At 65.2% G+C, this 57,671-nt stretch carries 41 protein-coding genes and 1 pseudogene (2 of these 42 only partly in view); 24 read left to right on the forward strand and 18 right to left on the reverse strand.

Translation table 11 applies throughout. From position 1 onward, the window contains the following. Positions 1-1,015 carry the 5' portion of a branched-chain amino acid aminotransferase gene (locus ACQP06_RS25095; protein WP_433666896.1) on the reverse strand. 86 nt of this gene lie to the left of the window's left edge, so only the first 1,015 of its 1,101 coding nucleotides appear in the window; the start codon lies at positions 1,013-1,015; the stop codon falls past the left edge of the window. 172 nt (positions 1,016-1,187) lie between these two features. Here ACQP06_RS25095 and ACQP06_RS25100 point away from each other — a divergent pair, with 172 nt between their 5' ends. Further along, positions 1,188-1,958, forward strand: a complete 771-nt coding sequence (locus ACQP06_RS25100; RefSeq protein WP_433666897.1) for a hypothetical protein — start codon at positions 1,188-1,190, stop codon at positions 1,956-1,958. Positions 1,959-2,036: 78 nt separating this feature from the next. Here the strand turns inward: ACQP06_RS25100 and gcvT are convergent, their stop codons facing one another. The 4 genes from gcvT to ACQP06_RS25120 all read right to left on the reverse strand — a co-directional run bounded on the left by gcvT (position 2,037) and on the right by ACQP06_RS25120 (position 5,642). After that, positions 2,037-3,137, reverse strand: coding sequence for a glycine cleavage system aminomethyltransferase GcvT (gene gcvT / locus ACQP06_RS25105; RefSeq protein WP_433666898.1), 1,101 nt, complete (start codon positions 3,135-3,137; stop codon positions 2,037-2,039). A 9-nt stretch (positions 3,138-3,146) separates the two neighbouring features. Continuing rightward, complete coding sequence (locus ACQP06_RS25110; RefSeq protein WP_433666899.1) at positions 3,147-4,232, reverse strand: exonuclease domain-containing protein; 1,086 nt, start codon at positions 4,230-4,232, stop codon at positions 3,147-3,149. 2 nt (positions 4,233-4,234) lie between these two features. Next, on the reverse strand, positions 4,235-4,774 hold the full coding sequence (locus tag ACQP06_RS25115; protein WP_433666900.1) for a hypothetical protein: 540 nt from the start codon (positions 4,772-4,774) through the stop codon (positions 4,235-4,237). Between the two features lie 244 nt (positions 4,775-5,018). Then, positions 5,019-5,642, reverse strand: coding sequence for a hypothetical protein (locus ACQP06_RS25120; protein WP_433666901.1), 624 nt, complete (start codon positions 5,640-5,642; stop codon positions 5,019-5,021). Between the two features lie 313 nt (positions 5,643-5,955). Between ACQP06_RS25120 and ACQP06_RS25125 the strand changes: the two genes are divergently transcribed. Continuing rightward, positions 5,956-6,303: a hypothetical protein gene (locus ACQP06_RS25125; RefSeq protein ID WP_433666902.1), complete on the forward strand. Its 348-nt coding sequence runs from the start codon at positions 5,956-5,958 to the stop codon at positions 6,301-6,303. Positions 6,304-6,345: 42 nt separating this feature from the next. On the opposite strand, the gene ACQP06_RS25130 is transcribed toward ACQP06_RS25125, so the two are convergent. Beyond that, complete coding sequence (locus tag ACQP06_RS25130) at positions 6,346-7,881, reverse strand: alpha/beta fold hydrolase (protein WP_433666903.1); 1,536 nt, start codon at positions 7,879-7,881, stop codon at positions 6,346-6,348. 152 nt (positions 7,882-8,033) lie between these two features. Here ACQP06_RS25130 and ACQP06_RS25135 point away from each other — a divergent pair, with 152 nt between their 5' ends. Beyond that, the gene (locus ACQP06_RS25135) at positions 8,034-9,215 is read left to right on the forward strand and encodes a Fic family protein (protein ID WP_433673428.1); all 1,182 of its coding nucleotides are present in this window, start codon (positions 8,034-8,036) and stop codon (positions 9,213-9,215) included. A 162-nt stretch (positions 9,216-9,377) separates the two neighbouring features. Here the strand turns inward: ACQP06_RS25135 and ACQP06_RS25140 are convergent, their stop codons facing one another. Further along, positions 9,378-10,514, reverse strand: coding sequence for a CapA family protein (locus ACQP06_RS25140; protein ID WP_433666904.1), 1,137 nt, complete (start codon positions 10,512-10,514; stop codon positions 9,378-9,380). 208 nt (positions 10,515-10,722) lie between these two features. On the opposite strand from ACQP06_RS25140, the gene ACQP06_RS25145 reads away from it, so the two are divergent. Further along, positions 10,723-11,316, forward strand: coding sequence for a YbhB/YbcL family Raf kinase inhibitor-like protein (locus tag ACQP06_RS25145; protein ID WP_433666905.1), 594 nt, complete (start codon positions 10,723-10,725; stop codon positions 11,314-11,316). A 122-nt stretch (positions 11,317-11,438) separates the two neighbouring features. Here the strand turns inward: ACQP06_RS25145 and ACQP06_RS25150 are convergent, their stop codons facing one another. The 3 genes from ACQP06_RS25150 to ACQP06_RS25160 all read right to left on the reverse strand — a co-directional run bounded on the left by ACQP06_RS25150 (position 11,439) and on the right by ACQP06_RS25160 (position 14,279). Beyond that, positions 11,439-11,819, reverse strand: a complete 381-nt coding sequence (locus ACQP06_RS25150) for a hypothetical protein (RefSeq protein WP_433591114.1) — start codon at positions 11,817-11,819, stop codon at positions 11,439-11,441. A 303-nt stretch (positions 11,820-12,122) separates the two neighbouring features. After that, positions 12,123-12,446 (reverse strand): hypothetical protein, encoded by a 324-nt coding sequence (locus ACQP06_RS25155; RefSeq protein ID WP_433666906.1) that lies wholly within the window; start codon positions 12,444-12,446, stop codon positions 12,123-12,125. 180 nt (positions 12,447-12,626) lie between these two features. Continuing rightward, the gene (locus ACQP06_RS25160; protein WP_433666907.1) at positions 12,627-14,279 is read right to left on the reverse strand and encodes a DUF262 domain-containing protein; all 1,653 of its coding nucleotides are present in this window, start codon (positions 14,277-14,279) and stop codon (positions 12,627-12,629) included. A 190-nt stretch (positions 14,280-14,469) separates the two neighbouring features. On the opposite strand from ACQP06_RS25160, the gene ACQP06_RS25165 reads away from it, so the two are divergent. Beyond that, positions 14,470-16,974, forward strand: a complete 2,505-nt coding sequence (locus ACQP06_RS25165; RefSeq protein WP_433666908.1) for a DEAD/DEAH box helicase family protein — start codon at positions 14,470-14,472, stop codon at positions 16,972-16,974. 4 nt (positions 16,975-16,978) lie between these two features. Here the strand turns inward: ACQP06_RS25165 and ACQP06_RS25170 are convergent, their stop codons facing one another. The 4 genes from ACQP06_RS25170 to ACQP06_RS25185 all read right to left on the reverse strand — a co-directional run bounded on the left by ACQP06_RS25170 (position 16,979) and on the right by ACQP06_RS25185 (position 26,777). Next, positions 16,979-22,306, reverse strand: a complete 5,328-nt coding sequence (locus ACQP06_RS25170) for an AAA domain-containing protein (RefSeq protein ID WP_433673429.1) — start codon at positions 22,304-22,306, stop codon at positions 16,979-16,981. Between the two features lie 113 nt (positions 22,307-22,419). Continuing rightward, positions 22,420-23,865 carry a protein kinase domain-containing protein gene (locus tag ACQP06_RS25175; protein WP_433666909.1) on the reverse strand — a complete coding sequence of 482 codons (1,446 nt, stop codon included), beginning with the start codon at positions 23,863-23,865 and terminating at the stop codon, positions 22,420-22,422. 35 nt (positions 23,866-23,900) lie between these two features. Further along, positions 23,901-24,626 carry a hypothetical protein gene (locus ACQP06_RS25180; RefSeq protein ID WP_433666910.1) on the reverse strand — a complete coding sequence of 242 codons (726 nt, stop codon included), beginning with the start codon at positions 24,624-24,626 and terminating at the stop codon, positions 23,901-23,903. Between the two features lie 96 nt (positions 24,627-24,722). Then, on the reverse strand, positions 24,723-26,777 hold the full coding sequence (locus ACQP06_RS25185; RefSeq protein WP_433666911.1) for an N-6 DNA methylase: 2,055 nt from the start codon (positions 26,775-26,777) through the stop codon (positions 24,723-24,725). A gap of 161 nt (positions 26,778-26,938) precedes the next feature. Here ACQP06_RS25185 and ACQP06_RS25190 point away from each other — a divergent pair, with 161 nt between their 5' ends. From ACQP06_RS25190 to ACQP06_RS25225, 8 genes are all read left to right on the forward strand, one after another. After that, the gene (locus ACQP06_RS25190) at positions 26,939-27,859 is read left to right on the forward strand and encodes a hypothetical protein (protein WP_433666912.1); all 921 of its coding nucleotides are present in this window, start codon (positions 26,939-26,941) and stop codon (positions 27,857-27,859) included. A gap of 93 nt (positions 27,860-27,952) precedes the next feature. Beyond that, on the forward strand, positions 27,953-28,336 hold the full coding sequence (locus ACQP06_RS25195) for a DUF732 domain-containing protein (RefSeq protein WP_433666913.1): 384 nt from the start codon (positions 27,953-27,955) through the stop codon (positions 28,334-28,336). A gap of 107 nt (positions 28,337-28,443) precedes the next feature. Further along, positions 28,444-29,202, forward strand: a complete 759-nt coding sequence (locus ACQP06_RS25200) for a DUF4352 domain-containing protein (RefSeq protein WP_433666914.1) — start codon at positions 28,444-28,446, stop codon at positions 29,200-29,202. Positions 29,203-29,240: 38 nt separating this feature from the next. Beyond that, positions 29,241-29,933: an exonuclease domain-containing protein gene (locus tag ACQP06_RS25205; RefSeq protein ID WP_433666915.1), complete on the forward strand. Its 693-nt coding sequence runs from the start codon at positions 29,241-29,243 to the stop codon at positions 29,931-29,933. A gap of 57 nt (positions 29,934-29,990) precedes the next feature. Continuing rightward, positions 29,991-31,256 carry a DNA sulfur modification protein DndB gene (locus tag ACQP06_RS25210; protein ID WP_433666916.1) on the forward strand — a complete coding sequence of 422 codons (1,266 nt, stop codon included), beginning with the start codon at positions 29,991-29,993 and terminating at the stop codon, positions 31,254-31,256. 333 nt (positions 31,257-31,589) lie between these two features. Beyond that, positions 31,590-32,552, forward strand: coding sequence for a hypothetical protein (locus tag ACQP06_RS25215; protein WP_433666917.1), 963 nt, complete (start codon positions 31,590-31,592; stop codon positions 32,550-32,552). A 7-nt stretch (positions 32,553-32,559) separates the two neighbouring features. Beyond that, positions 32,560-33,738 (forward strand): hypothetical protein, encoded by a 1,179-nt coding sequence (locus ACQP06_RS25220; protein ID WP_433666918.1) that lies wholly within the window; start codon positions 32,560-32,562, stop codon positions 33,736-33,738. Continuing rightward, on the forward strand, positions 33,735-35,531 hold the full coding sequence (locus tag ACQP06_RS25225) for an Hsp70 family protein (RefSeq protein ID WP_433666919.1): 1,797 nt from the start codon (positions 33,735-33,737) through the stop codon (positions 35,529-35,531). The genes ACQP06_RS25220 and ACQP06_RS25225 overlap by 4 nt, the downstream gene beginning before the upstream one ends. Positions 35,532-35,609: 78 nt before the next feature. On the opposite strand, the gene ACQP06_RS25230 is transcribed toward ACQP06_RS25225, so the two are convergent. Further along, positions 35,610-36,593, reverse strand: a complete 984-nt coding sequence (locus tag ACQP06_RS25230) for a hypothetical protein (RefSeq protein ID WP_433666920.1) — start codon at positions 36,591-36,593, stop codon at positions 35,610-35,612. Positions 36,594-37,118: 525 nt separating this feature from the next. Here ACQP06_RS25230 and ACQP06_RS25235 point away from each other — a divergent pair. The 6 genes from ACQP06_RS25235 to ACQP06_RS25260 all read left to right on the forward strand — a co-directional run bounded on the left by ACQP06_RS25235 (position 37,119) and on the right by ACQP06_RS25260 (position 43,006). Next, a complete protein-coding gene (locus ACQP06_RS25235; protein ID WP_433666921.1) occupies positions 37,119-37,433 on the forward strand; it encodes a hypothetical protein in 315 nt (104 codons plus the stop codon). A 54-nt stretch (positions 37,434-37,487) separates the two neighbouring features. Continuing rightward, a complete protein-coding gene (locus ACQP06_RS25240) occupies positions 37,488-38,003 on the forward strand; it encodes a YbaB/EbfC family nucleoid-associated protein (protein WP_433666922.1) in 516 nt (171 codons plus the stop codon). A 23-nt stretch (positions 38,004-38,026) separates the two neighbouring features. Beyond that, positions 38,027-41,569, forward strand: coding sequence for a hypothetical protein (locus tag ACQP06_RS25245; RefSeq protein WP_433666923.1), 3,543 nt, complete (start codon positions 38,027-38,029; stop codon positions 41,567-41,569). Continuing rightward, positions 41,562-42,035, forward strand: a complete 474-nt coding sequence (locus ACQP06_RS25250; RefSeq protein WP_433666924.1) for a hypothetical protein — start codon at positions 41,562-41,564, stop codon at positions 42,033-42,035. Before ACQP06_RS25245 ends, ACQP06_RS25250 begins: the two co-directional genes overlap by 8 nt. A 31-nt stretch (positions 42,036-42,066) precedes the next feature. Then, the gene (locus ACQP06_RS25255; RefSeq protein ID WP_433666925.1) at positions 42,067-42,456 is read left to right on the forward strand and encodes a hypothetical protein; all 390 of its coding nucleotides are present in this window, start codon (positions 42,067-42,069) and stop codon (positions 42,454-42,456) included. 163 nt (positions 42,457-42,619) lie between these two features. Further along, on the forward strand, positions 42,620-43,006 hold the full coding sequence (locus ACQP06_RS25260; protein WP_433666926.1) for a hypothetical protein: 387 nt from the start codon (positions 42,620-42,622) through the stop codon (positions 43,004-43,006). 229 nt (positions 43,007-43,235) lie between these two features. On the opposite strand, the gene ACQP06_RS25265 is transcribed toward ACQP06_RS25260, so the two are convergent. Then, positions 43,236-47,051 carry an AAA domain-containing protein gene (locus tag ACQP06_RS25265; RefSeq protein WP_433666927.1) on the reverse strand — a complete coding sequence of 1,272 codons (3,816 nt, stop codon included), beginning with the start codon at positions 47,049-47,051 and terminating at the stop codon, positions 43,236-43,238. 246 nt (positions 47,052-47,297) lie between these two features. On the opposite strand from ACQP06_RS25265, the pseudogene ACQP06_RS25270 reads away from it, so the two are divergent. Next, positions 47,298-48,196, forward strand: a pseudogene (locus tag ACQP06_RS25270) (restriction endonuclease). A 116-nt stretch (positions 48,197-48,312) separates the two neighbouring features. Here ACQP06_RS25270 and ACQP06_RS25275 read toward each other — a convergent pair. Together ACQP06_RS25275 and ACQP06_RS25280 are read right to left on the reverse strand one after the other, a co-directional pair. Beyond that, complete coding sequence (locus tag ACQP06_RS25275; protein ID WP_433666928.1) at positions 48,313-48,729, reverse strand: hypothetical protein; 417 nt, start codon at positions 48,727-48,729, stop codon at positions 48,313-48,315. After that, positions 48,726-51,419, reverse strand: a complete 2,694-nt coding sequence (locus ACQP06_RS25280; RefSeq protein ID WP_433666929.1) for an AAA family ATPase — start codon at positions 51,417-51,419, stop codon at positions 48,726-48,728. Before ACQP06_RS25280 ends, ACQP06_RS25275 begins: the two co-directional genes overlap by 4 nt. 2 nt (positions 51,420-51,421) lie before the next feature. On the opposite strand from ACQP06_RS25280, the gene ACQP06_RS25285 reads away from it, so the two are divergent. The 4 genes from ACQP06_RS25285 to ACQP06_RS25300 all read left to right on the forward strand — a co-directional run. Further along, a complete protein-coding gene (locus ACQP06_RS25285) occupies positions 51,422-53,425 on the forward strand; it encodes an N-6 DNA methylase (RefSeq protein WP_433666930.1) in 2,004 nt (667 codons plus the stop codon). Further along, entirely contained in the window at positions 53,422-55,419 is a 1,998-nt protein-coding gene (locus ACQP06_RS25290) for a type I restriction-modification system subunit M (protein WP_433666931.1), read from the forward strand. The genes ACQP06_RS25285 and ACQP06_RS25290 overlap by 4 nt, the downstream gene beginning before the upstream one ends. Beyond that, on the forward strand, positions 55,416-56,705 hold the full coding sequence (locus ACQP06_RS25295; RefSeq protein WP_433666932.1) for a restriction endonuclease subunit S: 1,290 nt from the start codon (positions 55,416-55,418) through the stop codon (positions 56,703-56,705). Before ACQP06_RS25290 ends, ACQP06_RS25295 begins: the two co-directional genes overlap by 4 nt. Positions 56,706-56,803: 98 nt before the next feature. Then, positions 56,804-57,671, forward strand: partial view of an AIPR family protein gene (locus tag ACQP06_RS25300; RefSeq protein WP_433666933.1) — the 5' portion only. It continues 1,295 nt past the right edge of the window; 868 of the gene's 2,163 nt are visible here — the first part of the coding sequence; the start codon lies at positions 56,804-56,806; its stop codon lies off the right edge, out of view.

Below are 57,671 nucleotides of genomic sequence, written 5' to 3' on the forward strand. Positions count from 1 at the left end.
CCTCACCGGGTTCGCCGGTGCCGATGGTGAATTCGCCTTCCGCGGAGCGGACCGAACCGACCGGGATGACGACGGCCGCGGTGCCGCAGCCGAAAACCTCGGTGATCTCACCGGATTCGACGCCCTTGCGCCATTCCTCCACGGAGATCTTGCGCTCCTCCACCTTGTAGCCGGAGTCGGCGGCCAGGGTGATCAGCGAGTCGCGGGTGATGCCGGGCAGCAGCGAGCCGGACAGTTCCGGCGTCACCAGCCGCGCGTCGGAGCCGCTTCCGAAGACGAAGAACAGGTTGTTGGTGCCCATCTCCTCGACGTAGCGGTGCTCACACGCGTCCAGCCACACCACCTGGTCGCAGCCCTTCTCCGAGGCCTGCTGCTGGGCGAGCAGCGAGGCGGCGTAGTTGCCCGCCACCTTGGCCTCGCCGGTGCCGCCGGGAGCGGCGCGCACGAACTCTGTGGACAGCCACACCTTGACCGGCTTCAGCCCGCGCGGGAAGTACGCGCCGGCCGGGCCGCCGAGCAGCAGGTACTTGTAGGCGGAGGCGGGCTTCACGCCCAGGCCGACCTCGGTGGAGAACATGAACGGCCGCAGGTACAGCGCGTCCTCGCCGCCCGCGGCGGGCACCCAGTCGCCGTCGACCTCGAGCAGCTGGCGGATCGACTCGACGAACAGCTCCTCGGGCAGCTGCGCCATCGCCATGCGGGCCGCCGACCGGCGGAAACGCGCGGCGTTGGCGTCGACGCGGAAGGTCGCGATGGAGCCGTCGGCCTGCCGGTACGCCTTGAGACCCTCGAAGATGGCCTGGCCGTAGTGGAACACCATGGTGGCCGGGTCCATGGCCATCGGCCCGTAGGGCTCGACGCGGCCGTTGGTCCACTGTCCGTCCACATAATCCAGCGACACCATGTGATCGGTGAAGTACCGCCCGAACCCGGGCTCCGCGAGAATCTCCTGCCGCCGCTGCGCCGGAACGGGCGCGGGATGCGGGACACGGGTGAACTGCGCGGCAAGTGTCATGACCGGGAGTCTAATTCGCCGCCCGCGACACGCCGGTTCGGGCTACCCTTGCGGACCGTTCAGCATCCCGCCGTCGTCCCGGCCGCTGGATAGGGTGGACGACGTGTATCCGGAGCCTCCGCCAGCGCAGCCGCCCCGTTCGAACCGTCCCCTGGTCATCGCATTGATCGCCGTGAGCGCGCTGGGCCTGGTCGCCATCCTCGCCGCCGCGGCCCTCGTCCCCGCCCACACCATCCCCGGAACGGCTCTCCCCGCGGACGACTACGGCCCCCAGGACACCGCCACCCACACCACCGCGCCGACGACCACCACCACGACCGGCGTCCCGAAACAGCAGATCGCCGCCCTGACCCCCGGCTGGCAGACCGCCTACTCCATCAACCGCAACGCCGCCTACGACGCACCGGCGGACTGGACCGTCCCCACCCCGACCACCATCGTCGGCTACGAGGGTGGCGGCGGCCACGTGGTCATGAGTGGCGCCGCCGAATGGCAACCCAAGTCCTGCGACGGCCATCACACCAAGGCTCTCGCAGGCGTGACCGGCTCCAAACTGGGCGACCCCGCGGCCGCCGCCAAAGACATCGCCGGCAGCTGGGCCAAGGTCGTGGCCTCCAACGACGACCGCCCCAACTCCACCTACACCCTCTCCCCCGCCGAAACCCTCACCATCCAAGGCAAACCCGCCGCCCACATAACCGCCACCCTCGCCAACCCCGGCCCGAACGACTGCTCCCACCCCGCTGTCTCAGTCGTCCACACCATCGCCGTCCCCGGCAACAAGGGCCAGTCCGTGGTCATGGTCATCTACGCCGACCAGAACGTCGACGGCGCGGTCACCGACGACACCCTCCGCCAGATGTACACCACCCTCCGCCCGGCAGGCCTGGCCCTCGCCGACTGCAAGCAGGACAACGAGGTCGTCGGCACCTGGTGCGGCTGAGTTCACCTGGACACCGAACGATGAACGCCACAGTCGGTCGTCTCGACTGCGGCGTTCATCGTTGCGAGCGAAGCTCCGTCAGGCAGTGCGGGTTTCGACGAACGGCGGGCGGATGACCTCGCAGCGGAGGCGGCGGCCGCGCACGTCGACCTCGACCTGGTCGCCGGGCTCGAGGCCCGCGGCGGTGTCGAGCAGCGCCAGCGCGATGCCGACCTTGAGGGTGGGTGAGAAGGTGCCGGAGGTGGTTTCGCCGACCTGCTCGTCACCGCGCATCACAGCCTGGCCCTGGCGCAGCACGCCCTTGTCGATCGCCTTGAGCCCCAGCAGGGTTCGGCGCGGACCGGCGGCCTTCTCGGCGTCGAGGGCTTCCTTGCCCCAGAATTCCGGCTTCTTCCAGCCAACGGCCCAGCCGGTGCGCGCCTGCAGCGGCGAAATGTCCACGGACAGTTCGTGTCCGTGCAGCGGGTAACCCATCTCGGTGCGCAGCGTGTCACGCGCGCCCAGTCCGGCGGGCTGGCCACCGGCCGCCTGCACCTCGCTGGTCAGCGCCCGGAACACGGCCTCGGCGTCGTCCCACTTGGGCAGCAGCTCGTAGCCGTGCTCACCGGTGTACCCGGTGCGGCACACCCGAATCGGGCGACCGTCCCACTCGGCGTCCTCGTAGGCCATGTACTCCATGTCGGTGGGCAGCCCCAGCTTGGCCAGCACCTCCGCCGACCGCGGCCCTTGCACCGCGAACACGGCGTACCCGCGGTGCTCGTCGGTAACGGTGATCCCCTCGGGCGCGACCTTCTGCATCTCGGCCACCACGGCAGCGGTGTTCGCGGCATTGGGCACCAGGAAGATCTCGTCGTCGCTCACGTAGTAGGCGATGAGGTCGTCGATCACGCCGCCCTCGGGCGTGCAGCACAGCGTGTACTGCGCCTTGCCGGGCCGAATCCGGTTCAGGTCATTGGTCAGCGCCGAGTTCACGAAGGCCGCCGCTCCCGCGCCCTTGACCGTCGCCTTGCCCAGATGACTGACATCGAACAGTCCGACCGTGGTCCGCACGGCGGTGTGCTCACCGACCGTCCCCGCGTACGAAACCGGCATCTCCCACCCCCCGAACGGAGCGAAGGTGGCGCCCAGCTCGACATGGACGGCGTGAATGGGTCCCTGCAGCAGTTTCTCGTCGGTCACCGTGGCAGTTTATCCGTCTGCCGATAGCCGGGTGACATCGGAACCGACCGCCTGCAACGCCGGATCACCACCGGTCAGCGACTCGGACCCGATCGCGACCACCGCCGGGGGTTCGAAGATTGCCGCCGCTGCCGGGCCGGACCGCGCGCCGAGGCTCGCGGCGAACGCCGCCTCATCCATGACCTCGATCCGCTGCCCTCGTATCCGCAGTTCGGCGACCCGCCGCGCCTTGCTCGTCGTGAACGCGGACACATCAGCGCCGCGGAAGCCGTCACCGATCACGAGCCCGGTCGTACGCCTGGTGACGTTGCGGGCGGGAGTCGCCCCGCACGCGGCGATGGCGTCCCAAGCTTGCTGGCGTGTCATGGCCGCGAGATCGCCGGTGAAGACGATGGTCTCGCCGTACAGCGGGTGGGATGGGTCGGTGCCGGTGACAGTAGGCAGCACCAGTTCCTCACGGGCGAACCAGGATCGGCGAGGCCCACGCTCGGCGGCGACGGGCTCGGTCCGCAGGGGCCGAGGTTTCCGTTCCGTCCGCAGCGGCCGGTCGACGACCATGCGTTCGAGAGCCGCGAGGGAATCGGTGCCCGCCCGATTTGCCAGGGCGATCACGATGTCGGCGGCCGCGGCGGCGTCTGCTGCCGCATCGTGGTGGTTGGTGAAGTCGATGCCCAGGGCGTCGGCGACGTGCGGCAGTCGATAGCTGTCGAGAGCGAGGTGGCGGCGGGCCAGGGCGAGGCTGCAGCTGTAGGTCCAGCTGGGCGGGTGAATACCGCTGTGGGCGCAGGCTTCCCGGATCGCACCGCTGTCGAACCCCGCATTGTGCGCGATGACGGGCAGGTCGCCGATGAGGCTCACCACCTCTGGCCACCGGTGCGCGAACTCCGGCTTGTCGGCGACCATCGCCGCCGAGATCCCGTGCACGCGAATGTTGTGCCAGTTGAAGAAGTCGAGCCCCGCGGGCGGCCGGCACAGCCACGACGCGTCCTCGGCGCGACGACCGTCCCGCACGACGGTGACTCCCACAGCGCAGATACTGCCCCGTGAGGAGTTGGCGGTCTCGACATCGATGGCGGCGAACGAAAGTCCCGCCATGCTCACCGCACCGCGAGCGGCAGCGACCGCGCCTCGGGCCCGCCGAGCTCGACCAGGAACGACCGAGCCAGCCGCAGCGACTCGAATGCCGCCCAGGCATCGGCCAATTCCGCGACCTCCCGCGCGAGAGTGAGCACCGGCCGAATGTGGTCGTCCACCACGTCGACCTGGTACCGCGTCAACGGCACACCACCGGCCGCCGCGATCACCGGCCACTGCGGCCGGGTCAGCTTTCCACCCGCGTCCTGATGCTCGGTGAATCGCGCATCCGCGGATTCGACTGCCGCACGAACGGTTTCAACGGTCGCGTCGATATCGACAATCCGCACGTTTACGGCATCCGGGTCGCTGCCCTTCGCCATCGCGACGGGATATCCGCTCGTGAGACTCTCGATCTCCGCCACACACGACCGATCCAGCACCCAAGCGCCCGATAGCCGCGACTCCCCCACCGCCGCGCCCACATTCACATGCCAGATGACCATCCGTTCCCCGGCCGCGCCGAGCACCGCAAGGGAATGAAGGTCGGAGGGGGCAGCCATAACGCTCCACGGTCGTGGCGAACAGGTACCGCGCTACGTTAGAGCATCCCGCCGACAGATTTCCGCGAACCCCACGCGAATCATCAACGGAGCCAAACAATTCCGACCGACCGGTGTTCCACTACGCAACCCACCCCTGCGGCCGAAGCATCAATGCCCGACTCGCCACCAGCCGACCGAGGCACGGCCGCACCCTGCGGCCGTGCCTCGATGAATGAGCCGTTCCGCCAACTCGAGCCCGAGGTCAAACCAGTTCGGGAACCCGCAAATGAGCCAAGGCCAGCTCGAATTCGCGAACGTCGACAGCCTCGACGCGCGCCTGCCGAGCGGCATCCACCCGCAACGCGGCCGACGCCATCCGATTGCGCTCCATCGCCTCGGCACTGTCGTACACACTGCACGAGACAGCACGCCCCGACGCCCTGTTCACCATCAGGCTCGCACTGCAAAATCCATCGAGCTGCTGCTCCATACCGGGCAACGTATGCCCCCGATACACGTCGATCGCACTGTCGATCCTGCTGGGATCAGTCTTCACCCAGGTAACCCGCGCACACGCACCCTCCGGCGTCATATGCGCCCGATGCATGACCGCGATCTCCCATTCCTCGACCATCGGACTCCCACCGAATACCGCCGCCGCCCGATCGCGAATCGCCATCACCGGCCCAGCACTCGCCCGCATCGCCTCCTCGGTTTCCCACGAACTCGTCACAATGCACCGGCCCGTATGCCGATCGACCAGCAACGAAAGCCCGACACACCCGGGAATCCCCTCAATCCCCGGCATGACCTCGTCCCGCACATGCGCGATCCCGGATTCCAAAGCAGATAATTGCGCCTGAAGCGTGGTAGACCGTGCGTACACGACCCACCTCCTTTCTCCACAGAGGCAGCGCCCGGCGGCGCCACCGGCACACTTCACAGTGCCCCCTCCCGATCACCAGAGCAATAGCCGATGGCTATTTAGCGGCAATCGAACGGCCTCACCGGCCATGACCCCAGAGCCAAGGGGCTTTACTCGGCAGCCAGGTTGTGACCTCGCCGAGGATTGCCGCGCACGGCGTATTCGAGACATGTCCGGGTGGCGCGGTCGTATCATTTACTCGTTGGCCGCTCCCACAAGCCATTGCCGAGGTCGGATATCGACCACCGTCGATCGCACAGTGAGGATCTCGCAGATGGCAAGCTCGATCGAGCCCTATCAGGCAGAGGTGTCCGTCGCCGATTCGTCGACCTGCCCCGGATCACAATGCCAGTTCACGTTTCCAACGGTTCCCGCCGGGAAGCGATTGCATCTCACCAGCGTTTCCGCACAACTCGGCCAGGTCTCCGACGTCATTGTCCTCGAGGGTGCGGGGGTGTCGTACTTCGTGACCAAGTTCCACCCCGACCTCGGTTACCTCACCACCCCGGTGTCGCTGCACTACGGGGCCGGGCAAACACCGACGGCGCGCGTGTTTGCACCGAATCCGGATCAACCCACGTCGCTGATCATCACCCTGGTCGGCGAACTCGAGAAGCTGTAGCCGAATCGAGTTGTCCCCTGGGCAACCGCTAGCGCGAAGCCGTCACGCCGGACAGCCTGTCGTGGTCCCTTGGGCAGCGATTCCGCTTGCGTTGACGGCGAATCGGCCGCATTCCTTGCCATCGAAGGTGCCGTGTTCGACCCATTCGGTCAGTGCTGCCGCGACGGTGCTGTGAGGGCCGAGCCAAGTCTGCGCGGTTTGCCCATACGGGATGGTCGCATCATTGTGGTCGTCGCAGCGGGCGTCGGCACAACCCTCGCTGTGCATGAAATGTCCGCCGCATTCGATCTTCACCATCACTTTGTTCGCGACGCCGGTGAGCGAGTCGAAGATGTTGTCGGCGTTGGCCGGTGGGTTGGTCAGGTCGTCCGAGCCTTGCAGGATCAGCGTCGGCACCGTGAAGGTGGCCGCGACGGTGGGATTCCAGCCGTAGTTGGTGAACGTCGGCAGCCGGTACACCCCGCTCGGATGGGCGGGATCGCTACCGCCCCAGGACTTGCCGAGCGGATCGAGGTCGAGCACCTGCCGTTGCAGATCCTGTGGTCCGCCGACCGGCACGCGGCCGGTGCAGACGGATTCACGATCCGGCGGTACACCGTCCCAGCCGCCCGTGCGACCGATCGCGAGCGGGAAAGACGTGGACCGCTCCAACTCGGGCAGGTCGGCTTCCTCGGTGGGGAGGTTGACGTCGCCGGGCACACCGGGCAGGCGGTTGAAAACCGATGCCACCAACAGGATTCGACTGACCTTGCGGTTGGCGTGTTCCCCGAGCCGGTACAACGCACGAGCCACGCGCGCCCCACCGAGCGAGTAGCCCAGCACGGCGACTTTGTCCGCCCGCGGCCGAGCCTTGGCGATGGCGTCGTCGATTACCTGCAGGATGTCGCGCGCCCAGACGTCGGTGGTAGCGAAGTAGTGGCCGCTGGTGTGCTTGCGCATTTCGCCGTGCAGCGGATTCACGCCGAGCCCATCGATCGGCGGATTCTTGCCGTCGCCGAGATAGCGGGCCTGCTGGTTGAGCGGGAAGATGGCCGCATTCCGGGTCCGGTCGCACCCGACTTCCGGTGTCGCACAGCTGTTGTCGGCACCGTACGCCGGAAGACTGGCGTTGGCAGGATCGTCGAGGCCATCGGGGAATCGGGTCGATTTGCCGTAGCCGAGCAGGTCGGGCGCGAAGGTGTCGATCCCGGACCGAGCGAGGGCTTCCTGAAGGCTGAACGCCCCACCACCGGGGTCTTGCGAGGTCGGATGACGCAGGTCGAAGGTGGACGACCCGGGGATCGAGCGACCGTGCACGAGCACCATCGCCGTAGTCTGCACACCTGGGCACCTGCCGTGCGCATAGGCCGGCGTCACGCGATGCACTCGGATCGTGGCAGGACGGCCGTCGAACATCGCATCCGGCATCAGGTGCGGCGGCATCGTGAAATCCAGTGTGTAGTCGGATGCCTCGACCCCCGTCGGGACCCGATCGCACGTGGGTGCGGCCTGCACAAGAGGCGCCGACCCGACGTGGATCGACCCGGCCAACACCGCGGCGAATACCGCAGCGGCGAGCGAACTTCGCGGTGCGCTCATCGAATACATTCCTGTCCGGGGTCAACAATGCTCGATTGAGCCAGGATCGTAGCTGGTCAGGGTGCGCAGACCGGGGATGCCGGGCGGCGCGGCAACAAGCTCGTCGACAACCCGGGTGCGGTCCCCAGCTGCCAGCCGGGGAGGTCGACCCGATAGTCACTCATGCTTGTGACGGGGTCTGGACCTCGCGCCGCCGCCAAGGTTCGAAGGCGGACCGAACCCTCGATCGGATCGCTGTCACGATTCCTCCCCGGATCGGCCAGCTCGACTACGACCCGACCGGGCCCGTTGCCCGTGCACACGAGGCGGCGTTGATCGCGATCGCTCGACTCGAAGCCGGATTCGGCGAGCATCTGGCACCGTTGGCCGACTTCCTACGCCGCAGCGAGTCCGTCGCCTCCTCGAAGATCGAACACATCGATGCGGGCTGGCGGGCCTTCGGCAAAGCTGTCGCCGGCGGCAAGGCCAGCGACGAAGCGAAATCCCAACTGGCCGCTGTCAAGGCCCTGATCGCCATGGTCGACGCAGCCGGCTCGGGCGAGATCGGACTCGAAGACCTGCTCCACGCCCATCGGTTGTTGATGGCGACCGACTATTACACCGCCCGGGATTCCGGCCAACTGCGAGACGTTCAAAACTGGGTTGGCGGCGGCGATTACACACCGATCAACGCCGCACACGTCCCACCACCCCCGGACCTGGTGCCCGAATTGATCGCCGACCTACTCGACTTCGTCAACCGCGACGATCTGCCGATCCTCGCCCAAGCCGCCATCGCACACGCACAGTTCGAGTCCATCCACGCGTTCACCGATGGGAACGGACGCATCGGACGGGCCCTGATCAGTGCTGTCCTGCGCCGCCGCGGCCTCACCCGCCGTGTCACGGTCCCGCTCGCCTCGGTCATGCTGGCCGACACAAGCCGATACTTCATGCGCCTCAATCGATTTCGCGATGGCGACGCCAACGCGTTCGTCGAGTATCTGGCAGTGGGCGCGATCCACGCCAGCGAAGCCGCCCAGGACTCCGCCATGGCTCTCGCCGACCTGCCCAGACGGTGGCGAGACATCACACGCCCGAGAGCCAACTCCGCCGACGAGACCATCCTCGCCGCGCTCCTCGAAACCCCGATCTTCAACGCCGACGCCGCACAACGGATCACAGGCACCACCGATACAAGCACCTACCGCACTCTGGGACGCTTGACCGACGCCGGGATCCTCGAGCTCCTCTCCGACAGTCAACGCAACCGCGTCTGGGCCGCAACCGATGTACTCGCGGAGTTGGACGCACTGAGCGCCGCCATCGGCCGCCGCACCATCGATCACCGATAGCGAAATTCGGCGCAGCCTTGCGGCCGCGCCCCGACCGTAGAAATCGGATAGCTGAATTAAGTTGTATGCCTTGACAATACAATCATCAGCTCTTCAAATCCCACGTGCCTGAAGCAGCCGCCACAGCCCGATAGCAGAGCCGCGTGGATCCGCTACGGGTGGCTATTTGGTGGCCAGGCGGATCTCGAGCAGGTCATCAGCTCCGCGGTCGATATGGGTGTGGAACCGGCGGCTGATGCGAGTGAGCGTTTTGACCAGCCAATCGGCATCGGCCCGGGATGCAGGTTCGAGCCGCATGCGGCGAATCCGCATGGGCAACATCCGAATTCCGGTCGGCTGCCCGCCGGGCTCGACCGAAACCAGGAATAGCAGCCGCAGTTCGGGACGGTAGGACCCATATCCGGAGATGCCTTCGTAGTCGTCGATGACATCACCACAGCCATAGAAGATCGGTTGGCCATGGTAGATCTCGACAGGGCGAGGATGGTGGGATGAATGCCCGTGCACGATGTCGACGCCGGCGTCGATGAGCCGGTGGGCGAACTGGATTTCGCTCCGCCCGATCCCGTAGCCCCAGTTCGGGCCCCAATGCACGGACACGATCAGAATATCGCCGGGACACTTGTACGCGACCGCTTGCGCCGCGACATGGTCGGCGACATCACGGCCCGCCGGATCACCGAACAGCCACACTCCCGGCCGATCGTGCCGCGCGGCCCACGCCCGCGGGACGCCGCTGCTGGTGCTGGCGACCGAGACGATAACCACCCGCCGCCCGGCCGGCTCCACTACCTGCGGGCGGCATGCCGCGTCGATGCTCGCTCCCGCCCCGGCCGCGCGGATGCCCGCCGCGTCGAGCGCGTCGAGCGTGTCGAGCAGACCACGGTTTCCGAAGTCGAGGATGTGATTGTTGGCCAACGCGCACGTGTCGGGCCGAAACGCTTTCAGCGTCGCGATATTGGCGGGGTTCATCCGATAATGGATGCCCTTGGCGGGCGCGAATACGCCGTCGCTGGTGATCGAGGTTTCGAGGTTTATCAGCCGGACGTCGGGCGCCAGTTGGTCGAGCATCGGCCCGACGTCGCCCCACGGCCAGTCGAAGTCGACCGGGTACGGTATCGGCCCGTTCGCCTTCTCGGCCAACTCGACGTAGCGACGGGCGTCCTCGACCCACGATTCGTGCAAGAGCGGATCACCCGGATGCGGCAGGATCTGATCGACGCCGCGACCGAGCATCACGTCACCGCCAAGCAGCACGGTGACCGGACTCTGTTGCGATGGACTACTCGTCTGCGTCATCGATTCGCCCCCAGAACACGGCCTGCCCAAGAGCTGTCTACCTGTCCGTGACGACGGATGTAATGGCCATTGTAGCGGCGGGGATACCGCTCTGATGACCTTCGCTTCTGGGCAGGGACAGGGCGAAAGCGCAGAATCTATGTATCGCACGAATCTATTTGCCTGAATAGCGGCGGCTTATCGGGCCGCATGAGCGGAAGGCATCGTTGTGAAGGTCCGAAGTGATTCATTCGACGATAATGCGCGCATTCCGGGCACGTTCGCCTACGGCGTACCGGATGCCGTGCACCATGTCCGGGCGGGCGCCAATCGCAACCCGCATCTGGCGTGGGATGAGGTGCCCGCGGGAACACAATCCTTCGCGGTCGTGTGCTGCGACCCCGACGTGCCCAGCACCGGCTCGGACGTGAACGTCGAGGGGCGAACGGTGCCGGAGGAATTGCCGCGCAACGACTTCTACCATTTGGCGTTGTTCGATATCCCAGCCGACGTGCGGCAGATCGCCGCAGGCAGCCTCCAGACCACACACAATCCGACCGCACCCCATAACGCGCGGTACGGCCTCAACGACTTCAGCAGTGCGGGAAACGATCATTACGGCTATGACGGCCCCTGCCCGCCCTGGAACGACCAGCGCCTCCATCACTACGTGTTCACCGTCTGCGCCCTGGATGTCGAACGGCTGCCGCTGCGACAGGCGGTGACCGGGAAACAGCTACGCCAAGCGATGACCGGCCACGTCCTGGGGCAGGCCGACCTCGTCGGCACCTACACACTCAACTCCGCCCTGAGCTCGAACTGAGTGGCACAAGCGCATGTCATACCGAAGCGACTGCTGGTTCCAAGCTCGGACCGGAGGGCCGCGGGGAGGAGCGCTGTGGACGGCAGCCGTTTTGCTGGACGACCAGGCGTTGTGATGGCCGATCAGGGCAGCTGAATCTTATGCTCATGGTTCGCGACAGCTTCCTGGAGCCGGAACCGCGACAGTGTGTGCGGCCCACACTCGCAGGCAGCGGGCAACGCGTCATCGACAAAGCCATCACCGGCAAGCAGATCCGTATACCGGGTGCCATGCCCGTTAGCGCTGTGCGCGGCATCGACGAAATCACGCGACCCATGCGCGCGCGGCCCGGTCGCCGACTGATACACCGCGCCGGCCGGTGTATCGAACACCGCCGCCACACGATGACCACAACCGCACCGCACCTGCGTCAACGTATGCCCCGCCCGGTCCGTCAGCGAGTCCAGCGTGTTCTGGGCCAGCCGTCGTCGTTCCGGTGCGGTCAGAATCGAAACTTTTGCCATCAATCCACGATCACCTTCGAAGGTCTCAGCAGCAAGACCCAAATGGCCGAGAGAAGGGATGATCGGCCCCGTTATCGCTTCGCAATCTTGTCGGGCGTCTGCCCGCTAGCTAGAGCGAGGAGGATTCCGGCTGATCTGATGGCGAACCCGTCGACCCCGTCAGGTTTTCGTGAAATCCGATCCAATCGAGATGTTCATCGAGCTGCAACGCCACCTCACCGCACTCGACGGAATGCAGCCCCGTGCCGAGCTGCAATCAGCGGGCTGTCGAGGGCGCTGAAGCCGTGACGTTCGGTCTCACCGCTACTCGTTGGCGGCCGCCCGCTTGCGACTCTCCCGAACCTCGACCCGGCCGTTGCCCTTGAACTCAACCCGTTCGAAGGTGTCGAAGCCCAACTCGCTGAGCGCTTTCAGCGCCGCGTGCGAGTTGTAGTTGTTGACCGAGCCGCCGGAGCCGGGGGTGCCGGTGGCGAGGGTGATCAGCTGGATCGGCGGCCAAAGAGTTCCATTGACCAGCACCGCGTAGGTCTGAATCTTGTCCGGCGTCTGCCCGCGGGTGGCGAGGAAGACCTGGTCGTCCGTGAGCTGGACCGAACCGCCGTTGATCGTGATAGTCGTGTTGGACACAGCTGGTGATCCTGTCAGAAGTCGGAGTACCGCAACCAATTTCACGCAGCAGCCCACCACGCAGGAAGCTGGCGTTCTGAGCGACGGATTCATCTCCGCCGGAATGCGTTTCATTCGCAGCATGAGCTAGGTGGGGCTCGAGCACACGCGACGTGCGAAGCTGGTCCGCCGGGCGCAGACTCAACGACCCGCCGCGATCGCGCCCTCGACTATCCGGCGGGGAACCTCGAAACGAATTCGGACGCGTTTGGGGTCTGCGGTGGAGGCGCTAATCGCGGCGATGTAATCGTTCTTCTTCGCCATTGCCGCGCGGGCCTCGGCGACGATCCGGGCTCGGGCGGGTTCGAGTTGATCCGGGCGGTAGGCGGCGAGGACGACGCCCCAGCTTTCCAGCAGCGCGCGGTTGATCGGAGAGCGCCGATCGGAACCCGCGGGCCAGCGACGGAAGGCATAGTCGCCAAAAATTATTCGCGCGTTCTGCATGCCGCGTTCGAAGGCCGCGAACCAGGATTCGAGCTGGGCGTCGGGTACTTGGCGCGGGTCGTCGAGGAGTTCGGTCGTCGCGTCGAGGAGGTTCTCGAGTGAGCCGTAGGAGTCGTACTCCTGGAGGTTCGGCAGCCGGTAAAAAGCCAGGAATCGCAGGACCGCTTCGCGGTCGTTCATACGCACGTGATCGCGCAGCACGCCGGCGGTCGCCTCATGGAAGGCAGCGGAGGCGGCGCACCGTTTGAGCAGGTCTCGACTGCGGGCGCTACTCATACAATGCCGAATCTCCATGGCGTTCAACGGTTCGCCACCGGTGTTGATGCGCTTGAAGATGTCGTACTTGACGCGGTTGGGTGTGGAGGGCTCGATGACGTGGACGACGATCTGCGCGTTCTGCAGCCGACGGCGGAGCACGGTCTCGAAGTCGGCGAAGGTCTTGCCGTGCTCGGCATCGAGGTATTCGAGCTCGTCGAGCGCGAACCGTCCCTGTACGAAATCATGCACGGTGGACAGGCGCTGCAGACCGTCGACCACGCGGAACATGCCACCGCGGTCCTCGGCGAAATAGAAGGCGGGCAGGGGAATCTGCAACAACAGGCTCTCGATGAGTCTCGACTTCTGGCGCCCCTTCCACACCCGATTCCGCTGAAAGTCGGGGGCCAGCTCCAGATCACCGTCGTCGATCATGTCGAGTACGTTGCGCAGCGAGAAGGTGCGCGTGGAGATTCGGATCTGTTCGGGATCCCACGGCGCGAGCGGCCGCTGGTCGAAACGGTCCTCGTTCTGCTCGATCTCGACGCCGGTCGGCTGTCCGTAGAAGACCTCCTCGACCACCGGTTCAGCGGGAGTCTGGGTAGTGTCGGTGACACCCGCTGAGGGAGCACCGGATTGGAAGTAGGCCACGATGGTGTCGGTGCGGTCCGCGAGCTCTGCCGCCGAGAGACCGGCGAAGCTCGCGACATCGTTCATGGCCGGCAACCACCGGTTCTCCATCATCGTTCGCAGCCGGTGCGCGAACTGCTGGCGTCTCTCCTCCTCGCCGAGAAACGGTGGCAGAAAGCACCCGAAGATCAGCCGCAGGGATCCACCGTGCAAGCCCAGGAAGTACAGCCAGTAGGGAAATTCGTTGTCCAGCCGTCGGACGTAGTGCCGAACCGGCTCCATCTCGAACAGTTCGGTCGGGATGTGTTCGTAGCCCTCGATCACCAGCTCCACCGCGCCGAGCGCGCCGCGCGCGGCGTCCGGCGAGATGAAGCACGAGTTGAGGGCTTCGATTGCGGGCCTCAGGTCCCCACTCTCGATGTCTTGACGAGGCACCACGACAACCAACTGGTCTGGCGAAAACACCGGTCTTCCTTACGGTTCGAGCTGTCCGCCGATCACCCTACCGAGACACCCTCGCGCGGGGACCGATTCGATGGTCCCTACCCGCGGGAAACCCGAGGTGAGGCCACATTCCGCCAAATCGGTCATCGTATCGGTCGGTCCGGCGAACGCTAGGATTTGTGGAGTTGTCCTCCGCTGGAAAGGAGTGAACATGGTCGCGGGAGTCGTGTTGCGGCATGCTGACGAGAACACCCCGCGGGCAGCCCTCACGCGCCGGATCGCGGTTGCGCTGCTGCGTACTCCGTTCCAGTCCGCACAGCTGATCAGCGCCCGGCTCGATCTGCCCGAGGCCACCCCGAAGGTGGTGACCTCGCTGTTGTACAGCGAGCCGCAGGTGTTCGAGATCCTGGGTACCGAGAACCCCTCCATCTGGGCGGTTCGGGAAGCGGCCGAGGCGCTGGTAGAGACATGGGCCCGACCACCGACTCCGCAACCGGAACCCACGGACTCCCCGAGGACACCGACACCATCCACGAGTTATACGGGCCCGCCCTTGCGCGCCTGGCAATCCGAGGCATTGGCCGCTTGGACTACCCGCGACCGGCGAGGCATTGTCGAAGCTGTCACCGGCTCCGGCAAAACGGCAGTCGGGACCCGGGCGGTCGCCGAGGCGATCGACGACGGGCGACAGGCCGTCATCCTGGTCCCCGGCATCGACCTGCAGACACAATGGTGGGAGCGACTGAGCGCAGCATTGCCCGGAACTCGGATCGACCGGGTCGGTGGCAAAGGTGCAGCTCGGCCACCGGCACACTGGGATGTCCTGGTGGCAACGGTGCAAACCGTTTCGGGAACACAGTTGGCGATTCCACCCGGCACCTTGCTGGTTGCCGATGAGGTGCACCGCTACGGCGCCGGCAGTTACGCGAAAGCGCTGGCCGGCGAGTACGAATGGCGGCTGGGTCTCACCGCCACGCTGGAGCGCAATGACAATGCGGTCGAGGAGATCCTGCTGCCCTACTTCGGTGGCCTGGTCCCCGGCTGCGATTACACCCGTGCCCGCGCGGACGGAATCCTCGCACCGGTGCGGCTGGCACTGACCGGTGTGCACTTCACCGCTCGCGAGCGCGCCAAATACGATCGCGCCGACGAAGCCGCGCGCAAAGCAAAATCGGTGCTGGTCGACGGTTACGGCGCGCCGGAGGACTCCTTCGGCGAATTCATGTCCTTCGCACAGCGATTGGCGAAGCAGGAGACGGGTGAGGCAGCGCGGCAGGCCCAGCGATTCCTGAAGTACTTCGCCGAACGCCGCGAAGTACTGGCCGACTGTCAGGGCAAGCTCGACTTGATTCGTACCTTGCCGATCCCGGAACTCCGTGCCACCCAATCGATCTTCTTCGCCGAACGGACCTCCACGGCCGGTCAGATCCAGTCCACCTTGGACCAGCTGGGTCTGTCCTGCGGATGTGTCGGTTCCGCCCTGCGGCCGACCGAGCGCGAGCAGATCATCGGCGACTTCCGGCGCGGCGACCTGCGCGCTCTGTCCGCACCCCGGGTCCTCGACGAGGGCATCGACATCCCCGACGCCCAACTCGGTATGGTGCTGGCTGCCAGCCGCACCCGTCGGCAGATGATCCAGCGCATGGGCCGCGTGGTCCGGCCCAAGTCCAATGGCAGCGCCGCGCTTTTCGTGGTGGCGTACGTGTACGGCACGCCGGAGGACCCAGCACTGGGTGCCCACGAGGCATTTCTGGAAGACCTGGAATCCATCGCCGAGGAACGCATCACCACCGACGCCGCCGGGCTCCCGGCGATCCTGCGCGCTTGGCTGACCGAGCCGAACACCCAGACCGCGCCCGAATCTCCCGCTGCGCACGAATTCCGTAGGCCGCCCCCGCCCCCACAAGAACCTCGCCCGCTCACTGCCCCAACCCCAGCCGAGTTCCGCACACCCCCTCGCGAGCCTGTGCCGGCCACACTCGATGCGTCGGCGTCGCAGGCGAGCGGCGACACGACGGACATGCCCACCCCACTCGAGGTGGTTGCGCGGATGCCGACGCGACGGCTCCCCGCCGAGCCGGATGAACAGGCCTCCGGTTCCTCGTCACGGGGATTGAATACGCCTCCTGCCCCAGCCACAGCTGACAGCGGTCCGGCCGATTTCAGTCCTGCGGAGCCTGATTCGTCGACTGAGCCAAACCCTGTCGTCGCCGCACCCGGAGACCAGGCTTATCCCACTACCGGTCCGGAAAATGATGCACCGACAGCAGGCTCGGACAATCCCGGCGATCATGCCGCTGGTTCGCAGCGGCCGGGCGGCACGCGCCGCCCCTACGGTGAGCCGGTGCCACCGGCACGGTCCGACAGAGCCCGCACCGCGACGACCTATCGCAGGCAGGTTGAGGAAATGCTCGGCGTGGCAGATGCTTCCGGCCTGTGGACGCGCTCGGCCGCCGACTCCTCACTGATGGCTTTCGACGAGTTCGTGGAGTGGCAGGCAGACACCTTGTACTACCTGTCGCGCCCCTGGGACGGCGATGCCGAGACGTGGCAGCGAACCATGCGAGCCATCGTCGACTGGGCGGCGTCGCCCGCCGACCCGATCGACTCGTTCCTCGAGGTCAATCGGGCCGTGAGCGAGGTGGGGCCGAGCCGTACCGAAATGCTGCGCTTCGCAGCCGTCATGCGCGGCTGCGAACTGGCAGATCTCTTGTAGCTGATCAGTTCCCGTTGCCGATGCTGCGCGACAGCGGCACTACCATTGCGAGCGCGGCGATCGCGTTGTCGGTAAGCCGGGTTTGTCCGACCGAGTTCAGAACCGCGCGGAACAAGGTCGCGCGGTCTGCGATGCCGAGTTGCTCGGACTGGTAGGCCATCAGCTCCGCCAGCTCGAGCGGCGGAATCTGCTCGACCTTGCGCGGGCCCAGTCCACGCCATCGGGTCGCGGGCTGACCGGGAAGGCGGTAGGTCAACAGTGCCGCGTCGTCGATATCGAGGGCATTGTCCACCAGCAGTTTTCCGGTGGCGACCGCAGCACGCAGCGCGATGTCGAGCTTCTGGCGGACATGATCGCGTTCCCTGGTCCGAGCCGCGGTCACGTAGGCGGCGCGCAGCCGCGCGGCCGTCACCGGGCCCTCGACCTCCACGATCCGGACGAAGTCACCGACGATGGTCGAGTGGGTGGCGCTCGTCGGGCTCTCCAGCTGATCGGTGAAGGCGGCGTACGACTCGATTTCTCGCCGCAGGGTGGATTCCGCCGGAGTGTCGGCCACCGATGCTGTGGCATCGACGGTCTGCTCGGCATCATCATCCATGAGGCCGTCGGCATCGTCCTTCGCCGCTTCGGACATAGCACCCGATGACGGGGTGGCGGGAACCTCGTCGGGCACGTCCGATGGTTCCTCGAAAGCACCATCCTCGGCCGATGACTCACGGTCGGAAGACACCGCTTCCGCGTCATCGCGGGCCGCTCGATCAGGATGATCGGAATCGCCCGTGCACACACTGAGGCGTGAGTCGGCAATATCGTCCGCCGACGCCGTCGATTCCCAGACAACCCGCGAAACACGTTCCCGCAATTCGTGATCGGTCGGGTCTACCGTGACCGGTCCGGAGTCGGCGAGCAGCTTGGCCAGCCGGCGCTGCTCTTCCTCGGCGATCGGGTAGATCCCGTGGCGTTCGAGCAGCGCGACCAGCTCGTCCAGACAGGCTTCGGGATCGACGATGAAGTCCGCCAGCCGGATTCGATGGAACGGCCAGCCGCAGCGCTCCAGGTCCCGTTGCCGGGCGAGGTCGTCACGGTAATGGTCAGGACCGTGCCAATGGTCGCTATCGCACTGCACGGCCAGCTGCCCGCCGCCACCGGACACCACCACATCGATGTCGTAGCCGGTTTCGGTGTGGTGCGGGCTGATCTGGTAGCCGCGGTCGACGATGCCGTTGTAGACCTGCTGTTCGAAGAGCGATTCGAAGGGCTCGACCGGATAGTCGCCGGGAAACCGTTGTGGCGGTTCGGCATCGACACCGGAGGACTTCTCGACTCCGAGGCAGTACTCGAGCAGCTGCAATCTCATATCGGCGCTGTTGGACAGATGGTCGAGCGTCATCGAGTGGAACAGCCACAGCTGGTCGCGGGCTCGTGATACCGCGACGTTGTAGCGCTGCACGGCGCCGTCTTGGGTCTGTGCGGGCAGCCGCCGGTCCGGACCCGGCGCGGCGACCAGCGACAGGAAGATCACATCGCGTTCCGCACCCTGGAAGTCGGCCGCGTCGCCGCAGTGCAGATCTCGCCGCTGCATCGCCTCGGGTCCGACGCGCGTCACCAGCTTCTGCGCGATGTGCTTGGCCTGCGCGGAACCGAGCAGCGAGATGACACCGAACGACTTGCCGTCGTAGCGGGAATCGGCGAGGCACTGCTCGATCCGGTCGACGATCAGGTCGGCCTCGGCCGGGTTGACGCCCCTGGACACCTCGTGGCCGTCCGGCACGTACACGGTCCGCACGGGGTCGAGCCGGTCGCTGCCGTAGCGGCGCACAGGCACCAGCCGCACACCCTGCGGCTCGTAGGCGATCTTGTTCGAGAACTCGATGATCTCGGGCACGCAGCGACGATGCTCGACCAGAGTGAGCCGCTTCGGGTACCGCATGATCGCGTCGTCGAACAGGCTGCGCTTGGGATTCCGCCAGGACGACACGTAACGGTCATCGTGGAGATATTGTCCGGCCAGCCGCTCGAGTTCGGATTCGTCGACACCCACCGCCGAGGGCGACACCTGCTTGTCGTCGCCGATCACCACGATGCGCGGCGCCAGGTACTGCAGGAACACCGCTTCGACACCGGCCTGCGAGGCCTCATCGACCACGACGACGTCGAACATGTCCGCGGTGATGGAGAACTGTTCGACCACACGGTAGATCGGCATGATCCACACCGGCACCGACGAACGGCAGTTGCCCAGCGCCTGCTGAATCTCGGCGCGTTTGCGGTCCGCGTACTGGCCGGTGCCGCGGCCCAGGCTCTTCACCAACTGGGCGTAATGCTGCAGGTCGGCGCGGGCGCGGTTGGTGAGTCGCCCGACCGCCAGATCCCACGCCGTGGTGGCTGCCCGGGCTGCCGCCTGGCGGCGCAGTTCGGCTTCGACGTCGTCGAGGCCGCGGCACAGTTCGTTGACCCCGCCGAGATTGTTGGCGGCCAGCCACTGCCCGACCACGGCCCAGCGCCAGGCTTCGTCGAAGCGCTCGAGGCGCGCGTCCCAGTCCGGATCGGCGGGATCAGCGGCAATGGCGGAGCGTACTTCCGGCAGTACGGACAGATCGGCGTCGATCTCGTACCTGCGGGCGAGGCTGCGGCGCAATCGATTCAGCTCGGCCAGCTGCTCGTGCGCCCGCTGGTAGGCGGCCGGATCTCGTTCCCTCGCGGCTTCGGCGAGGCGGTGGAGATCATCGGTGGCACGCGGGTCGTCCCGCAGCGCGCCCAGTCGCCGGGCCAGCTCGGCGAGCGGCTCTGCCGCCCGATCGAGCGCTTCGCGGGCCGCGACAGCGTCGAATACCTCACGCGCGTTGTGTGTTCCAGCCGGGTCACCCCAGTCGGGCAGGGGGGGCAGGCCCAGTTCGTTCCAGCGCATCCCGACAAAGTCGAACCGTCCCGCGTAATCGAGCAGCTGCGCCAGCAGCGTGTGCGCGGCCCGGTGCCGGACGACGCGATCACGCAGCGGTCCCGGACCGGAAACCGGTATGGGCCACGCCAGGTCGAGTTGGTCGGCCAGCCGCTCGCCGCGCTGTGCGTCCAGGAATCGGGTCAGCTGCTCGACCGTGGTGGGAATGCGACCGTCGATCCGCACATGGTCGAACAGTGGGTCCGCGAGCTTGACCACTCGATTGGTGAGCAATCCGGTCTTGGGTCGCCCGTCGGGGTGCACCGCCAGCTCGCCGTGACTCTCGATGTGCGCCTTCAGGTTCTCGGCCAGGTCCAGCAGCGACGCCGGATCGTCGATCGTCACCTGAACGGTGCTGTACCCGAGCGCGGCGACCACCGAGTCGGCCTGCCCGAGCAGATCTGCGACGGCCCCGGCACGCGCACGCCATTCGAAGACCCTCCCGCCGTGGACATCCGCGAGGGCTGCCCCGATCCACGGTTCCGGCCGGTGCCGCAGGTGCTGTACCCGGTCGCCGATCTCGCCGAGCAGACCCATCGCTTCCTGACGCTCGCCGATCGAGAGCTGCGTGACGCGCGCGGTCGCGTGGTCCCCATCGAATCGCGCGTACCGCTGCCGATGGTGCGCCGCTTGTTGTTCGGCCGCGCACCACTGACCGAACAGTTCCGCAGGCGGCAACGAGGTGGCGGCGACGAGTTCGGGCACCGAGACATCCGGATCGTCGAGCTGGTTGTCCAGCAGCAGGTTTCGCCACTGCGCGACCAGCTGGCCCGCGACGGGGCTGTGCGGATGCCCGGCGTCAGGGACCAGTTCGGTGATCCAGTCGAAATCCTCCCGCTGGGCACGCCACCGCAGCGCGATGTCGGCGATCGTCCCGGTATAACCCCCGACCGTATGCGTGGTGACATCCTGCTCCCGCAGGCTCAGCAGCTCCTGCTGGATCGCTGCCCTGCGCTCGCGCAGCTCTGCGATGGCCCGGTCGGTCGCGGCCACCGCGGCTCGCCCCACGGCCGGATCGTGCTCGGCGGCCGCGTGGGAAATCTGATTGACCGAGGCTTTGAGATCCTCGAGCTCCTGCCGCGAGTCGCCGACCACCGCGACACTGAGCGGCTTGATCTCCTCGGGCAGCTTGGCCCGCACCTCGTGCAGGGCGCGATCGGTGTGCGCCGTGATCAGAACCCGCTTGCCCTGCGCGAGCAGATGCGTGATGAGCGCGGCGGCGGTGTGCGTCTTGCCTGTACCCGGCGGCCCTTGCACCAGCGTGTGGGCGTGCTTGTCCACGTGCTCGAGAATCCGCAGCTGAACATCGTTGAGCTGTAGGGGCAGAAACAGATCCGCGCCGTCGCGGACGATCGCACCGTCGCCCGCGGTCGGCGCCGGCACCGGCTCGAAGTCCGGATCGACCAGGTTATGGATGCCCGAGGGTAGTTCGCCGGTGGCGCGGATGGTCTGCGCGATGGTGCGCAACGCGGTCACCATGCCGCGATTGCCGCGCTTGTGCAGGATCACGGCCGGCGCGTAGGTCGCCGTGGGGTGCGCCACCGCGGTACCGGGCCGAATATCGTCGGCGTACACCGCATCAGGGTTGATGCAGTTGACGAACATGCGCACCAGCGCGCCGACGTTCTCCCGGTCGAACGGGTCGATGTGACCGTCGCGCGCCTCGTTCTCGGCGCGTTGCAGGTCACCGGCCGCCGACATCTGGGATGGCTCGAGGATCTCCTGCAATTCGGCGGTGTATCCGGTGACGCCCGGATCGATGGACACCGAGATCCCGCCGTAGTCGGAGTCGAAGCCCAGCACCACCGGCATGGTGAGCACGTGTCGGCGCACGGTGCCGATGTCCCCGTTCCGCCAAGCCAGAAAGCCCAGGGCGAGTACGGCTTCGAGGGATTCGGTCGCGCCGTCGTAGCGCGTGTACATCTCGTACATGGTCTGGTAGAGACGCCGCACGAGCAGCTTGGGCCGCGCTTGCTCAGCCCATTCACGCCAGCTCGGCAGCCACTGCGCGAAGGCGGTCCGGATATCGACATGCTCGTCGAGGCGAAGAGTCTCTCCGCTCTGGCCAGCCCGGGTCGTACGCAGAGCCGGTTCCGTTTCGGGTTTGTCCCAGCCGGTTTCGAGCCACCTGCGCAATTCGGTCTCGGGCTCCGGCGCGGAACCGATGGTCACCTTCTGGACCATCAGGAACGGCTTCCCCGGTTCCGCCTCCTGGTAGGTGACGGCCGGATGTTCGGGCAGGTCAGCTACCCACAGGACTTCACCATCACGCTGATAGGTGGCAATGTCCTGGATTCGGGATGCACGCAGCGTCTGTGCCTTCGCCAGAAACTCGAACAAACGCGCGCCACGATCGGCGAGATCGTTCATGACCGGCGTCCGGTCGCCACCCATTGTCGGCACCCTCTCCTCCATCATCGATCCAGGGTCTGCGGAGAGCTATCGACAACTGATACGCATCCGCTACTCGAGCAGTCCGTTCCGCCTGATACGGCGGATTCATCTGACTACGAGGGCTTTATGTGATTGATCTGCGCGGCGAGATCGACCACGCGGCGGTCCTGTTCCCCGTAGCGGAGCGCCATCTGAGAGTGCAATCGCTTGAGCCGAGTCAGGGCATTGCGTGTGTCGCCCAGGTGGACATGGCAGGTGGCCAGCTGGCGCTGGCAGTACATGACCTGGTCGTCGTAGGGCCCGCGCTCCGCGGTGAGATCGTCGATCAGCCCGCGATACAGATCCGCCGCGGCGGTGTAGTCGGCGTTCTCGAACCGCAGATCGGCCAGCTTCACTCGCGCCTCGACCACGTCGGCGTCGCGTGAACCCAGCAGGGGGGCAGCGTATTCGACGACCGTACGTAGTTCGTGGATGGCCGGATCGTAACGGGAATCGTCTGCCAGGTCGCGGGCACGGCGCACAGCTCGCTGGAGGTCGGCGCGACTGAAGTCGCGAGCGGGAGCGGGATCGGGGTGGCGCTCGACCAACTCGGTCCGGTCGTTGGACGGGGCGACCACGGTCCGGGCGGTGCGCGGGGATGCCGTGGACCCGACCGCGAGGGCGTACATGCGTGCGGGGCTGTGGTTGTCGTTGACCTCGGGCAGCTCATTGAGGTCGGTCGCGTAGCGCAGCAGTACCGCGTTCACCGTCGCGGCGTCGTCGGGGCGCGCGTCGGGCGATTTGGCCAGCATGCTCATGATGAGCCTGGCCATTTCGACCGGGACCCCGGTGCGTTCCCGCCGGATGTCGGGGGGCATGTGTTCCATCTGCTGCTGCCACAAGGTGTAGACCGCTGTGCCGGTCATCACCCGGTCTCCGGTGAGCAGCTCGTAGAGCACGAGTCCCAGCGAGTAGAGGTCGGTCTGCGGCAGCACCGGCTTCAATTCGACTTGTTCGGGCGCCATATAGGCGGGCGTTCCGATGGATTGGCCGTGGCTGGTGTGCCGGGTGCGGCCGGAATCCGGTGCGACCGCGAGCCCGAAGTCGAGCACTTTGACCGTGCCGTCGGCGCACAGCATGAGGTTCGACGGCTTGAGATCGCGGTGGTAGATGCGGTTTCGATGTGCGGCGGCGAGCGCGGCGGCGGCCTGTGCGCCGAGGTTGGCCACCACGCCGACCGGCTGCGCACCGCGCATTTCCAGCAGCGTGTCGAGGGTCTTACCTTCGATGAATTCCATGACGAGGTAGGGACGTTCGGGCCCGCCCGGAGCAAAGGCCCCGGTGCCCACGTCATGGATCACGGTGAGACCGGGGTGGTTGAACTGGGCCATCAGTTCGGCTTCCCGCAGGAATCGGTCGTCCCAGCCCGGATCCTCGTCGAGGCTCGGGTGCGTGAACTTCACGGCGACGCGGCGGCGAAGGTTCTGGTCGTAGCCCTCGTACACGCGTCCCATGCCGCCCGAGCCGATCTCACGGATCAGCTTGTAACGGCCGCCGACGATCTGCGGTTGCACCGCCATTACCTCCGTGAATACGAGAAAACCGACACGCGAACCTACTCGGTGCCGGCGACGGGACGCAGTGTGCCCGCGGCCAATCCACCGAATCCAATTCGCGCCAATTGTCCGATATTTGCCCGCTGTTCGCGAAACACGGTCTCCAGCTCGGTCAACTGCTCGAAAGCCCTGCCGTAACGACGTTGCTCGGACGGATCGATGCGCGGCACGGCCACGTCATAGATGTCGACGTGATCGCCCTCGGCCGCCTCGACAGCCGCCCGCAAAATCCCCGCCAGAAAGTGCGGATCGATGGCGGAATCAGCGCGCACCAGACGAATTCCCGGTCCGAGCAGCGCACCATCGGCGGTGCAGACCCGAACCGCGGGTTCGCCACTGATCGTCACGGCGACGTCCCCGGCGCGAACGGCGACCGCACCCGGAGCGTCGGCCGCGCCCCAGCGCGAAGGGGCGCGACCGAGCCGGACATCCTTGGCGGTCAACATCGGCGTGTCCCCGCCCGCGGAACTCACTGTCGGCGGCGCTTCATGGACGGCCAGCGCGCCGGCGTCGACAAGCGCCTCGAACGGAATCGGAGGGTGCGAGGCGGTGTCCGGCTCCAGCATCGGTGGCCGCACATCCACGAGATCGAGCCACGCCGAGCACCGGTCCCGGTATTCGGCGAACGGGTCCGGGCGCTGGCCGATGTCGAGCGCATCGGGCCCGCCGTCAGCCGCACAGTCAACGCCGGCGCGGTCCCGCCGACCAACGACCTCACCCACCATGACCCCTGGTCTCCCCCGCCCACACCGAATTTCTGATCGGCAGCAAAAGTAGCAGCGCTGTAGCTCGCAATGCCCGGTGTGAAGCAAAGATGGCACTCATCGTCCGTCCTCAGCATCCTCGGGCGCCAGCGCGCCCGCCGTCAGCCCTGTCGTCACCAGCTCGGCGACCTGCTCGGCTGCCTCGGTGGCCCGGCGGGCGGCAGTGCGCAGCGTGAACAGCTGCCGGAACAGTTCGCCATACCGTTGTTGCTCGGCCAGCCCGAGCACCGGAATGCGCAGCCGGGAAGGGTCGAAGCGGACCGTGGATGTCCGTGTCGCCGAGATGTTCTCGGCGCCGGTCAGGAAGCCGGCCAGGAACCAGGGGTCGAGACGGTCCGGGTCGACGCGCAGGGTGTGGATGTGCGGACCCCGAATCGCACCGGCGTCCTCCGTGTCGGCTACCCGCGCACTGCGCCCGCCGGTGCGGTCGCTGCGCACAGCGGGAATGAGAACGTCACCGGCTCGGACTTCGACGCTGGTCGCCGCGACCGACACTGTCGCGGTGCCCGATGCCGGAACACCCGCGGCGATATCGGGCGCGGTGAGCATCCGGCGCTGTGGCGCACCGGGATTCAGGTCAGGTGCCAACCCGAGATCGGGCTCGTCGGCGGGCGCCCGGCCCGCGGACACCGCGGATTCCGCGCCCGGCAGGATGGACCGGATCAGTTCCAGTTGACCATGATTGGCCAGGTCAGCGATCGTCACGTAGCGCCAGGACACGCCGGATCCGGCCGACCATCCACGCATGTCGTCGGCGGCCGAGGTCAGATCCGTGGCCGCGCCGCTCAGCGATCGGATCGCCTCGCCGACCTGATCGGAGACAGTCCCGGAATCCAGCGCGGAGCGCACATATCCGGCCGGGGTGAGATCGACCTCCTCGGTCAGCACGTCTACCAGCCGAATACCCGCCGCCACACCGGATTCGATGGGGGTGTCCGGGTCGGGTCCGTCGAACGCACGCCAGGCGCGCAACACGGTGTCGGTGACGGCGGAGTTCTCGCCGTCACCGGTCGCGGGCACACCGGTGGTATCGACGAACAGCATCGAGTCGGCGACGGGCGCAGCGGGTCGGGGTCGGCGCAACAGCCAGATCTGCAGGCCGACATGCCATGGCTGGGCACTTCCCGGAGCCAGGCCGATCACCGCGCGCAGCGCGCCTGTGCGCACCAGGTTGGCGCGGATCTTGCGGCCTGAGGGGCGGGTGGCCACGGCGGGCGGGAGCAGTACCGCGGCGGTCCCGCCGGGCCGTAGATGCGCGAGCGCGTGTTGCACCCAGGCGAGTTCGGGTTCCCCACGCGGCGGCAGCCCGTAATCCCACCGCGGATCGAACGCCAATTCGCTCGCACCCCAGTCACGTTGACCGTAGGGCGGATTGCACACCACGGCGTCGGCCCGCAGGTCCGGAAAGGCGTCGGCGGTAAGACTGTCACCGGTCCGCATGTCGGGTTCGAGGGCGGTCTCGGCTTCGATGAGCAGCCGTGCGCGCTGCACCTGGACCGGCAGTGCGTCCTGACCAGCGAGTTGGGTCGCGCCGGTCCGCGCCGCCGCCAGCAGGAGTGACCCGCTGCCGCAGGCCGGGTCCAGCACAGCCCGCACCGATTCGACCTCGGCCTCGGCTTCAGGGCCAGACGCGGTCGCCAGCGCGGCCATCAGGTCCGCCAGCCACGCCGGAGTGATGTACACACCGGTGGCGGCGGTTTCCTCGAGCGCGCGTTCACCGAGGATGTCGATGGCCGTGCGCGCTCCAGCCTCGGCGACGGCCCGGTCGAGCAGTTGCGTTACCTCGTCGCCGAGTCCGGCCTCGAAACCGGGTGCGGTCCACCCGCTTTCGCCTCGTCGCAGGGCTTGCAGCAGGCGCGCGACGGTATCGGGAGTAGATCGAGCGCGGACCAGGGAGCGCAGTTCGCTCACGGCCGAGGCGCTGGCCTCGTTGCCGTGTTCGGCGAGCCACTTCTGGACTTCGTGGAGGTCGAACTGCGGGCGGGCCTCGCTGCCCCCGATGGACTTGGGAAAGTCGGCGTGCCGTCGCCGCCAGTTGCTGACGGTGGCGCGCGTAACCCCGGCCAGCCGGGAGATCTCGGCGGCGCTGACGGTCGATACGGGCTTCGACATGTCCCTCCTCTCGTGTACGTTCCCCCCACCCTGCTCGAATGAGGGGCGAATTGCAATCCTTCAATGACGATTGACAACGCTTTCTCATCATTCTAGTGTTTGCCATCACTGGAGTGCGTAAGCGCCGTGAAAGCGCCACCCAGCCGATCGGGGAGGAAGACATGACTCGGCAACGCCCACTTCGCGGCCACACCCACCGCCGTGTCCACACCCATGAACCGACCGGCGGCGCCTCCGTCCCGAAGCGGCCCGCCCGCCTCACCGCGGTCCGCCGCTGCGTCGACGGCGGCAAGATCCGCTACCCCCACCGCCGCGAAGCCGAGCTCATGCTGGCCTCCATGAATCGCGCCAATCCGCAACGGCGGGAGAAACATTCCTACCGCTGCCCGGACTGCGCCGGCTGGCACCTCACCAGCTGGACGACCAGCGAACACGAGGACTACGTGGCCGTCGCCTTCAGCGCCGGCGCCCCCAGCTACCGGATCTACCCACTGACCGACTATCCCCCGACCGCGGAATCTCCCAGGGCTCCCAGGGATTTGCGGAGCATCACCGCGACCCTGGCCACCGTCCCGACCCCAGCGGAGGTGGCCGTACGCACTGCGACGGCACCGATCGAAACACCGGAGCCCGAGCCGGCTCCGTCCGGCGAGCCGAACTCGCCCGCCGTTCCCTCACCTGCCGAAGTGGCCGCCCGGAGACGTGCCGCGCTCTGTTCGGACTCGGAGCCCATGGTGAAACCCGTTGCCCCGCCCGTCTTCACGACGGCGTCACCGTCTGCGACCTTGCCGAGACCAACCGTCCGCCCGCCTTCCACGCCCACTGTCCTGCCGACGCCTGTCGCCCCGCCCACGCGCCCCACCCGGTCAATGCCGTCACCGGCCGAGGTGGCCGCGCGCACCGTCCCGATCAAGCGGGCGGAGGCGGCCCGCCGCGAAGCCGAGGCAGCCCGCGAGCGGGCGGTGGCCATCGCCGAGGCGAACACCGCTGCCACACACCGAAATCCGTCTCCCACCCTGAAGTTCCGAGACCGGCTGCGCACCCTGCTGCGCCACCTCGCGGTCCGTCTGCGCCGGAGCTGACCCACCACCCACGTCCCGCGGCCGGTATTCCCGGCCGCGGCGACCCCGCACGCCCGTCGGGCGTCGCGATCCATCCCCTTTCAAGAAGGAACCATGCGCACTCTCTCGACCCTGCTCGCTGCCGGCGCGACCGCCGTCGCCCTGTCCGCCGCGACTCCCACCGCCCTGGCCGCCCCCAGCACCGGCTCCTCCGGCTCCTCGAGCGGCTCGTCTAACGGCTCGTCGGCCCCCGGCTGCGGCCCCCGCAGCGCCGCCGACCTCCGCTTCCTTCGCGCCGCCAGCCAGACCGAGAACTCCTGCTCGGTCCAGGATTCTGCCATCGGCCTCGCACAGTCCCAGTGCAAGTGGCTCGACGCGTACGGCAACTCCGCGCACAACCACATCGTGCTGGCCGAGCGCAGTCGCGGCGCCGTGAAGTACCCCTACACCTTCCTCGACGCGGCCATCAGCGCGTACTGCCCGCGCCACGCGATCTGACCTTCGAACAGCCCAGGGCCGCAACGGTCCTCGCGGTAACCATCGATCTCGCGGCGGGACGGACGCCAGCCCCGTTCCGCCGCACACCACAGAAACCAGGAATGCCAATGACTTACCAGCCCCCGCAGCCGCCGTACGACCCGACGTCGGGCCACCACCCGGCCACCCCCTATCCCCCGGTCACACCTCAGTACGCAACGGGCGGCGTGCCGCCGCAGTACCCGGGCCAGTTCCCGCCGCGATACCCCACGCAGCCGCCGCCCAAGAAGCCGAACACTCTCAAGATCATCCTGCTGATCCTGGCCGGCATCGTCATCCTCTGCGGCATCGGCAGTGCGCTCGGCGGCAAATCCACCAAATCCGCTGAGTCCCCCGCAACTTCGACGCCCGGCGCTCCGGTCGCCCCCGCCGCCGGTGCGCCGGGAAACGCGCCCGCCGCACCGGCCCCCACCACCGAGAAGCCCCCCGCTCCCGGCCTCAACACCCCGGTCCGCGACGGCAAGTTCGAATTCACCGTCACCGAGATCCAGACCGGCATAAAGACAGTCGGCGACAACCCCTACCTCCGCAAGACCGCGCAGGGCAGCTACACCATCGTCTCCCTCACCGTCCGCAACATCGGCAAGGTCCCCTACGGCTTCTCCCCCTCCAACCAGGACGTCTACGACGCCCAGAACCGCAAGTTCTCCAACGACGCCGCAGCCGCGATCAACCTCCAGTCCGACACCAGCCTCTACGCCGAGATCAACCCCGGCAATTCCATTACCGCCCAGGTCGTCTACGACCTGCCCGCCGACTCCACCCCGGACCACATCGTCCTGCACGACTCGATGTTCTCCGGCGGCGCGACCGTCTCGCTGCGGTGAACCCGAATGTTCTCTTCCCCACTCCCTAAGGACATTTCATGACCGTTCCCTGGACTGATCTCCCACTGGCCGGATTGGATCTGGAGACCACCTCCCCTGATCCCTGGACCGCCCGGATCGTCTCGGCCTGCCTCCTCTTCCCCGGCATCGACGGCCACGAGGCGGAGACCTGGCTCCTCGATCCCGGTATCCCGATTCCCGCGGAGGCCACAGAAATTCACGGCATCACCACCGAGACCGCTCGGTCGGAAGGGTTGGACTACGCCCTCGGCTACGCCGATATCCGCGCGATGCTGGAGCGCACTTGGGCACAGGGCTACGTGGTTGCCGCCTACAACGCCAGCTACGACATGACCGTCATCGACCGTGAAGGACGTCGACTGGGAGCCCCGCCCCTCATCTGCGGCCCGATCGCCGACCCGTACGTCATCGACCGCGAACTGGACCGCTACCGCCCCGGCAAGCGCTGGCTCTCGGTCACCTGCGACCACTACGGCGTGTCCATGGACGCCACACACAACGCCTCCGACGACGCCATCGCCGCGGTCGAACTCACCGAAGTCCTGGTCCGTCGCTATACCTCTGTGCTCGGCCGCCTCAGCACTGCCCAATTGATGGCCGCCCAGACCACCTGGCACCACGACCGCCAATCCGACTTCGCCGCATACCTGCGCCGCTCAGGCAAGGACGCCCGCGATGTCAACGGCGAGTGGCCCATTCGCACGGCCTGACGGATCGGCCCGCTGATCGAGCCGGACGCCCAACACCACCACATCCTTGGAGAAGCTATGACCATCGCCATCGACCCTCGTGTCCTGTCCAAGCCGCAGGACTCCAGCACCTATCTTGCGCTCAAAACCACCCAGGGTGAGCGAGCGGTGTACTCCACACGGGTTCCGCTGCTGGACCTGCCCACCATCCTCCCGGTTCCCGATCCCAGCAACGTGGACAAGGACAACCGGAAGGTGGATCGCCTGCACGCCAAGCATTTCGGCGAGTACCTCGACGTCAAGCAGGATTGGGTTGCTCCGGCCCTGCTCGCCCGCGACGGTGGCGGCTGTGTTTTCGAACCGGCCGACGCCGAGGGCCGGGTCGGATACCTGACCGTCCCCTGGGCGATCGGCGGTATCGCGACCCTGCGCACCATCGACGGTCAGCACCGGGTGCTCGGAGTGTCGATCGAGAAGCAGCGCATCACCGAGGCCATCTCCACCATCGACCGGGAGCTGTCCCGCAAGGTGAGCGTCGAGAAGGCCGCGAAGCTGCAGGCCGACCGTGACCGGCTGGTGGAGCGGATGGGTCGGCTCAAGCGCGAATACATCGGCGTCGACATCTACGTCGAACCCGACCCGATCAAGGCCCAGCAGATGTTCGTCGATGTCGCCGACAACGCCAAGGGCATCAGCAGTGCCGTGCGCGCCCGCTTCGACAACGACAAGGTCGCCAACCGCACCCTGTCCGATGTCATCGACCATCCCCTGTTGAAGGGCCGCGTCGACACCGAACAGGACCGGATGACAGCGAAGAACCCGAACCTGCTGGGCGCCAAGCACGTCGCCGACATCACCCGCGCGGTCATCGCCGGCGCGGGTGGCCGGATCAGCAAGAAGGCCGAACAGACCCTCACCGACGGCGAAGTCATCGAACAGGTCAAAGACTTCCTCGACGTCATCTCCATCGCCTTCACTGACCTCGCCGCTATCACCGAGGAAGACCCCGCCACCGCCCGAGGATCCGACGATTCCACCAAGGCCCAGCACCTGCGCCGCACTTCACTGCTCGGCTCGGTCGGCATGCTGCGTGTCTTGGGCGGCGTCTTCCGCCAGCTGCGCGCCGGCGACAACCCCGCCGAGCTCGACGACATCACCGAGTTCTTCAAACGCCTGGACCCGCATATGGCGGCTCCGGTCGCCGAAACCAGCATCTGGCGAACCACCGATACCCACCCAGACTTCGAGCCGAACGCGTCGGCCCCGATCATGCGGACACAGAACATCGTCCACCTGGTGGGCGTAATCGCGGGGTGGTATCGGAAGGCACCGAACGGGCTGTAGGTGTGGCCGAGGTTGCAAGGACCCGGGCCTCTGATCTCAAATGCACGAAATTACTGATTTGATAACCGATTCCAGCCGTCTACGGCAGGGTTAGCCTGCCGTTGAGAAGCTATGTGCCAAGTTCGAGGCCGCGACTCGGTGCACACCCATCCATGAACGTCGTGTGTTGCCGAGAGCGCTGCAACCGACCCATCGCCGAGGAGGCAATCGAGCTTGGCCCACTGGTCTTCCAGCTACTGCGAGTTCCATCAATCGGTGTACACGCCACCGACGGAGCCTCCTGCACTAGAGCTCTTCTGCCCGAAATGCCAGGCGAGTCAGTCCTCACTCCAGATGTTGCGGGAGCACCGCTTCGCCACGCATCCGGTCGAGCGCCCTCTTCTGAAGCATCGCGACCGCCCGTGCGGCAGTGCTCGATTCACGGTCCGACAGATCTACGGGCCTCTGGACTGGCAGGTCGAGCACTGCATACGGGCTATCGTCAATGGGGTTGCCATCTCACCTGCTGATCTCGGCGAGCACTTGTTCTCCGAGCGCGGGATGGTCAAGGTCGAGCTGGCGTCCGAGAACGCGCTTTCCAGCTATGAGTTCGACATCGCAATCCCTGCCGAGCACGACCTGAACGGCATGGACCGAGTGTTACGCGAAGTACTCGAGGCGGGCAAGGTCACTGCGGCCACGATCAGCGAGTTCTTCGAGCACACCAGAACGTTCCCGAGTGCGAACGAGTACGCGGACGCGATCGCCGACTACCTCTACTGGTTCGCGGGCCGTCATGCCCAAATCGATCAGGCGACGATCGACCGGCACCGCGAGAAGCTCAAACGAGCCTCCGCCGTCCTGCGGGACTTCAACCGACCGGTCGCGTTGACTATCTGCAGTCTTATCTCCTTCTACTTCAACCATTTCGAGGACGCCGCCCGCCGGGCCCCACATCAGCTTCTGGGCAACCTGTCGACCCGAATGGCCGATTCCGCCGCGGCACGCACCGCGCCACGCCCGAAAGCCGCTGTCAAAGGTGAGCTCTCAACACTGGAGCGAGCCCTGATCGATCGCCGCACAGCGGACATCATCAGACTGCTCTGTCTTCCGATGACGGAGCAAACCACTGCGGACCTCGTCGAATTCACCTGTGCCGAGGCCGATTTCTACGACACTTGCAAGATCACGCTGTTCACCGCGGAACACCACCTCGCCTCCGGTGACCCCCGTGCGACCCAAGTCCTCCACTCCGCTGGCCGGATTGGACTTCCCGAACGGTGGGTGAACGCCCGCCTCGACCTCATCACCGAGTAGGACTCATATGCCCAACGGCACCGAACCGCACGGAGCCACCGTCTCGAACCGCAAGTCCGCAGTGGCGAATCCGAAGAAGCGAACCACCAAGCCGAAGCGGACAATCACGAACGCCGACTCGCTGGAAGCGTTCTTGCAGGACCTGCTTGATTCGATCGGCAAGTTCAGGGCCGTCGAACTCAGTCTGTCCGCGCGGCTACGGGCGGTGTTGATGAGCCCCGCCGATCTCAGCGAGCATGACGCCCTGCTGCGCCGGATCTCCGTCCAGGACCTGCGGGCCACCATGCCGGTGGAACTGTTGCGGACAGCTGACTTGTCGAGCCTCCGCGATGTTTCCCGGCAGACCGTGGCCGGAATCGCCGCCCGACTGCTCACTCTGCATCCTCTGTTCGCCGATGATCAGGAACTCGTCGAGGCTGTCGAAACGGCATCATCGGATCGCGCGGATGCCACCTCTCTGGGCCTGCTGGTCACGCATATTCGCAAGGTCGTCGCCTATGAGGGCAAAGCGGTTCCCAAACCCAAGGAACACGAGCCGAAGAAGAAAACTTCGCTGACCCCGGCGGAATTGGAGACCCTGCGCGAAAATGCCGTCGATGCCGTGATCCTGCTGACCGCGTCGTCTCTGGACTGGGACCGCGACACCATGGTCGATATTCTCGCCGAACACGTGTGGAGTGGGTACCGCCACACCGATGACCGTTCGACGGCCTACCGAGCGAAGCTCACGAGCGCTAACCCGGACACCCGTCGCCTCGCCGCTATCGCGATGGCATCCACTCAGCAGCGGCTCACCGCGGCCAAGTTGAAACTGGACGCCGCCGAACGCCGCGCCAAGACCGCCAACGCCCGGCTGAGCGCGCTCGAGGAGGAGCTCGACGATTCGACGAAACGGATCGTCGAACTCGACATGGCACTGTTCGACACCCGGCAGGAGCTCCAGCGCATCGTGGACACCCATCATGGCGAGCGAATGCGGGAAAGCACCGAATTCAAGCAGCTCCGGGTTCGTTCCGCCCGAGTGGTCGCGACACAGGTCGATGCACTCGGCGATGCGCTGGATGCGCTCGAACACGGACATCCGCAGATAGCAACGGAATTCATCAAGGACTCGATCCAGGCGCTGCGGAAGACGCTGTCCAGTCTTCGATCCGAACCGCACGACCCTCAGGGGGAACAAGCATGACTGTCGTCGGGTTCGACTTCGGCACCACCAACAGCCTCGTCTCGGTCGTCCATGACGATCGCGTCCATGATTTGCTGGACGACGACGATATGCCGACGCCCTCAGTGGTCAGGTATCAGGGCAACCGCACGATCGTGGGCCGCGAGGCCCGGGAAGCACTCGATGCCCCGGGACTCGGGATCCACGGGGACTTCGTGAGGTCGCCCAAGAATTACCTCGGTCTGGAAAGCATCACCGTCGGCGGTGTCGATCTCAGCCCGATCGATGTCGCATACGACGTAATCGACCACGTCAAGCACCGTGCGCTGGAGGACAACCCAGCGCACGCGCGCTTCCTCGGTGACATCACCGAAGCGGTGGCGACGATCCCGGTGAACATGGACGGACACGGCCGCCGTGCGCTACGAGATGCTTACGCACGAGCAGGAATTCGTGTCGTCCAGTTCGTCCACGAACCGTTCGCGGCACTGTACGGCCATGCCCGACCGCTGTACGGGACCGACTTCATCCAGCGCTACAACCGAAAGAACGTGCTGGTGGTGGACTGGGGTGGCGGCACCCTGGACCTGACGCTGTGTCTGGTACAGGACGGCCGGGTATTACAGCGACAGAGCAGCGGCACCCACGAACTCGGCGGCGACGTCTTCGACGAAACCTTCCGGAACCATGTACTCCTCGAAGAAGGCGTACAAGCCGGAGACCTCGATCCCGAGCGCCGCCGCCAACTCCGCAACCGCTGCGAACTCCAGAAGATCAAACTCTCCACCGCGAATACGGCGACCGTGTACATTCCGAACTTCCACGGCCCCGGTCAGCCACTGAGCTACCAGATGACTCGGGAAGAGTTCGAGTCGATCACCAAGCCGCTCATGGATCAGGCCATCCGAGATATCGGGAACCTGCTGATCGCCGCGGGCCTGAACGAATCTCAGATCGCACTGTGCCTGGTGACAGGCGGGATGTCGAGAATGCCGGCGATCGCGGCCCGGCTACGGGAGTACCTGAGCGCCCACCGCGTACAGGTGTCGAGCAACAGCGCGACGCTGATCGCACAGGGAGCGGCGTGGATCGCGCACGACCGCAAGCAACTCCAACTGGCCAAGGACATCGAGGTGCAGCTCGCTCGGGGCGGGTATCACCGAGTGGTGAAAGCCGGCACCGAAATACCGTTCGAGGGGCAGGAACTCCCGGGCGAACCACAGGAGTTCTTCTGCGCCGATCCACGCGACGGCGTCGCGAAGTTCGAACTCTGCGCCACCGCCCGCCCCGGCGGCCGTCCCCAACTGTCGGATCAGCGGTACCCACTCGGCAATCTCAACCTCGACGTCGACAGCAAAGCCCGGCCCTTCATCGAAAGACTCACGCTGACAGCAGCTCTCGATTGCGACGGCATACTGCACGTGAAGGCGTCCTCTGACCATTTCCACCGCCACGAACACGAATCGATCCACAATCTCGAGTTCGCGATCTCACTCGGCCCAGCCGAGCAGACCTGCGACGCCGAAGGGGACAACGGTCCACCCGCGAACAGTGTGGAAGAGCCAGCGATCGGCCAAGTCGTCGTGCGATCGAATATCGCTGCCCCTGACGAGAAATACCGCACACTCGACTATTCCCTGATTCCGGGGGATCTGCTGTACTCCACCAATCGAATGTTTTTCATGCGCGGAGTCGCGAATCGAGCGACGAAGCTACAGGAAGAAGAGCTGCTCTACTACCGGCCCTGTGCCGTCTGCGGCAGGGTATCCAATCACCCCGACTGCCATTGCGGCACAGCACCGAGCTCGCGCTAGGTCTCCCGACACGAGGCAACGACGGGATGTCTGTGGGCTCGATCTCGAGGCTAGTCGCACTTCCCCGGAGCTGGTCGGCTACTCGTCGGCCAGTTGCTGGAAGATCCGAGTCCGGTGCCATGCGAAGTACGGCTCACGTGTGCTCGTCCACCACGGGCTCACCCGGTCGCGCAGATGATCGTCTACGTGTCGCCGAATATCGCCGGAGTTGTGGGTTGCGTTGCTGACCAGGAGCTTCCCGCCATAGTCCACTCCGATGTAGCCGTGTTCGAACAGGCTGTCGCAGCCGACCGCGCATGCGAGCATGCCGATGTTCTCGAGGTCCTTGCGTTCGTCCTCGGTGCATTGCCCCCGCCGTTTGATGTGTGCGGCGATTAGAAGCTGATCAGGGAATGCGCGCCCGCACAGTGCACACCGACCTGTACTCAGCTGTCGTAGTCGGCGCTTGAGCGCTCGCTGTTCGCGACGAAAGGTAGTCTCGCGAATCCCGTCGGTCGCACCTTCGGGCACTGCGGCCGCTGACGGCGGGCGCATGGACGCCGGACTCTCCGAGTAGTCGATATCGGTCTCCAGGTTGACGAGATCCGCGAGGTTCTCGGCAGGATCCCCCTCGACGACGGTGAACCCTGGGATCGAACTGTCCCCTTGCCATCCGATTGCGCGGCGGACCTCCTGAACGGGTATTTCGACGGTCCGCAATTCCGCGAGCGCGAACATGTTTGTCCACGCTCTTCCTTTGGAATCGCGACCCCATAGCCGTTCGGCAAGCGCCTCGTTCTGGAACAGCGCGGCGACGTGGCTGAGAGCGTGCAGCTTGTTGTCACCGCAGAAGGCAACGGGGTCACCAGGTTCCAGCTTCGCCCACTTCCCCGTGTTCACCCCGGGGGTGACCGCCCACATCCGAGCCGCGCCATCGGGGAAGATCCGCAGAAGATTGGCGAGGGTTTCGGAGTCCAAGAGGTCGAGGTGGTCATCGAAGCGAACTTTGGCCCGGATCGTGGTCTCGAAATGCTCTAGAACTGGTCGGTTGCTGAGGCGGGCTGGAAGCAGCGCGATTCTCACATGTCTCCATGGCGAACGATCCGGCATTGATCACGGGACGCAGCAATGACGCTACATCCCATTTGACCGATTCTGCCAGACCGCTCCGACACCTGCATCCACGTACTCTGTTGTTACCCAGCCTCTTTCACCGACTCCGCGACCGTTCGCCTCGCGAGTACGGTGAGCTGATCCAACGGACGCAGATCTTGATCGTGAGGATGACGGGGAGGCAGCTTTCATGCGTGGGCAGTGGCGTTGGGACCCCCCGACCAGGCTCCAGGTGGCACAGTTCGATCTGGATTGCTCCGGGGCTGACCTGCACCTGACGCTGTCTTCGGATGCGTACGGCCTCTTCCCATGCGCCGATAAAGACCCGGAATACTGTCCACGTTCATCCAGACCCTGAATGGGTGCCGAGGCCGCCGCCGGTCTGCACCGTTGCAGGACCAATCGTGAGCCGAACGGCAACCAGGCCTACCTCTGCCCGGTTTTCGTGTCCGGCGGCGCTGTGCCATGATCACGAGAAGTCTCTGAGGGGGTCGCATGACTGGCAAGGTCGAAGTCGAGATCCAGCAGCTGCGCACTGTCGGCGGCAGTCTGGACGCGGTCGCCGCACGCGTCGATGCGGTGTTGGCCAAGGTCTCGGCCGCGTCGGCCACCTACAAGGGGTCATGGGGTAGCGATGAGTTCGGGCAGAACTTTGCCGGGGGCAAGAACGGGTACCTGAATTCCGACACGAACCTGCAGGCTGTGCTGAAATCCAAAGTCACACTGCTGAACTCGTACTCCAAGGGCTTGACCGATGCCGCCTCCGCTCTGCAGGCCGCCGAGGACACCAACACCGACTCGTTCCGGTAGCGGTACAACGACAACCGGTTCCGTGTCGCTGCAGGTGGATGTAGGGGAGAGTTGATGTCGAACGAGGGTGCGCGAGCGCGGCTGGCGGACTTGATGGAGTCGGTACAGGCAGGAATGGCCTCCATCGCACGGGTGCAGCAGGAGCAGGCACGACTCACCGCGACCGCGACCGGGGCCGGCCGGCGGATCACTGCGACGGTCAACGCACACGGTGTGCTTGTGGAACTGAAGTTCACCGGCGACATCGAAGATCTCCCGTACGCCGACTTGGCGCGCGAAGTGGTCGCCGCTACTCAGGCGGCCGCGATCGAGGTGCAGCGCAAGACAAAAGACCTGTTCGAGGGTCTCAAGCAGGACAACGCCCGCATTCCGCGGTTGTCGGAATTCGTCCCGGGTATCCCGGATGTGCACGACATGCTGCCCACTCCGCCCGAGGTATCGATGGCTGCGCCCGATGCGTTGGACCGCAAAACCGATGACAAGGACGCACACCTGTATCGGGTCATGGAGTTCACCGACGTCGAGACCACCAATGGTTCATCGCGTATCGCCGATCCTGGCGACTGGTGACGCCAATCTGCCGGGGGTGATTCGTGTCGACCATCACGTCGCTGTGGGAGTGGATTCCGCGCTGGATCCTGACCGGCTTGAACTTCGGGCAGGCGTACCCGGACGGGGATGAGGACAAGCTGTGGGAGCTTGCCGACGCTTGGAAGGCTGCCGCCGCGGAGCTGGAGCAGCTGCTCCCGGACATGAAGGCGGCTACCGACTCCACTCAGAAGTTCTATATCGGTGAGGGCGCCGACCAAGCCGCCACCGAGTTCCGCAAGCTGTACGACGGCGGCCCTCACTCGGTACACACCCTCGCCGAAGGGCTCAAAGACCTGGGTAGCAAGACTCGGGACGCGGGCACCCAGATCGAATACACCAAGATCATGGAGGCGACGTTCGCCGGCATCACCGCATACAGCGTGATCGCCTTGATCGCCGCCTGGCCCTGGGGCGAAGCCGCGGTGCCTGCCGCACTTGCCGCGGGCCGCGAAGCGGTCGCCTTGGCTTCCGAGCAAGGCGCGAAACAGCTTGCCCTGCAAGCCGCTAAGGCCGGACTCCGCAACGCGGTCAAGCCCTATCTGAAGAACGTCGCCATCACGGCCGTCAAGGCAGGAGCCGTGGGCCTTGCCCTCGATACCAGCATCCAGACCTACCAGTATCTCGACGGGCACCGTGACAACATCGACCTGAGCCAGGCGGCCCGGACCGCCGTCGAATGGGGCGCCGGCGGCGCGGTCGGCGCGGGCTTGCACCCAGGATTGAACAACCTGCTCGGCCGTACTCCCCTCAGTCCGGCGCTGCGCGGCCTCCTGAGCGGCGGCCTGTCCGGGTTGGGCGGCGGAATCGGCGCCTATGGCGGCGGCATCGCCTGGCAAGTCGGCGATCAACTCGTGCACGGCAATCTCGACTGGAGCAAGATCGACACCCACCTCGACCCTTCCATGCTGGCCGCCGGGTTCGGACTCGGCGCCATGCACGGGGTCCGCGGCGCGGGCCGCCCCGGCGGCGGAATCCCGTCACAACCGGATGGCACTGCGCCGCACCCGCAGGCATCCAAACCCGGCACAGTCACACCCGACAGCCAGGCCGCGGGCCGCGACCTCTACAAGAACCTCGCCCGCGAAACCCACCCCGATAACTTCGCCCCCGGCCCCCAACAGGACCGGGCCGCAGACGTTTTCAAGCGTGCCTCCGACATCAGCGGCGAGGCCAATGCACCCGGATCGAAGGACGCCTACAGCGACAAGCACGTCAACGAGCTGAACAACCTGCGCAACGAATGGGATTCCGCTCGAGCCAACGACGCGGGAATTCATCCACGTACCGAGGTGCCCGAGGCGCGTTCGGGCGCACCAGAAGGCCGAGCCGGCGTGCCGGACTCGCCCCTACGAGCTGCCGACCCGACGAGCGTCGATGGCAACCGCCCCACCGCAGGGGATCGGAGTCCCGTCGCTGCCCCAACGGATCCCAGTACCCGCGTCACCACGCCGGTCGACCGCAGCCCCGGTGCACCCGTCGCCGAGAGGGTCGCCAACCCACGTGATGTTCCCGCCAGCGGCCAGCCGATCACGAGCGACCGGATCTCCCCTCGTGCTGGCGCACCGATCACCACCGGCGGCGAACACACCCCGAATGTCACCGCCGCGCAGCACGAACGACCGGCGCCCACTGATCGGCCGTCGACCGGCGCGAGGCCGACCACGCCGGATGCCCAGCCCGAACCACACCGCCCTTACACCAACCTCTCACTCGGCGAAGGCGCATCAGCCCGACCGGAATCGGCCACGCCGCCAAGCCCTCGACCGGTCGAAACCGCCTATGCACCGAGCGGGCACCCGGCCGAACGTCCGGACGAGATGAGCAATTCCGGCGACAGACAACCGAACTCATCGGCCGAGGCCGCCGGTCCGGAAATCAGGTTCGACAGCCATCTACCGAATGGCGAGGGAGTCGTGTACCGGCCCGACCGAACCTCGATCGGCGATGACATGCGCACCCACCAAGTACGAGACAACGTCCGTAACGAAGGCGAACACGACGTCATCGTGCACGGCAGCCCGGACGGTGCACCGATACCTGGTCTCGGAGACGAGGTACACCCGGAACAGATCGTCCAGGCCATACTCGGCAACCCGCACTACGTCCCTGGAACACCCGTCAGGTTGTTGGCGTGCTTCAGTGGCAACGAGTTCGGCTGGGCGCAATACATCGCCGATCGGCTGGGAGTACCGGTCCGCGCTCCATCAGACGCCGTCGGTACCCCACGCATTCCGAACTCGACCGCAATCATTCGAGGCGATGGCGAGTGGGTTCCCTTCACCCCAAACACGCCCCACGAAAAGGCCGGCCCGCTCCACGAACCCGGCCAGATGCCCGAACACGGAGCCGAAAAGCCAGAGAACCGACGGTCAGCCTATGACAACCCTCCTGGCTGGGATTTCATGGGTGAGGGCCGCAACGAACCGTCTCCCGCCCACACCGATCCAATAGCCGCGGATGTCAACCGGTACCTCAACCGCGAGGACGTGCATCACGTCATCGATCTGGCGAACGAAGCGAGCAGAGAGAATCCGAACAATCTCGTCAAGGTCGATGGCCAGCCGATGCACCTCGGCGATGCGATCACGACTCTCATAGGCCGGAATCCGGAGTTCGTTCGGACATTGGAAACAACGCCCTACCTCGAGTCCGCACTTCTGCAACGTCCCAGGGCATTACTGAGTGTGCTCCAGCAGCCTGAGGCGATGCGGATCGCCGCGGAAACCGTGAACGACATTCGTGACCACGGACCAGAATCGGTTATCGCCGAACATAGCGATGCGCCGAAATCCACCCCATTCCAGATATCCGAGAGTCAGCGGCAGCTCGTAGACGAGATTCAGCAGCAGATCGCCGATCTCAAGATATCAACAACCCAGCCAGGTTACCACGAACCGATATCACCCCCTGTCGATGCAACCGGGTCGGTACGTCGTGGACTTCAGACAGCGCTTGATGAATACAGAAATAGTTTCCTGAAAGGAATGTACGACGATTGGCCAATAAATCAGCATGACCTGAACACCGTGGCCGCGCGGGTCGCCACAGAATCCGGCGGTGAGTTACATTCCCGACCTGGACCCAAGGATGAAGTCAGAGTTGCCGAGAAGGTCGACGGAAAATATCAGGGGAACCCTTCCAGGCTAACCGATTTGGTTGGTGCTTATATCCGCTACGATTCGATATCCGACCTCTATCGAGGTTTGGAATTCCTGCAGAACCAACTCGATGCCGAAGGTTCAGCCACTCGAGTCGTCGAACTGAAGGATCGGTTCGCGGTACCCCAGGGTAGCGGCTACGGCGATGTGCAGATGTTGGTTCAGCTGTCGAGTGGCCATATCGCGGAGTTCCGCATGCATCTCAGATCCATGGACGATGTAGCGGAATATGAACACGCTTTGTACGAGATCCGGAGAGTACTCGATCCGCTCGCGAAGGAGCAGGGCCGACAGCTTACACTCGAAGAACAGGCGTTGCAGGTGGAGCTGGAGCACCGTGCTCGCCAACTGTACGCCGAGGCCCTCCGGAAGGGACTGAATGAATAGCGACACGACAGAATATTGGGAATACCTGAATAGGCCGTATCGATTGGAGAAATCGGAACGGCTCGATGCAACCAGTGGGCGAATCGGCTATTTCATCGACCGCCGCAGCGGCGAGTATGTCGAGGACAATACGCCCATCAACAGTATCCTTTGGCCCGATCCCAAGACCGACGGATTCTGGCGAGAGCACGACTCGTTCCGGCGAGACAGGAAGTGGTACATAGATGCCGTAGAGCATGAGCGCATGCAGTATCTGCGGGGCGAGGGTGCAATTTTCGCACTCTACGAGATGATAGAAGCTACCCGCGATCAAGCGCGATCGCGCGGAAAGATGACACCGGAAGAGCGTGCACTCATTTATTCGCTAACCAATAAGACATTCGACATGTGGGAAGAGGAGATCACCCATCGAGCCGCTGGGGAATCTCCTACATTTCCGGTCACCTCCATTGTCGACCACCCCTGAGATCGATACCACGAACACCACAGGATCCTCGATGACAAGGCTGAAGCCGGTTGGACTGTTTCGCGAAATGTATAAAGTCGGCCGTCACGATGCACTACCATCACTGTTTGAGTCATCGACCGATCGCGTAATTGACGACCGCGAACAGGTGTTGGAGTACATGCGTACCGCACCCGGAGTGCTCGACGTCCTCGACGTGTTGACTGACATGATCAACAACACCGACAAGATAAGGAGCGCCTCATCACTGATCTCTGATGGCGAGTGGATCTGGCGCGTCGACTCGACCCACTACCTCAGTCGGCACAACCTCGACATCCCTGACGAATTCCTGCAGCATGTTCGCGAGCACAACTACACACCACCGAAGGCCATCGACTTCACGCCAGAGCTCGAGTCCGAGATGCTCGACTACTTCTGATGCAAGGGCACTCCGAAGGCAGTGGTCAAGTAGTCCTGTTTGCATCTTTTCCGTCGGTCGATGAGTGCATGACGGAGACACTTGCCGGATTTCCGGGAGGTCCTGGCTCTCGACCACGGAGGGTCCACCGACCATAAGCTGCGCGTGACGACATTCGCGCGCGATGTCGTCCGTTGTCGGGGTGCAGGTCGGCCTGGCGCTGTACGGCGACCCGCTCTACGACGTGGCTTCCCACCTGCACAAGATGGGCTACCACTCGGACGAGCAGGCGTGCTTCCTGGAGCAGTGGGCGACCGCTGAGCCCGCCGCATCAACCCACGACTGGGAAGCAGATCTCCAGACCTACCTGAACCACGAACGGATCAAGTCCGTCATCGTCGACGCGGTCCGCTACTCCAAAGTGCTGATTGAAGGCAGCCGATCCCCGGACCAAGAAGGCGCCTTGGTCACGAATCTGATTGCCAAACTTCGTTTGGCACACCAGGTTTGGAAACGACAGCGCGACTTCGACCCAACCTTCGTCGACTCAGCTCTACGAGCCGGCGCCTAGGGTCGATCGAACCTACCCGCTTTCACGGCGCGTATGAAACGATCCCAGGTCGGCCCATCGAAAACCAACACCGGGCTCGAATCCCCCAACTTCGAGTCCCATACGCCCACACCGCCTTCCACGAGGTGGGCGGGCTTCTACGCGTGCATCCTGCTGCGCCGACCTGCTGCTCTTGAGCCAGGCCAAATCGGACCGAGAAATCATCCGTCGTACTCCTTCGGATCGCCGGTCACGGCTCGTAACGTCGCCAGTCGGCGCGCGCTGTCGTCGACCAGTCGGCAGCGTCGACGCGGGTCAGCAAACCGTCCCCACCGCGACCGGCGTAGCGCGCGAGGACGCGGAAATTACGGTGGCTGGACCAATTTCGATAGTCGCCGACGATGACCAGGCGGCGTTTAGCGCGGGTGATCGCGACGTTCAGCAGGTTCGGAGTGTCGGATGCCCAGACTCTGGAGCCGCGCTGATCGGTGGCCGTACCCAGCACGAGGATGACGATCTCCGATTCCTTGCCCTGTGTGGTGTGCACGGTGCCGAGGCGTTTCGGCTCGCGCGGTAGCCGGTCGCCGACGGTCTTCTGCAAACCGTCGCGCACTGCGACAAACGGGCTGACGACGAAAACAGCCTCCGCCACACGGCGATTCAGCTCGGCAACCATGCTGATCTCGTTCTCGGCCCAGCCGGGCGGTTCGCCATCGAATTCGATGAGTTCGGCGTTCATTCGTTCGCGAATCCTTCCCCGCACGAGATCCAACGTCGCGACGACGTAGCGTCCGTCCACGGGGTTCCACTTCTCACCGGACGGGACAGCCGGTACATCCAGCCAAGTATTACGAGTCAGCAGATCCGGCTCGTCCGGTTCGGCGGTGCCGAAGACCATCAGATTGTCGTAGGCAATCGAGTTGCTGACCTCGAACATGAGACGGTCACAGCGACGGTGCACGCGCAACGGGGATCCCACCCACAGCTCGTCGCGATTATCCGGATCAGGCAACCAGGTTCCGAAGTGGTTGAGTCGGTCCGCGATCGACTGCACCGACGAGCCGTGCGGTGTCCACTGCGCATCGACACCGAACTGCGTGCACAGCCGACGCTGACCCGACCAAGGCAAGGTGTTCACTGGCTCCAGCTGCCGCGGATCCCCGACGATCACCGCACGCTGCGACCGCCACAACGCACCGATCGCCGCCTGCGGAGTCGCCTGCCCGGCCTCGTCGATGAACAACCAGCCGAGCGCTTCGCTACCGAGTGTGGCGAACATTCGTGAAACCGAGGCGAAGGTAGTCGAAATCACCGGCACGACAAAGAACAACAACCGCCACGCGTCCAGCACCGTTTCGGGCGGAAGATCGGCGGGCGCACGGCCACGCACGATTTCCATGGCGCTGGCAAGGTTGTCGCGAACTCGTTTCGGTTCTGAGGTCAGTACCGCGAAGTGCAGTGCGAGGGCGGCCGTGAAGACCGCTGTTCTCGCTGCAGCGAACTCCTCGTCCATCCATGGCGAGGATTTCTCACGAATCTCCATGGCAGCTCGATCATCGACCGACGCCGCCCATTCCGATCCGGGAACTGTGGACGGCCACCATTCGCGTGCGGCGGCGAGGGCTTGGTCATCGCGACGCCGTGCTTCCTCTCGACGGCGGATTTCGTCCTGGGTCCGTATGCGATCAGCAGCGGCCGCGTCGAGTTCTCGCGAAACGGCACGCAGAGCGCCCGTCGCTGAACGTTCGGTCTGCGTGGCCGCATCGACTGCGCGCTGGCGAATACGCACCTCGGCGCGTACCCGATCGTTCTCGCCCACGGCCCAGGCCAGACTCTGGTCCGCCTGATCCTGACCCTTCATCAGCGGCTCACGCTCGGCCTCCCACTCCTGCTTCGAACCCCACGACAGAACGCGTTTTATGAAACCGGGACGCTGTCGATCATGTTCTCGCAGAGCCACTTCGGCCGCCCGCACCGCGCCCGCCGCATCCTCGACCGAGGCATCGGCGGCGCTCGACCTCGAGCGCGCCGCGGCGAGTTCTGTCGACGCTGCGATACGGGCGCCCTCGGCATGTCGCACGTTCTCAGCGGCTATCGACCGCCGGCTCCGCAGCCCGTCAAGGTAATCGTCGTGATCCCGTGCCGCATCGCGCAATCGGACGAGTTCGGGATCAACGTCGAATTCCCGCTCGAGGAGGTCGGCGATATGCTGACGCTCCGCGGCGAGCCTTGCCGCTTCGGCCATCGCCTCATCGAATTCGGCGACCGCCTCCTCCCACGTGGGTATGCCATCCAACTGTTCGCCTGCCGCCGCATAGTCGGCGAAACCTGTCAGCAGATCCTTCAGGCCTGCCTCGCCCTCTTCGAGGTCTGCGCCCTCACCCCACCAGAATCGCTCGACGAATTCGGATCGGTAGGGGCGCTTCCCCAATCGCGCCGCGACCGCACCCCACGCCGGCTTGCCCATCAGCAGAGTGGCCTGGTCGGAGAGGTATTCAGCGCGCGGAAATTCATCGGTATCGACCGCGTCCGCGGCGGGAACTTCCATGGTGATGTTCTCGACCGCACCGTTGTTCGATGACGCGACCACGATTTCGAAACCGCACAGCTCGTCGATGAGCGGATAGAGGCGGTTCTCCCACGAACCCGAATCGCCGGTCCGCCACTTGCGCGCCTGCTTCCCGAACGCCTGTCCCGGGCTCTCGAGTCGTGCCAGCACGACAGCGCGGTCGACGACGATCGCCGCGATGAGATCGCGCAGCAGGGTCGTCTTGCCGGTGCCCGGTGGTCCGTTCACCGCGAAGATTCCGCGGGCGCGGGGATCTCGGAGACTCCGGTGGATCTCGTTCACCGCGAACTGCTGACTGAGCGTCAACGTGTGCGCGAGCTTGGCGGGCCAGCGGCCGGCGGGCATGGATGACGGAGCCACCGACCGCAGCACCTGCTCCGGAGCCCCGCGGACATCGACGCGCTGACGCTCGTCGATCCGCGCGCCGTCGACGAGGTAGTCGGTCAACGCCTGGCCGGCCGCGTTGCTCTCGACCGCCTGCGCCACTCGTTCGAGATCATCGGCATAGAAGCTATTGAGGAATTCATCGCTCCCGGCGTCGTCGGCGGAGCGCTCGTTCACCTGATAACTCTTGACCCGAATGATTTTGGGCAGCAGTACTTCCGCGACCCCTAGCTGCTCGGCAACCCAGCGGGTGAGTGCAACCAGATCCTTGACATCGAGCGCCTTGACGCCCAGCGCCGGCACTTCGGCGGCGTCGTCTTCGGCCTCGGCCTGCTCCTGCGCCTCGGCGGTGCCGTCGTCGGATTCCGTGTCCTCCGAACTGCCAGACATATCGACTTGGGAGGACAGCTCGGTCATGACCTCCCAGACGTCACCGGCGAAGTCGGCGGCCGCGCCGACCACATCCGGCAGTGTCTCGGTGATCAGCGGTCCAGCTCCGGAAATCGCTCCGGCCAACGCCGTGGACACACCACCGGTGACCGTATCCAGCGCGATGCGAGCCGCGGTGCCGGCGATCCGGCCCAGTACGGACGGCGCATCTGAGGCCACCTCGGTAATCGGCACGCGTCCATCACCGATACCGAAGGCCATCGCCAGGATGTCCTTTTGAGCATCATCGAAACCGGTCAGCCACGAGTCCGATGCGGGCCCCGGATTCACAGTCCGGCCGATAGCCCAAGCACACGACGACAACGTCACCGAGTCACGGATCAATAGACCGTCCGAATTCACCGTCAAGCTGAGCAGCGCGCTCTGCCCGCCGGTGCGACTGTCGAGATCGAGTTCCTCCTCGTCCGCGACCCGCAATGTAGCGTCCAGCACCTCACGCACCTTGGACAGGTCGAAAACACCGACATACACCGTGTGCTGCCACCGACACTTCTTCCGAAGCGACTCATGCGGTTTCGCGCCCCCAGCCCACGGCAGCGGCCGCGCCCCGTCGACATTACGGATGCCCCGGCGCCAGTCCGTCGCATCCACCTTGGGCGGCGAAAAGTACTCGACCGCCCGCCAGTACCGCAGAATCCGAGCCTGCCGATCCGCCTCACCCATATGCTCTCCCCGCCCCGCCATCGTCGGCAGTACCCACGCCGCCCCGACCACACCCGGTTGCCGCGGCCCGACTCAGATCGATTCTGCCCGAACGACACCCACAGCGCGGCCGAAGAGCGCAGAAACCTTGCGTCCGATAACTCACGGCACCGATCGATACCCGTATCGAGTTCATCTCAGTTCGCAGTCCGCAGACTGGAATCGCACTGTGCAGGAGGGGATTTGATTGGCAGCCCAGCGTCGAGTATGCCGGTTTGGTACGGATTCCTGACGCCGGTACTGCGGGTTCCCAGCGACGGACAGGTCTGGAGGAAGCGCAATCTGCACGAAGCGGTCTTCGAACATCTCGGACTGACCGCCGACGAGCGCGACGAGGTGCTGGATCCGGGACAGCAACGTGCCGACAACCGAATCGGTTGGGCGCTGAGCGGACTCGACCGGGCCGACCTCATTTCCAAGCCGGCTCGCGCAACCTTCACGATCACGACGGCTGGCCGCGAAGAGCTCGCCGCTCATCCCGAGGGACTCGACGAAAGGACCCTGAAGGCCCTCCTGGCCTATCGCGATCACATCCCGACAGCGATCAGCACCCACGATTCCACGCACAACGCGACCTCGACAGATCCCGCTGATCCACTCGAACAGATCGAATCCGGCGTAGCGCGCCTCCACGATGTGGTGGCAGCGGAACTACTCGAGCGCCTTCGTGACCAACATCCCGACTTCTTGGAACACTCAGAACTCGACCGGCTGGTGGCGATGGGCTACAGCGGCACCGAACGACGGGCCACCCGCATCGGCGGATCCGGTGACGGCGGGTTCGATGGCGTGATCAACCAAGACGCCCTCGGCCTGGATCGAATCTACCTGCAAGCCAAACGATACGACCACGACAACACGGTGCAGCGCCCCGCCGTGCAAGCCTTCGTCGGAGCGCGCACGGCGTCGGCGCTACCCGTGGTGTCTTCATCACCACCAGCCGATTCTCCACCGGCGCAAAGGAGTACGTGGACGGGGTCAAGAACGCGAGCGTGATCCTGATCGACGGCTCCCCCCTGGCCGAACTGATGATCAAGTACGGAATCGGAGTCCAGCAGCGCTCCGTCACTACAGTCGTCCAGGTCGACGAGGACTACTTCGAGTAGCGTCGTCGATCGGATTGCTCCGACCTTCGTCGATTCAGTTCTACGATCTGGTGCTCAGCTCCGTCATAGAGCGGCTCGCTCGGCACGTTCGCCAGCGCGATGCCCCGCGTCCTAACCTACTGCTCGATCGATCGATGCTCGGTGCATGCTCGGATCCCATCAACGGGGGCGACCTTACCTTCGGCGGACAGCACTTGCGGTCGGCTCGTCTGCAGACTGCGGACGATCTCGAGTAGGTGCTGCACTTCCTGGTATGTCGGGGACAGCTGGTACGCGTGCTGGTGGCACGCCTCAGACAACCGCGTCCACGCGTACTGAGAGCGGGACGGGATGTCGCTCTCATCGCGGTACGCGATTTCGAGGCAGGCCAGGCGGGTCCGGCTGCTGGCCCTCCCCGGGTTGATCCCCTTCGCGCGCAGGAGTTCGTCAATGATCTGCTCGAGTGCGGTCCGAGTCAGCCAGGCCGCGATCCTATTGCTGTGTGGGGATTGTCGGGAGCTCTGCGCAGCAGCCAGAGTCAGCAGGCTGGTCACTTTCCCGCCTTTTCGATGTCGTCGACCAGGCGCTGGACGTCCTTAGCCGCCTGGCGTGGATCGGAGGTCGAAGTGAGCCCGTCGTGCATCCTGGGCCCTGTGATGTGCAGCGCGGACTTCTGATACTGCGCTCGCGCCCACTGTTCGAGCACATGATGTTCCCGTGGTTCGCCGAACACTCCGAGGATTACCTTGGCTCGTGTGGTGGCCGCTGCTCCCCACTCGTTCTCGAGTGTTTCAAGCGACCGTCCGGCCCTGATATTGCGCGTGAAATACGAATGGCGGGCGGCTGTTTCGACCCCGAACCGCAGCATGCCGGGCAGTGTCCGGCGCATAGCCTCATCAGGGAGCTTGCCATTCTCGTATTCGAGCACCAGGCCGAAAGCGTCTTCGATATACCTTCGAGCGGGATCGGTGAGCGTCGTGATCGACACCTGAGAGTCCCTGCCGCGGTTGACTTCAACGATGGTGGCCGCGAAGTTCCCCCGCCGCACCGCGGCGGGCAGGCGGTCGTCGTGGGAGAAGACCACGACCTGGCGGGTCTGGGCGAGCTCGCTCAGCAATGTGACGAGCCCGTCCACCTTTGCCGGGTCCATGGCCTGCACGGGGTCGTCGAGAACGAGGAATCGAAACGGTGACTCGGCCATGGTGGCGCGCGGCAGGAACAGCGCGAGTGCCAGGGCGTGGAGTTCGCCCTGGCTCAGCACGGTGAGCCCATCCGCGGCCACGCCGTCGACCAGCGAGTCGATGCGCAGCTTGCGCCGGGTCGCGGACCCTTCCAGGCACAGGTCGCCGATCTCGACGTTACTTTCCTGCCGCAGCGTCGCCCACGCGTGCTGGACGCCCTCGCGGATCGGCGCGAGGCGTTCGTTGCGCAGTCGGCGATCGTTGTCCTGAAGCCATTTCTTGGCCTCATTGAGCTGATCGACCACGGGCTTGGCCCCCAGCCACGCCTCCCAATCCGCGCACCAGGCATGAAGTTCGGCGTTCACCGGCTGCCAGCGGTCCTCACGCTCCGCCAGCCGTGCCGCCGCGGCCTTGTCGAGCGCGGCGACCGCGTCGCCGAGTGCGGCGGCGTTGGTTTCCAGGTGGTCGGCGAGCTGTGCCGTCGTCGGCGCAACGGGGCCGTGCGTGATCGCGCCCCACCGCTGCCACGCGCTGCGGGCGGCTGCCACCGTCTCCTCGAGCTCCGGCACGGGGGCGTGGTCGAGGATGGCGGGCACGCGCGGCAGCGCGCGAAGGGCCTCGGAGTGCGCCTGTTCCAACGCTTTTCGGGCATCGTTCAGTGCCGACAGGTGCTGCCGGTCCGCGGTCACCGCCGCACGGCTTTCCCGAGCCCAGGTCGCGTCGAGCGTGCGGCCGTGACATACCGGGCACGCCATGTCGCCGTGCTCTTCGTGCACCCGCAGAGCCTGTTCGAGCAACCGCAGGGTAGACAGTGTGCGGTCATCGGACACGACACTGAGCGCGGCCAGTTCGGCGTCGATGTCGCGCAACCGCGTAGCGATGGCGACGGCGCCCTCCGGGGTGATCGGGGCCGTCAGGTTCGCGAGGTCACGTAGCTCTGAAACCGGTCCGCTCGCAACGGCTTCGGCCTCGCGCAGCGACGCGCGCAGCTTCTCCAGGTCGGGCGCGGTCTTGCGCAGCAGTGGCGCCACTGCGGCGGCCCGCTCGTCGTCGAATTCCGCGACCGCCTCGGCCAGGGCTTTGCGGCGTTTCGCGAGGTCGTCGCCGGGCGCCTTGCGGTCCTTGTGTCGCACCGAGATTCGATTGATCGCCTCGGTCAGCTGTTCGACTCCCAGGACTCGCGAGATCGCGTCGTGCAGGTCGCTGGGAGTACCGTTGAGCATCGCGCCGAGTTCGTCATAGGACAGGATCGGGCGGAATCGCTGCAGCGGTGCGTCCCAGCCGAGGTCGTCGCGACCGATCCGCTGCTTGCCGCCGCGTCGCTGGGTGCGGGTGGTGTGCTGGTTCACGTCGGTCTCGTCGTCGGACCAGTCGAGCCGCACCACGACCGGATCGTTGTCCTCCTCCACCATGCTCACCGCGATGCGCGCGGTGAAGTGGTGCAGGTTGCGCCACTGGTCACGCCACTGGGTCGATTTCTTGGTGGACCAGCGGACGGTGCTGCCGGTGAGCGTGAGCTCCAGCGCCTCGGAGATGCTGGACTTTCCAGATCCGTTGCGCCCGGCCACGATTGTCAGCCCCGGTTCGGGCCGCAGGTTCAAGGTGGTGGCGGGTCCGATCCCCCGAAAACCCTCAACTTCCACCGAAGTGAGGAAAGTTCCGCGAGCATCTGATGGTGTTCGGTCGGCGGGCGGTTCCTCGGCGAGCCGTACCGACGTGCCGCCGCCCAGGTAGTCGTCGAGCGCTCGATCGCCTTCGAAGGCGGCCAATACCAGCAGTCCCACTTCGTCGGGGAGGTCCGATCCGTCGATCTGGTCGGCGATCCAGGGGGCGAGGCGGGTGCTGTCGGGAAGCGGATCGGTCATGGCGGTGAACCCTTTTCGTATAGGTGATTCGGGTGGAGCCAGAGAGAGCCGGCGCGACCCGCGCCAGTTTGTTGATGTACACATCATCAGGATCAGTGTGAATGTTGTCAAGCAATGCAATTTCGCTTGATTTTCACACACGCATGCACCAGGATCGTGATGTACACGAGAGGGGTGACATGTCGAACCTGGTTCCACCCGTGACCGCCACGGAGATCTCCAAACTGGTCGGCGTGACCCGCGCGACCGTGAGCAACTGGCGCAAACGTCATGACGACTTTCCGAAGCCGGTGGGCGGCACCGAGTTCCGGCCCGTGTTCGACTGGAACGCGGTGCAGGCATGGTTGGCCGACCGCGGCCAAGACGCCACCGACGCACCGATTCTCTCGCTGCAGACAGAGTTGCGTTCCGCGCTGTCCAGCGATGACGTGCGGATCCTGCTGGCCGGGCTGAAGCCGTCCGATTCCGGCTGGGTGTCGTCGGACCCCGCGACAACCGACGCCGTGTCCGGCGTCCTGAAAACATTGGCCCACGCCGCCGAGGTCGAGGGGCCCCGCGCGGCACTGCAGGCGTTGGCCGACCACGCGCACGGCGGTGAGCAGAATGTCGGCCTCTACCGGACTCCCGAGCTGGTCGCCGCCCTCATGGCCGAACTGCTCGAGCCGCTCCAGGCCGGGCCGGCGCGGGTGCTCGACCCCGCGTGCGGTGGCGGTTCGCTACTCGTCGCGGCGGCGGAGCGCGGCGCCACCGAGCTTTACGGACAGGACATCTCGGAAACCCAAGCGGTCCTTGCCCGTCTGGTGGTCCAAGCCGAAACCGAGGTCGACGCCGACATCGCCACCGGCGACAGCCTGCACGACGACGCCTTCCCCGGCCTGGAAGTGGACGCGGTACTGAGCAGTCCGCTGAGTGTTCGAGACTGGGCCGCGGATCGAGTGCATATCGACGACCCGCGGTGGGCGTATGGCACGCCCGGGCGCATGGATTCCGACCTCGCCTGGGTCCAGCACGCGCTCGCGCATCTTCGTCCCGGCGGACGTGCCGTGCTGCTTCTTCCCGCGCATGTCGCGTCGAAGGCATCCGGCAGGCGAATCCGCGGTGCGCTGTTGCGAGCGGGCGCGCTGCGTGCGGTCATCACCCTGCCGCCGCGACTGCCTCAGCTACTGTGGGCGCGACTGAACCCTCAGATCTGGATCCTGGAGAAGCCGGACCCCGACGCGGCGGTGGCCGACAGCGTGCTGCTGGTCGACACGGCCGCGGGCGAGGTCGCGCAAAGCGGCGCCGGCGACGCTGTCGATTGGCCGCCGGTCGCCGAGACGGTGCGGCGAGTGTGGTCCGCCTTCGTCGAAGGTCGAGCAGCGCAGGCCGAAGAGCCCAACGTGTCGACCGTCGTCAGGGTTGTCGACCTGCTCGACGAAGAGGTCGATCTCACGCCAGGACCGCGGGTGAGGTTGGCGATCGACCCCGAAATCGTTGCCGGCGAGGCCGACACGGCACTGTCTCGCCTGCGCGCCACCGTTGCGGAACTCGCTGACGCCTCCGAAGCTGTCGGCCAGGTTAGGCAGATCTCGGGTGCGACGTGGCGGACCGCGACTCTGTCCGATCTGGCGTCGGGCGGAGCCGTCCGCATCCTGCGTGCGCAACCGTCGAGGTCGACCGCATCCGACGACGAGGATCTGCGGCTGGCCATCACCGGCCGCGACATCGCCACCGGCAGTCCGGCATCCGGCAAGATCAAGGTGGAACGCGACAGCCCGGCGGTCGAAGTCGAGATCGGCGACGTTCTGGTGCCGACAATGCGCGGTCCTCGGGGCCAAGTCTTCCGGATCGGGGGCTCGGAGGAGGAAGGGATCGCACTCGGCCCGAACGTGCAACTCGTCCGCACGGACCCGCGACGTCTGGACCCGTGGTTCGTAGCTGGATTCATCGGCGGCATCAATGAGGGCTCTGCCGTTGGCACGACCGCGATTCACTCCGCTCTGCACCGAACGCGAATACCGTTGTTGCCGTTGGCCCAGCAACAGCGCTACGGCGAAGCGTTTCGCCGCCTGCACCAGCTTCGAGCGGCATTGGCTCAGGCTGGCGAGGCAGCAGATCAGGTCGCCGAGGTGATGGCCACCGGTCTCGTCGCCGGTGCGCTCGAACCGACCGCGGGCAGCGCGACACACGAAGACATTGGCAATCCTCGAGGAGGCAGTGAGTGAACACCGGCAAGCACAGCGAGCTGGCCAACCACGCGTGGTCGGTCGCGGACCTGCTGCGCGGCGACTACAAGCAGTCCGACTACGGCAAGGTGATCCTGCCGTTCACGGTGCTACGACGCCTGGAGTGCGTGCTGGCGCCCACCCGGGACGCGGTCGTCACCAAGGCCGAGTCGCTGGCGGGGAAAGACCTCGATGTCAACAAGTTCCTGACCATGGCGGCCGGCGCGGTGTTCTACAACACCAGCGATCTCACCCTGAAGAAGATCGCCGCCGACCCGACCTACGCCTCGAAGAACCTGATCACCTACATCGGCGCCTTCTCCGAGAACGCCCGTGAGGTGCTGGAGAAGTACGAATTCGCCCAGCAGATCCGCAAACTCGACGCGGCGGGTCTGCTGTACCAGGTGGTCGGTAAGTTCGCGGACCTGGACCTGCGCCCGGAAGTGGTGTCGAACCATCAGATGGGTTACGTGTTCGAGGAACTGATCCGGCGTTTCTCCGAACAGTCCAACGAGACCGCCGGTGAACACTTCACCCCGCGCGAAGTCATCGAACTGATGGTGAACCTGCTGATCGCGCCCGACGCCGAACTGCTCGGTGTGCCTGGCGTGGTCCGTCGGGTACTCGACCCGGCCTGCGGCACCGGCGGCATGCTCAGCTCCGCGGAAGCCCACATCACCGCTTTGAATCCGCAGGCGACGGTGGACCTGTACGGGCAGGAACTGAACCCGGAATCGTGGGCGATCTGCCGCTCCGACCTCATGATCAAGGGCGAGGACTCCGAGAACATCGTGCTCGGCAACTCCCTCGACGACAACGACGGTCACCCGAAGACCAAGTTCGACTACATGCTCGCCAACCCGCCGTTCGGCGTGGAGTGGAAGAAGATCAAGGACGACGTCGAATGGGAGGCCGCCAACCTCGGCGACGCCGGGCGCTACGGCGCCGGCCTGCCCCGCATCAATGACGGCTCCCTGCTGTTCCTGCAGCACATGATCTCGAAGATGAAGCCGGTGAACGCCCTCGGCGAGGGCGGCAGCCGGATCGCCATCGTCTTCAATGGTTCGCCGCTGTTCACCGGCGCCGCCGGGTCCGGCGAGTCCGAGATCCGCCGGTGGATCATCGAGAACGACTGGCTGGAAGCCGTTGTCGCGCTGCCGGATCAGCTGTTCTACAACACCGGCATCTCCACCTACTTCTGGATTCTCACCAACCGCAAGAAGACCGACCATCTGGGCAAGGTGGTGCTGCTGGATGCGCGGGACCACTGGGTGAAGATGCGCAAGTCGCTGGGGGACAAGCGTAAGCAGATCAGCGATGAGCAGATTCAGGAGATCACCCGGTTGTATGGGGATGCGCTGACGGTCGCGAAGGACCCGGCGCATCCGTTGCACGGCAAGGTGAAGGTGTTCAGCAACGAGGACTTCGGATACCGGCGGATCACCGTGGAGCGACCGCTGAAGCTGCGGTTCGAACTCACCGGTGAGGGTTTGGAGAAGCTGGCCTCGTCGGGACCGGTTCGCAAGCATTACGGCGAGTCCAATGCGTTCCGGGTTCTGCTCGCGCCGTTGGTCGGGGCTTCGTGGAAGACGAAGGCTGAGGCTGTGTCCGCCATGCGCGATGCTGTGGTCGGTGCGGGTGAAACGTGGCCCAGCGGTGCACCTTTCGCCAAAGCCTTCCGGGAAGCCGTCGGTATGCGCGATGCGGAGGGTGAGGTTCAGTTGGTGAAGGGAGCGCCCGAACCGGACCCCGAGTTGCGCGATTACGAGAACGTTCCGTTGACCGAGGACGTTGATGAGTACCTGAGCTGCGAGGTCCTGCCGCACGTGCCCGATGCTTGGATCGACCATGCCAAAACCAAAGTGGGCTACGAGATCCCTTTCACGCGGCACTTCTACGTATATACCCCGCCGAGGCCGCTTGCGGAAATTGATGATGAATTGAAGGTGCTCGAGTCGGAAATTCAGGCGCTGTTGGGTGAGGTGACACGATGAGCAGGGCAAGCATCGCTCCTTGGCTCGCAACATCGCAGTGGCCTACTGTCCCCATTCGGCTCGTTGCGCGTTTGGGATCCGGACATACTCCGAGTCGGAAGGTTGCTGAGTACTGGGAGAACTGCGACATCCCTTGGATTACGTTGGCCGATGTATGGCAACTCCGCAACGGCGCAGTCGACGTCATAACCGAGACCAAAGAGATGATCAGCGCGCTCGGGTTAGCAAACTCATCAGCGGCCATCCATCCTGCTGGTACCGTGATCCTGTCGCGAACCGCGTCCGTTGGGTTCTCGGCAATCATGGGGTCAATGATGGCTACCAGTCAGGACTTTGCAACTTGGACTTGCGGCCCACGGTTGGAGCCAAGGTATCTGCTTCATGCACTTCGCGGTATGGCGCCGGATCTGAAGCGCATCGCCATGGGATCGACGCATAAGACGATCTACATGCCTGATATCGAGCAACTTCGTATTCCGCTGCCTAATATTGAGGAGCAGCGCCGCATCGCCGAATTCCTCGACGCCGAAACCTCCCGAATCGACCGGATCTCCCACCTGCAGTCACGGGTGCTGGCCAAGCTTCATGAACGCGAGATGGCGCATCGGGATGCGGCAATTGATCGTTTGTTTGATTCAGGCGGAGCGGTGCAACTTCGTCGGCATATCTGGTCTGTCGACCAGGGTGTTAGCCCGCAATGCGACGCGGTTCCCGCTAGCGACGACGAATGGGGTGTGCTAAAGGTTAGCTGCCTCCGTCCGTGCGTGTTCGACCCGACGCAGAACAAGCGTCTTCCGCCGGATATTTCACCTAATCGCTCCAGTGAAGTTAGAAAAGGCGACCTGCTAATCGTCCGTGCTAATACGCCGGAGCTGGTTGGATCTGCCGCTGTTGTTGGCGACGTTAGAAGTCGACTGCTTTTGCCTGACAAGATCTTCCGTGTCCGGCTCGATTCCAAATTTCTGCCCGAATTTGTAGCTGAAGTTGCGGCTGGAAGCAGGGTCCGCGCGATGAGCGCTGCGTCATCTAACGGAGCCTCGCAATCGATGGCAAATATTCGATTCGACCAGGTGAAGGCTTGGAAGATTCCGATCGCCGATCTCCACGCGCAGGAGCGATTCGTTGAGAAAATGACGGCAAACCGAAAACATCTGTTCGAAATTGGAAGAGCGATTGAGCGTCAATTGGCTCTAATTGAGGAGCGTCGTCAGTCCCTCATAACCTCGGCCGTCACCGGTCAGCTCGATGTCGCGACTGCCACCGGTCGTTCATCGACTTCACTCTAAACTGTGGTCCGCCCGCTGCGCTGCCCTTGAACCGAGACGGGAAAGGCTTGGCGCCGCGCCAGATGGTATCTGTAAGGTCAAGCTAGACAGTCAGTTTCATGGCCTCGATTGATCCAGGGGTAGGGATGGCGCAGCAGGAAACGTCGGCGCGACCGTTGCAAGTTCAGCACGTTCGTACGGCGATACTAGGCAACTACGACGGTCTAATCTACGACCAAGACCTGCGAGGATACGACGCGGTTGGCCGGGAGCAGCGCTTCTTGTCGCGAGGGTTGGCGGCCGAGGCCGTTCGAATGGCGACTGGATGCGATCACGCAACCGCAGGGAAAGCTGTCATCGATGGAGATCGCGACCAGGGCATTGATGCGATCGCTGTCGGCGACAGCCTGCGTGATGTTTGGCTGGTTCAGGCGAAATGGAGCGACTCCGGTAAGGCCAAGCTGTCAAAGGCTGAGGCGCTTTCTTTTGCCGATGGTGTTCGATTGATAGCGGATCGCAATTTCGCTCCTTTTAATGACCGAATATCGCCACTGCGGGGCAGGCTGGACGCCGCTCTCGGGAATCCCTCGCTGCAGATTACTATGGTAGTCGCGTTGATGGGGCCGAACGTTCTGTCCGACGCGTCAATTGAGGTGTTGGAGCGACTCCGTGCTGACGCGAACGCCAATGGCCCCTTGTTGAGTTATCAGATATCAGGCAGTGGAGATTTTCATCAGAAGTTGCGTCGAGACGTTGCCCCTGAATCGATAGCAGTAACGGCCAGAATGCGAAATTGGATTCGGCGCGACACACCCTTCGAGGCGTGGCAGGGAACGGTCTCCGTTGCCGAGATTTCCAAATGGTACGAAGAACATGCGGATAGACTTTTCGAGCAGAACGTTCGCTACTCGCTGGGGCCGACACGAATAAACGCGGGGATCAAAGAGACGTTACGGAGCGAACCAGAGAATTTCTGGTACTTCAACA

Source organism: Nocardia sp. CA-136227 (assembly GCF_050955695.1).
Taxonomy (GTDB): domain Bacteria; phylum Actinomycetota; class Actinomycetes; order Mycobacteriales; family Mycobacteriaceae; genus Nocardia.

Coding starts and splice junctions, on each gene's coding strand:
- ACQP06_RS25260 (WP_433666926.1), top strand. CDS start 42,620: ATGTCGTCCGTTGTCGGGGTGCAGGTCGGCCTGGCGCTGTACGGCGAC.
- ACQP06_RS25255 (WP_433666925.1), top strand. CDS start 42,067: ATGACAAGGCTGAAGCCGGTTGGACTGTTTCGCGAAATGTATAAAGTC.
- ACQP06_RS25180 (WP_433666910.1), bottom strand. CDS start 24,626: ATGGTGGGTGAGGTCGTTGGTCGGCGGGACCGCGCCGGCGTTGACTGT.
- ACQP06_RS25150 (WP_433591114.1), bottom strand. CDS start 11,819: ATGGCAAAAGTTTCGATTCTGACCGCACCGGAACGACGACGGCTGGCC.
- ACQP06_RS25165 (WP_433666908.1), top strand. CDS start 14,470: ATGGTCGCGGGAGTCGTGTTGCGGCATGCTGACGAGAACACCCCGCGG.
- ACQP06_RS25110 (WP_433666899.1), bottom strand. CDS start 4,232: ATGGCGGGACTTTCGTTCGCCGCCATCGATGTCGAGACCGCCAACTCC.
- ACQP06_RS25185 (WP_433666911.1), bottom strand. CDS start 26,777: ATGTCGAAGCCCGTATCGACCGTCAGCGCCGCCGAGATCTCCCGGCTG.
- ACQP06_RS25250 (WP_433666924.1), top strand. CDS start 41,562: ATGAATAGCGACACGACAGAATATTGGGAATACCTGAATAGGCCGTAT.
- ACQP06_RS25225 (WP_433666919.1), top strand. CDS start 33,735: ATGACTGTCGTCGGGTTCGACTTCGGCACCACCAACAGCCTCGTCTCG.
- ACQP06_RS25205 (WP_433666915.1), top strand. CDS start 29,241: ATGACCGTTCCCTGGACTGATCTCCCACTGGCCGGATTGGATCTGGAG.
- ACQP06_RS25210 (WP_433666916.1), top strand. CDS start 29,991: ATGACCATCGCCATCGACCCTCGTGTCCTGTCCAAGCCGCAGGACTCC.
- ACQP06_RS25240 (WP_433666922.1), top strand. CDS start 37,488: ATGTCGAACGAGGGTGCGCGAGCGCGGCTGGCGGACTTGATGGAGTCG.
- ACQP06_RS25175 (WP_433666909.1), bottom strand. CDS start 23,865: ATGGCGGTGCAACCGCAGATCGTCGGCGGCCGTTACAAGCTGATCCGT.
- ACQP06_RS25125 (WP_433666902.1), top strand. CDS start 5,956: ATGGCAAGCTCGATCGAGCCCTATCAGGCAGAGGTGTCCGTCGCCGAT.
- ACQP06_RS25215 (WP_433666917.1), top strand. CDS start 31,590: ATGTTGCGGGAGCACCGCTTCGCCACGCATCCGGTCGAGCGCCCTCTT.
- ACQP06_RS25190 (WP_433666912.1), top strand. CDS start 26,939: ATGACTCGGCAACGCCCACTTCGCGGCCACACCCACCGCCGTGTCCAC.
- ACQP06_RS25140 (WP_433666904.1), bottom strand. CDS start 10,514: ATGACGCAGACGAGTAGTCCATCGCAACAGAGTCCGGTCACCGTGCTG.
- ACQP06_RS25115 (WP_433666900.1), bottom strand. CDS start 4,774: ATGGCTGCCCCCTCCGACCTTCATTCCCTTGCGGTGCTCGGCGCGGCC.
- ACQP06_RS25170 (WP_433673429.1), bottom strand. CDS start 22,306: ATGGGTGGCGACCGGACGCCGGTCATGAACGATCTCGCCGATCGTGGC.
- ACQP06_RS25220 (WP_433666918.1), top strand. CDS start 32,560: ATGCCCAACGGCACCGAACCGCACGGAGCCACCGTCTCGAACCGCAAG.
- ACQP06_RS25265 (WP_433666927.1), bottom strand. CDS start 47,051: ATGGGTGAGGCGGATCGGCAGGCTCGGATTCTGCGGTACTGGCGGGCG.
- ACQP06_RS25130 (WP_433666903.1), bottom strand. CDS start 7,881: ATGAGCGCACCGCGAAGTTCGCTCGCCGCTGCGGTATTCGCCGCGGTG.
- ACQP06_RS25295 (WP_433666932.1), top strand. CDS start 55,416: ATGAGCAGGGCAAGCATCGCTCCTTGGCTCGCAACATCGCAGTGGCCT.
- ACQP06_RS25235 (WP_433666921.1), top strand. CDS start 37,119: ATGACTGGCAAGGTCGAAGTCGAGATCCAGCAGCTGCGCACTGTCGGC.
- ACQP06_RS25195 (WP_433666913.1), top strand. CDS start 27,953: ATGCGCACTCTCTCGACCCTGCTCGCTGCCGGCGCGACCGCCGTCGCC.
- ACQP06_RS25200 (WP_433666914.1), top strand. CDS start 28,444: ATGACTTACCAGCCCCCGCAGCCGCCGTACGACCCGACGTCGGGCCAC.